We start from the raw sequence: 56663 nt of genomic DNA on the forward strand, positions 1-56663 counted from the left end.
AAGGGCGCGGCGGTCGTCCAGGACGGCTGGATCCGCGAGCCCGGTGCCTTCGCAGGGATCGCCGGGCAGCTGCGGGAGTACTTCGAGGGGCGGCGGGCCCGCTTCGAGATCGCCCTCGCGGACGGCCTGGGCACCGAGTTCCAGCGCCGGGTGTGGGCCGCGCTGGACGAGGTCCCGTACGGGGAGACGGTGTCGTACGGGCAGATCGCCGCGCGGGTCGGCGCCTCCGGGGCGGGGGTACGCGCCGTGGGCACGGCGATCGGGCGCAATCCCCTGCTGGTCGTACGGCCGTGCCACCGGGTGATCGGCGCCGACGGGGCGCTGCGCGGCTACGCGGGCGGCCTGGAGCGCAAGCAGCGGCTTCTGGGGCTTGAGGGCGCCCTGGCGGTGCGCTGATGGCCGGGCTCTTCCCCCGGCCGAGGGTGGAGGTCGCGCCCGGGGCGGTGCACGTTCCCGAATGGCTTTCCGAGGAGCGGCAGCGGGAGTTGGTGGCGGCCTGCCGGGAGTGGGCGCGCGGGCCCGTTCCGTTGCGGCACACGGCGCTGCCGGGCGGCGGGGTGATGTCCGTACGGACGGTGTGCCTGGGGTGGCACTGGCAGCCGTACCGCTACACCCGCACGGCGGACGACGTGAACGGCGCACCGGTCGCCCCGTTCCCGGAGTGGCTCGGGGAGTTGGGGCGGGACGCGCTGGTGGCCGCGTACGGGCAGGAGAGCCCGGTACGGGCGTACGCGCCGGACACCGCGCTGATCAACTTCTATGACGACGCGGCGCGGATGGGCATGCACCAGGACAAAGAGGAGCGGTCCGGTGCCCCCGTGGTGTCACTGAGCATCGGTGACAGCTGCGTCTTCCGCTTCGGGAACACGGAGGGGCGGGGAAGGCCCTACACCGACGTGGAGTTGGCCTCGGGCGATCTGTTCGTCTTCGGCGGGCCTTCGCGTTTCGCGTTCCACGGGGTGCCGAGGATCCACCCGGGGACGGCCGGTCCCGCGACAGGCATGAGCGGTGGTCGGCTCAATCTGACCCTTCGCGAGACCGGGTTGGGTGTCTGAGGACGGGCAACGGCAGTGGTGTCAGCGGCGTTCGCGGGAGTTCCCGAACAACAGCCGGTAGGCGATCAGCAGGATCAACGAGCCGCCGATGGCCGAGATCCAGGTCGCCGCGTCGAAGAAGTCGTCCTTGGAGATCGGGCGGTCCAGGAAGCGCGCGGATATCCAGCCACCCACGAAGGCGCCGACGATCCCTATGAGCGTGGTGCCCACGAGGCCGCCGGGGTCGCGTCCCGGCAGCAGGATCTTGGCGATGACGCCTGCGACAAGTCCAAGAATGATCCAGCCAATAATCGTCATGCTTGGGCACCTACCCCTCACTCGGTCTTGGAATCCAAGACGCGGATGAGGGGTGGATGGTTGCGGGATATGGGCTGTGAGCTGGCCCTACGTCACTCGCGGCCGGGTAGGTCACTCGCGCCGCCGCCCGTCACCAGCGGTCCGTCACCAGCCATCCGTCACCAGCCGGCGAACTGCTCGTCGGTCCTGACGATCTCCTTGCCGAAGGGCATCAGCGATACCGGGATCAGCTTGAAGTTGGCGATGCCCAGGGGGATGCCGATGATCGTGATGCACAGGGCGATGCCGGTGGTGATGTGACCGAGCGCCAGCCACCAGCCGGCGAGGACCAGCCAGAGCACGTTGCCGACGCAGGAGGGCGCGCCGGCGTCCCGGCGGTCGACGACGCGGTGGCCGAAGGGCCACAGGGCGTAGACGCCGATCCGGAAGGCCGCGAGGCCGAACGGGATGCCGATGATCGTGATGCACAGCAGGAGTCCCGCGAGCAGGTAGCCCAGGAACATCCAGAAGCCGCACAGGACCAGCCAGATAACGTTCAGAATTGTCTTCATGGGCGATGACCTGCCATCTGCTCAAGTCGGGCGATGCGCTCCGCCATCGGCGGGTGGGTCGAGAACATCCTGGACATGCCCCGGCCGGGGCGGAACGGGTTGGCGATCATCATGTGGCTCGCTGTCTCGATCCGCGGTTCGGGGGGCAGGGGAAGCTGCTTGGTTCCGGCGTCAAGCTTACGCAGGGCGGCGGCAAGGGCCAGCGGGTCTCCGGTGAGCTGGGCGCCGGAGGCGTCCGCCTCGTACTCCCGGGAGCGGCTGACGGCCAGTTGGATGACGGAGGCGGCGAGCGGGCCCAGGATCATGATCAGGAGCATGCCGAGGATGCCAGGGCCCTCGTCGTCGTTGGAGCGGCCGACCGGGATCAGCCAGGCGAAGTTGACCAGGAACATGACGACGGAGGCGAGGGCTCCGGCGACGGAGGAGATCAGGATGTCGCGGTTGTAGACGTGGCTCAGCTCATGGCCGAGGACGCCGCGCAGCTCCCGCTCGTCGAGGATCTGGAGGATGCCGTCGGTGCAGCAGACCGCCGCGTTGCGCGGGTTGCGGCCGGTCGCGAAGGCGTTGGGGGCCTGGGTCGGGGAGATGTAGAGCCGCGGCATGGGCTGGCGGGCGGCCGTGGAGAGCTCACGGACGATGCGGTAGAGCCGGGGCGCCTCGAACTCGCTCACCGGGCGGGCGCGCATGGCCCGCAGCGCCAGCTTGTCGCTGTTCCAGTACGCGTAGGCGTTGGTGCCGACGGCTACGAGGAGCGCGACGATCAGGCCCGTACGTCCGAAGAAGCTGCCGATGAGGATGATGAGTGCGGACAAGCCACCGAGGAGTACGGCGGTTCTCAGCCCGTTGTGCCGGCGGTGCACGGTACGCCCTCCAAGTGGTGCAGCAGGGGAACCCTTGCTGGGTGGTGCTCCACTCCCCAGTGGAGCCTCCCGTACTGGTCAACGCCAGGCGAGGAGAACTGGTTCCCTTGTGCTCACGGCCGCCGGGCCCGGCCGCTCCGGATGTGCGTACCGGAGCGGGCCGTAGGCCGTACGGGTGGGGGCGCGGTGGATCAGCGCTGGACGGGGAGCTTGGCGAGGGCCAGCGCCTCCGGGTCGGGCTCGACCTCGCTGGTGCAGTGGGCGCACCGGGAGGCGATGGCCGGGATCTCGGTGAAGCAGCGAGGGCAGTCGCGCAGGGCGGCCTTGATGTCGGTCTCCTCCTGCTTCTTCTTGGCGGTGAACCGGTCCTGCACCTTGGCCATGGGCATGACGACGCAGAAGTAGAGGACGGCGGCGGTGATGAGGAAGGCGATCGCGGCGCTGATGAAGACGCCGTAGGGGAACGTCACCCCGTCGATCTTGAACTTGGACTGGCTGAAGTCGCCGGCGCCCCGGGTGATGATGCCGATCAGCGGGACGATGAACGCGTTGCTGAATCCGGTGACGACGGCCGTGAACGCCGCTCCGACGGCGAGACCGACCGCCATGGAGATCACGTTCCCGCGCAGGATGAAGTTCTTGAACCCGTTCAGCACCGCTCTGGCTCCTCTGTGATGTCAACGCCCGTCGCGTCGTATGCGGGAAAACCCTGCCCTGTGGGAGCCGTTCCGGGCAAGCCGGTCTTGGCGGTCAGAACAGGTTGACGGCGGCGAACCTGAGGACGGTCTGCGGGGCGCCTGAGAGGGCGATGCCGGCGACGGCGGTGAGGGCGATCGCGGCGGTGAGGGGGGCCGGGGTGCGGGGCCTGGCGGGGGCCTGAGGCCGCTCCGTGCCGTCCTGTGCCGCGGTGCCCCGGAAGAGGGCCGCCGTCCACTGGAGGTAGTAGTACAGCGCGACGACCACGTTCACGGCCATGACGACGGCGAGCCAGCCGAGCCCCGCGTCGACGGCCGCGGAGAAGACCGTGACCTTGGCGAAGAGCCCGATGATGCCCGGCGGCAGCCCGGCCAGGCAGAGCAGGAAGAAACCCATCGCGAGGGCGGCAAGCGGCCGGGTCGCGTACAGGTTCCGGTAGTCGGCGACGCGGTTGCCGGGGTGGGTACGGGCGACCAGGGCGGCCACCGCGAACGCGCCGAGGTTCACGACGGCGTACATGAGGGCGTACGCGACGGTGGAGCCGATCTTCCGGTCTCCGGCGTACGCGGCGGCCGCGATCGGCACCAGGAGGTAGCCGGCCTGCGCGACGGACGACCAGGCGAGCAGCCGTACGGCGCTGCGGGCGCGGGTGGCGCTCTGGCGCAGCGCGGCGACGTTGCCGACGGTCATGGTGAGCGCGGCCAGGACGGCGAGGGCGGGGCCCCAGACGTCCGCGTACGCCGGGAAGGCGACCACGGTGACCAGGATGAGGCCGGAGAAGCCGACCGCCTTGCCGACGACCGAGAGGTAGGCGGCGATCGGCAGGGGGGCGCCGACGTAGGTGTCGGGGACCCAGAAGTGGAAGGGTGCGGCGGCCGTCTTGAAGGCGAAGCCGACGAGGGTGAGGGCCACGCCCGCCCCGGCGAGGGTGGAGAGCTGCCCGGGGACCTCGTCGAGGCGTCCGGCGAGCTCCGTGAGGTGGAGGGTTCCGGTCGCCGCGTACACGAAGCTGACGCCCAGGAGCATCACGGCGGTCGCGACGACGGAGGACAGGAAGAACTTCAGCGCGGCCTCGGAGGAGCGGCGGCTGCCGCGCTTGATGCCCACCAGGGCGAAGGCGGGCAGCGAGGCGACTTCGAGGGCGACGACGAGGGTGGCGAGGTCGCGGGAGGCGGGCAGGAGCGCGGCGCCGGCGGCGGAGGACAGCAGCAGGAACCAGAACTCGCCGGCCGGGAGCCTGCGGGTGTCGCCGAGGGAGAGCAGCGCGGTGAGCAGGGCGCCGCCGAGCACGAGGGCCTGGACGACCAGGGCGAAGTGGTCGGCGGTGTAGCTGCAGGCGCGGCTGCCGGTGGTGAGGCAGAAGGTGGCGCGGTCGCCCTCGTGCAGCGGCACGATCAGCGCGAGCGCGGCGGCGAGACCTGCGACGGACCCGTAGCCGAGGAGCGGCTTGCGGGCTTCCGGGACGAAGAGGTCGGCGACCAGGACGGCGACGGCGACGACGGCGACGGTGACCGGGGGCGCGATCGCGAGCCAGTCGACGGACTGGACGAGGCTGGTGGTGCTCTCGGCCGCTGTGGTCACGACTTGCCTCCTGCGAGGAGCTTCTGCACGGCCGGGTCGGTGAGGCCGAGGAGGACGGCGGGCCACAGGCCGGCGAGGACGGTGAGGGCCGCGAGGGGGGTCCAGGCGGCGAATTCGTAGCGCTGGACGTCGGCGACCGGGTGCGGGTCCTCGCGCTTGGCGCCCATGCAGACGCGGCGGACCACGATCAGGAGGTACGCGGCGGTGAGCAGGGTGCCGAACGCGGCGACGGACATGAAGGTCAGGAAGGCGGGCCGGCTCAGCCCGTCGGCGGGGTCGAAGGCGCCGAACAGGGCGAGCATCTCGCCCCAGAAGCCGGCGAGTCCGGGCAGGCCGAGGGAGGCGACGGCGGCGAACGCGAGGAGGGCGCCGAGGCGGGGCGCGCGGCCGTAGAGCGCCGCGCCGGTGGCTCCGGCGAGGGTGTCGAGGTCGGCGGTGCCGTACCGGTCCTTGACCGCGCCGACCAGGAAGAACAGCAGGCCGGTGATGAGCCCGTGGGCGATGTTGGCGAAGAGCGCGCCGTTGACGCCGGTGGGCGTCATGCTCGCGATGCCGAGGAGGACGAAGCCCATGTGGCCGACGGAGGAGTACGCGATGAGCCGCTTCAGGTCGCCCTTGGCGCCGGGCCGGGCCAGCGCCAGGCAGGCGAGCGATCCGTAGATGATCCCGGCCACGGCGAAGGCCGCGAGGTAGGGCGCGAACGTGTGCATGCCGTCGGGGGCGACAGGGAGCAGGATCCGGACGAATCCGTACGTGCCCATCTTCAGCAGGACGCCCGCGAGCAGGACCGAGCCGACGGTCGGGGCGGCGGTGTGGGCGTCCGGCAGCCAGCTGTGCAGCGGCCACATCGGGGTTTTGACGGCGAGTCCGATGCCGATCGCGAGAACGGCGATGACCTGCACGGACGAGGTGAGGCCGCGGCCGTTGTCAGTGGCGAGTGCCACCATGTCGAAGGTGCCGCTCTTCAGTCCGATGAGGAGCAGCCCGAGCAGCATGACGACGGAGCCGAGCAGGGTGTAGAGGATGAACTTCCAGGCGGCGGCCTGCTTCCGCGCACCGCCCCAGCGGGCGATGAGGAAGTACATCGGGATGAGCACCATCTCGAACGCCAGGAAGAACAGCAGCAGATCGAGGACGGCGAAGGTCGCGAGGGTGCCGGACTCCAGGAGCAGGATGAGTGCGACGAAGGCCTTAGGGGAGGGGCCCGCGGGCATTTTGAAGTAGCTGTGGAGCGCGCAGAGGAAGGTCAGCAGCGCGGTCAGTACGAGAAGGGGGAGCGAGATGCCGTCGATGCCGAGATGGATGCGGACGTCGAGCGCCGGGATCCAGCTGATGTCGGTGGTGGCCTGCATCTTCGACGGGTGGTCGTGGTCGAAGCCCAGGGCGAGCACGATCGCGGCGAGGAGGACCACGCCGGTCACGCTCACACCGTGGCGGAGCACGGCCTGGTCGGGATTGCGGCCCTTGAGTCCGGGCGGGGCCGGGAGCAGGGCCGCGACGGCTCCGAGCAGCGGGGCGACGACGATGAACGCCAGAAGGAACTGCATCACGGATTCGCTCATATCGATCACGGCTCACGACCCGGCGTTGACGTTGGCGAAGACGACGGCGGCGACCGCCAGGACCAGGGAACCGGCGAGCAGTGCGCTGAGGTAGGTCTGCACGTTGCCGGTCTGGGCACGGCGGACGGCGGTGCCGAGCCAGCGTGCGCCGGTGGCGGAGCCGCGTACGTAGGTGTCGACGACCTCGCGGTCCAGGAAGCGGACGAGGCTCGCGGCGGCCTGGACCGGGCGGACGAACAGGGCCGCGTAGACGGCGTCCAGGTGGAAGCCGGTGGCCGCGTGGCGGTGGAGGGGGCCGAGGAGCAGCCGGCCGGGGTCGGCCGGGTCGGGGGCGTCACCGGCGTCTCCGTAGGCGGCGGTGTGGCTCTCCAGTGCCTCGACCTCGATGAGGGCCGGTTCGGCGTCGGGGTGGGCGGTGACGGAGCCCATGGGGGTACGGGCGGCGAGCGCCGTGGTGTGGCGCCAGGCCGCGTAGGTGACGAGTCCGCCGACGAGGCCGACGCCGGTGGAGAGGACGGCGGTGGTGAGTGACGGGGTGAGGCTGTGGCCGTCGAACCAGTCGCCGATCACGCCGACGGTGAGCCCGAAGGCGATGGTGGGGACGGCCAGTACCCACAGGACCGAGGTCATGGCGACGGGCTGCCTGCCGTGGTCGGGGGCCTCCGTGCCCCGGCCCCGGAAGGCGAGGAGCCAGAGGCGGGTGGCGTACGCGGCGGTGAGCACGGCGGCCAGGAGCCCGGCGATCAGGACGGTCCAGCCGGCGGCGGCCGGGGCGACGTGGCGGTCGCCGAGGGCGGTGTGCTCGGCGGCGACGAGGACGGCTTCCTTGGAGAAGAAGCCGGCGAACGGCGGGATGGCCGCCAGGGCGAGGAGCGCGACGGTCATCGTCCAGTACGCGTCGGGGATCCGCTTGGCCAGTCCGCCCATGCGGGACACGGCGGCCAGTGAGTTGGTGCCCGCGGCGTGGATGACGACGCCCGCGGCGAGGAAGAGGACGGCCTTGAACGCGCCGTGCGAGAGGAGGTGGAAGACGGCCGCGCCGCGATCACCGACGGCCAGGGCGCCGGACATGTAGCCGAGCTGCCCGATCGTGGAGTAAGCGAGGACGCGTTTGATGTCGTCCTGGGCGAGCGCGGCGAGTCCGGAGCCGATCATCGTGATCGCCGCCATCACGGCGAGGACGACGAGCGCCGCGCCGGAGGCGGCGAAGACGGGGAGCAGCCGGGCCACGAAGTAGATGCCGGCCGCGACCATCGTCGCGGCGTGGATCAGCGCGGAGACGGGGGTGGGACCGGCCATCGCGTCGGGCAGCCAGGTGTGCAGCGGGAACTGCGCGGACTTGCCCGCGACGCCGGCCAGGAGCAGCAGGGCGATCACGGTGGGGTGGTCGAGGCCGCCGTGCGCGACGGAGCCCAGGATGCCGGTGATGCGGAAGGTGCCCGTGTCGGCGGCGAGGGCGAACAGGCCGATGAGGAAGGGGACGTCACCGAGTTTGGTGACCAGGAACGCCTTGAGGGAGGCCGCGCGGGCCTCGGGCGTCTCCCAGTAGTGGCCGACCAGGAAGTACGAGCAGATGCCCATGACCTCCCAGCCGACCAGCAGCACCATCAGGTCGCCGGAGTAGGCGACGAGCAGCATCGCGGAGGTGAAGAGGGAGACGAGAGCCGCGTACGAGGGGTAGCGGGGGTCGTCACGCAGATACGCGGTCGAGTAGATCTGCACGCAGCTCGCGACCAGGGCGACCAGGACGGCCACGAGGACCGCGAAGCCGTCGAGGTGCAGGGCCAGGTCGATCGGGACCGATCCGGTGGGGGTGAGCTGGGTGGCGGCGTCGATGGCCCGGCCGCCGCCCTGACGTGCGGCGACGACGGCCGCGATGACGAGGGAGGCGAGGGAGGGCAGTACCGCCAGCGGGCGGACGAAGCCGGGGGCGCCGCGCCCGAGGAGGAGTCCGGCCGCGGCTCCCAGGAACGGGAGGAGGGGGACGAGGACGGCGAGGGTCGTGGTGGTCACGGAGTGGCCTCTGCCTTCTTTGCCTTCCCTGCCGTAGCGGTGGCGGGGTCTTCGGCGGCTTGCTTGGCTTCGGCGTCGCTCTCGTCGTCGTCGCCGGCCGGGACTGTTTCGGCCTCGTCGGTCTCGGCGGTGTCGCGGAGGCGGTCGATGTCGGAGCTGCCCCGGTTGCGGTACACGGCGAGGACGATGGCCAGCCCGATACCGATCTCCGCCGCCGCGATGGCGATGGTGGACAGGGTGAGGGCCTGGCCGGAGTGCAGGGCGTCGCGGAGCCAGACGTCGAAGGCGACCAGGTTGAGGTTGACGGCGTTGAGCATCAGCTCGACGGACATCAGGACGAGGATCGCGTTGCGGCGCGCGAGCACTCCGTAGAGGCCGGTGCAGAAGAGGAGGACGGCGAGCACGGCGGGATAGGCGAGGTGCATCAGCTCTTGTCCTCTCGGTGCGGGCCGGCCGGGGTGGTGCTCGTGCGGCTCGTGCCTGTCGGGCGCGTGCTCTCCCGGCCCTTGCGGGACAGGACGATCGCGCCGACGAGGGCGGCGAGCAGCAGAACGGAGAGCGCTTCGAAGGGGAGTACCCAGTGCCGGAAGAGGAAGGCGCCGGTGACCTCGGTGGAGCCCTGGGCCGGTCCGTCCAGTTCGATCCAGGTGGTGCGGAAGGCGTCCACGACGACCCATACGAGGGTCCCGGCGGCGGCGACGGCCACCGCGAGGGCGGCCCAGCGGTTCTCCGAATCGGCGTCCGGGGAGCGGCCGATGGGGGCCCTGGTGAGCATGAGGCCGAAGAGCAGGAGGACGACGACGGACCCCACGTAGATCAGTACCTGCACCCAGGCGATGAACTCGGCGGTGAGCAGGAGGTATTCGACGGCGAGGCCGCCGAGCGCGACGATCAGCCAGAGGGCGGCGTGCACCAGCTGCCTGGTCGTGACGGTGACGAGGGCCGCGCCGAGGGTGGCGATCCCGACCAGGACGAAGGCGATCTCGATACCGGACGGGGAGAGGAAGCCGGGGTGGCTCCCGGCGGCGAGGACGGTCGCGGGCATCACGCCTGGCCCTCCTGGTCCGTCGGGGCGGGCGGGGCGGGTGGGGTCGGCGGCGCGGCTTCGGCGGCGGCCTCCTCCTGCTCGCGCTTGGCCCGGAGCTTGTCCGCCGTCTTGCGGGCGGCGGCGATCTCCTTCGGTTCCTCGGCCCCCGGATCGAGCGCCGGGGGCTCCGGCACCGTCCACATCCACTCGCGGAGCTTGTCGCGCTCGTGGGTGAGTTCGAGGATGTCCGTCTCCGCGTACTCGAACTCCGGCGACCAGAACAGCGCGTCGAACGGGCACACCTCGATGCAGATCCCGCAGTACATGCAGAGCGAGAAGTCGATGGCGAAGCGGTCCAGCACATTGCGGCTGCGCTCGCGACCGCCCGGGGCCGCGGCGGGCACCGTCTCCTTGTGGGAGTCGATGTAGATGCACCAGTCGGGGCACTCACGGGCACAGAGCATGCAGACCGTGCAGTTCTCCTCGAACAGCGCGATGACGCCTCGGGAGCGGGGCGGCAGCTCGGGCTGCGTGTCCGGGTACTGGGCGGTGACGGTCTTCTTCGTCATCGTCCGCAGGGTGACGGCGAGACCCTTGGCCAGGCCTGCGCCGGGGATCGGGGGCACTAGTTGATCGCCACCTTCACGATGCCGGTGAGCGCGATCTGCGCGAGAGCGAGCGGGATGAGCGTGGTCCAGGCGAGCTTCTGCAGCTGGTCCTCACGGAGTCGCGGATAACTCACGCGCAGCCAGATGACGACGAAGGCCAGGACGGCGACCTTCAGGAGCGTCCAGACCCAGCCCAGTCCGTCGGCGCCCAGCGGCCCGTGCCAGCCGCCCAGGAAGAGCACGGTGGTCAGCGCGCACAGCACGACGATGCCCGCGTACTCGGCGAGCAGGAACAGGGCGAAGCGGAGGCCGGTGTACTCGGTGTAGGCGCCGAAGATGATCTCCGAGTCGGCGACCGGCATGTCGAACGGCGGGCGCTGGAGTTCGGCGAGCCCGGCCACGAAGAAGACCAGGGCCCCCACGGTCTGCCAGGGCAGCCACCACCACTCGAAGGCGTCGAGGATGCCGGGGAGCGAGACCGTACCGGCCGCCATCGCCACCGAGGCGGCGGCGAGCAGCATCGGCAGCTCGTACGCGAGCAGCTGCGCGGCGGTGCGGATGCCGCCGAGCAGCGAGAACTTGTTGGCCGAGGCCCAGCCCGCCATGAGCGAGCCGAGCACGCCCACGCCCATCACCGCGAGCACGAAGAAGATGCCCGCGTCGACGACCTGGCCGACCGCGCCCTCCCCCGGGCCGATCGGAATGGCTACGAGTACGAGGAGGTACGGGAGCAGCGCGACGGCGGGGGCCAGCTGGAAGACCCGGCGGTCGGCCTCTGCCGGGACGATGTCTTCCTTCTGCACGAACTTCACGCCGTCCGCGACGAGCTGGGCCCAGCCGTGGAAGCCGCCGGCGTACATGGGGCCCAGGCGGCCCTGCATGTGGGCCATCACCTTGTGTTCGGCCTGGCCCACGATGAGGGGGACGGCCATGAACACCGCGAACACGATGACGAGGCGGAGGGCGACGTCCAGTACGTCGTTCACTCTTCGCCTCCGGCGGGGGTGTCGGGGGTTTCAGGTGCGACTGCTGCGTCTGAGGGGTGCTCGGGGGTGGGGGTGTCGGTGCCGCTGCGCGGGGGCTCTCCCCTGCCCGCCCCTTCCCGAACCGGGGGCTCCGCCCCCGGACCCCCGCTCCTCAAACGCCGGAGGGGCTGGGATGAGGCCGAATCAGAGGCATCGGCGCCAGCCGGGGTACCGGCGCCAGCCGGGGTACCGGCGCCAGCCGGGGTACCGGCGCCAGCCGGGGTACCGGCGCCAGCCGGGGACGGCGCTCCGTCCGATGGTTCGTCGTCGAAGGCCGGGCGGGCGTTGTGCCACGGCGCGTCCGCAGCCGGCGCGGGCGCCGGAGCCGACGCGTCCGTGGCCGCGCCCGGTGCAGGAGCAGGCGGAGGAGCAGGCGCGTCCGTGACCGGGGCGGGAGGCGGGACCGCGTCCGGGGCGGGTGCTGGTCCGGGTGGCGGGTTCGTCGGCTGCTGGCCCGCCGAGCCGTCGCTCGCGCTGCGGGTGCGGCGGGCCGGGCGGTCTCCCGCAGGCCTTGCCGCTCGGGCGGGGCGGGCGGGGGCAGGGGGAAGCTGGCCCTTCAGCGGGCCCCACTCGTTCGGGTCGGGGACGCCGGGCGGGAGCATCGTGCGGCGCTTCGGGCCGCCGTGCTCCGACTCGCCCGGCTCCTTGGCGCCCGGCCAGGCCTTCGCCACGCGGGCCGCCAGGACGAAGTCCTTCCGCAGCGGGTGGCCCTCGAAGCCCTCGGGCAGCAGCAGGGGTACCAGGTGCGGGTGGCCGTCGAAGCCGATGCCGAACATCTCGTGCGTCTCGCGCTCGTGCCAGCCGGCGCCCGCGTAGACGTCGATCGCGCTGGGCAGCACGGCGGCCTCGTGCGGAACGGTCGTACGGAGCAGCAGCCGGCGGACCGCGGGACCGGGGCCGGGGGCGGGGGCGGCGCGGTCGGGCAGCGCGGCGAGGTGGGCGCAGACCCGGAAGCCCGTGCCCGGTTCGTCCACGGCGCTCAGCCAGTCGAAGTAGGTGCAGCCAAGCCGGTCGCGCGCTGTTTCGAGCGCGGCGATCCAGGACGCGGGCGGCACGTCGACGGTCAGCAGTTCGTACGCCTGCTCCGCCGTGGCGTCCTCGCCGAAGATCTCGGCGACGGCGTCCGGCAGCCGGTCGTAGCTCCCGGTACTCCCGGTGCTCTCGGCGGTGGTCACTTCCCCTCCTCCCTCGCGGAGTCGGCTGCGGACGGTGCGGCGACCAGTCCGCTGCGCAGCGCGGCGGTGGAGGGGCGGGCCGCGCCGCCGTTCCCGTAGCGCTCGCTCAGCGACTCGCGAGCGATCTTCTCCTGGAGCTTGAGGATGCCCTGGAGCAGGGCCTCGGGCCGGGGTGGGCAGCCGGGGACGTAGACGTCGACCGGGATGATCTGGTCGACCCCCTTCGTCACCGAGTACGAGTCCCAGTACGGGCCGCCGCAGTTGGAGCAGGCGCCGAAGGAGATGACGTACTTGGGCTCGGGCATCTGCTCGTACAGCCGCTTCACCGCGGGGGCCATCTTGTCCGTCACCGTGCCGGAGACGATCATGAGGTCGGCCTGGCGGGGGCCGGGGGCGAACGGGATCACGCCGAGCCGGATGAAGTCGTGGCGCGCCATGGAGGCGGCGATGAACTCGATGGCGCAGCAGGCGAGTCCGAAGTTGAAGACCCAGAGGCTGTAGCGGCGGCCCCAGTTGAGGACCACCTTCATCGGCTCGGGGGCGAGCCGGGACAGCACGCCGAGCCGTTTCGGCTCAGGAAGGAACGTGGGTACGGGTTCGGGACCCGGCTCCGGTCCCGACTGCGGCTGTGGCTGCGGCTGACCGGCTGACGACGGGCTCGTCACGTCCATTCGAGGACGCCCTTCTTCCATGCGTAGAGCAGTCCCACGGCCAGGAAACCGAGGAAGACGAACATTTCCACCAGCGTCGTCGCGCCGTATCCGGGCGCGGCGAAGACGGTTGCCCACGGGAACAGGAAGATCGAGTCGACGGCGAAGATCACGTACAGGAAGGCGTACACGTAATAACGGACCTGGGTGTGGGCCCAGCCCTCCCCCACGGGGTCCACGCCGCACTCGTACGTGAGGAGTTTCTCCGGCGTCGGGACCACCGGGCGCATCAGCCGGCCGGCTCCGAAGGCGACGGCGACGAAGAGCACGCCGACCACGGCGAGCAGTCCGACGACCGAGTAGCTGTGGAAGTACTCCGACGCGAGAACGGCCGGTCCCGACAGGTCCGCAACGTCCGTCACGTCCGCCCCCTCGCTCCCTCAAACCTGTTCGACGATCTGTACGCACGGGAGTCTAGGCCCTGTAAAGGAACAGTAAGCAGTCGCGTCGGGCAACGGGTGGGGTTATCCCCACTTCATCGCCACCCACGAGCCCCATGGCGTCCGGATGTCCCACCCGGCAGGCTGGGCCCATGACCATGAGCCCCCAGGTACCCGGTAACGACCGGCCGCCGCCCGTCCGCTTCGCCTTCGACACGTACACCTGGAAGGAGATCGCGCATCTTCTCGCCAATCTCCCGTTGGCGGTCCTCGGGTTCGTGTACTCGGTGCTCATGGTCGGCGTCGGTGTCGGTCTCGCGGTCACGGTCATCGGTCTGCCTCTGCTCGCCCTCGGGCTCCAGGGTTCGCGGCTGATCGGCCGGGCCGAGCGGGGCCGGGCGCGGGGTCTGCTCGGGGTGCGGATCGACGAGCCGAGCCCGATGGCTCCGGTCCGCCGCGAGGAGGGGTTCTTCGCCTGGCTGTGGACGAGCCTGAAGGATCCGGTGGGCTGGCGCGCCGTGCTGTACTCCTTCATCCGGCTGCCGTGGGGCGTGCTCACCTTCGCGTTGACGCTCGTGAGCCTCTTCGTCCTGTGGCCGGTGCTCCCATATACGGCGCGGTTCATGGCCAACGCCGACCGGGGCATGGTGCGCGGGCTGCTCTCGCCCTCCGACGAGCTGGAACGCCGTATCGCGGAGCTGGAGTCGGACCGGGGGGTGGTCGTCGACACCGCCGCCGCCGACCTGCGCCGCATCGAACGCGACCTCCACGACGGCGCCCAGGCCCGCCTCGTCGCCCTCGCCATGGGGCTCGGCCTCGCCAAGGAGAAGCTCACCGACGACCCGGAAGCCGCCGCCAGAATGGTCGACGAGGCACACGGCGAGGTCAAGGTCGCCCTCCAGGAACTGCGCGACCTCGCCCGCGGCATCCACCCCGCCGTCCTCACCGACCGGGGCCTGGACGCCGCCCTCTCCGCCATCGCCTCCCGCTGCACCGTCCCGGTGACGGTGGGGGTGGATCTGCCGGGGCGGCCGGCGCAGGCCATCGAGGGCATCGCGTACTTCACCGTGTCCGAGCTCCTCCAGAACGTCAGCAAACACAGCGGCGCGCGCACGGCGTCCGTCGAGGTGTGGCGGACGGCGGACCGGCTGCTGCTCCAGGTCACCGACGACGGACGCGGCGGGGCCTCGATGAACGGCGGTACGGGGATGTCCGGGCTGGCCGAGCGGCTGGGCGCGGTGGACGGGCTCTTCGTGCTCGACTCGCCGCCCGGCGGCCCGACGACGGTCACCGCCGAGCTGCCCTGGCGCGACCGGGAGAACGAGAAGGCCGCCCCACGCGGACAGGCTCCGGGGGTGGGGAAAACCCCCCGCTGAAGAGGGAGACCGGCCTCATGGTGCGCCGCCGCGCGGTACAGCACCCTTGAATAAGCAAGAAGCAAGCGGCACGACTCAGTACGCGAGTACGCGGAAGAAGCGGAAGAAACGGATGGACGCCATGGCCACGGCTTACGGACCGGATACGCGGGACCAGCAGCGCTCGGGCACCGGCACCGGCTTCGGCAGCCGCTTCGGCACCGGTCCGGGCGCCGGGTCCGGGTCCGGGGGCGACCGCCCCGACGCGAAGCACGTGTTGCCCGCCGTACTGCGCGCCCCCTTCGAGGCCCGGACCTGGCGCGAGACCACGTATCTGCTGCTCAGCCTGCCCCTCAGCATCGTGTTCTTCACCCTCGCGATCACCATGGCGTCGCTGGGCGCAGGGCTGCTCATCACCTTCCTGGGGATTCCGGTGCTGGCCGGGGGCCTGGCCATGTGCCGCGGGTTCGGCGCGCTGGAGCGGGCGCGGGCCCGTGGACTGCTGGGGCTCGACGTGGCGTCCCCTGAGCCGGTGCGGGGGCGGACCGGCGGGCTGATGTCCTGGGTCGGGGCGGTCCTGAAGAGCGGGGTGTCCTGGCGGCACCTGCTCTACTCGCTGCTGCACCTGCCGTGGGCCGTCTTCGGCTTCATCGTCCCGGCGGTCCTGTGGTCCTGGGGTCTGGCGGCCTTCACCTACCCGGCGTGGCACTGGATCTTCCCGGCGTACACGGGCGTCGAGGGAGTCCAGCTGTACGGGGACGACGGGCACCAGGTCTATCTGGACGCCCCCGTCGAGCTGGCCCTGACCAGCGCCGTCGGGCTGCTGTTCGTCCTGGTCACCCCGTGGATCGTGCGTGGGCTGACCTCGGTGGACCGGCTGATGGTGACCGGGCTGCTGGGTCCGTCCCGGCTGGCGACGCGGGTCACGGAGCTGGAGTCGGACCGGGGGGTGGTCGTCGACACCGCCGCCGCCGACCTGCGCCGCATCGAACGCGACCTCCACGACGGCGCCCAGGCCCGCCTCGTCGCCCTCGCCATGGATCTGGGCCTCGCCAAGGAGAAGCTCACCGACGACCCCGAGGCCGCCGCCAGAATGGTCGACGAGGCACACGGCGAGGTCAAGGTCGCCCTCCAGGAACTGCGCGACCTCGCCCGCGGCATCCACCCCGCCGTCCTCACCGACCGCGGACTCGACGCCGCCCTCTCCGCCATCGCCTCCCGCTGCACCGTCCCGGTCACCGTCGAGGTCGACCTGACGTCCCGGCCCGCACAGGCCATCGAGGGCATCGCCTACTTCACGGTGTCCGAGCTCCTCCAGAACGTCAGCAAGCACGCCCAGGCCACCCGCGCGTCCGTCGAGGTGTGGCGGACGGCGGACCGGCTGCTGCTCCAGGTCACCGACAACGGGCGCGGCGGCGCCGGACTGACGTCGGGCAGCGGTCTCGCCGGTCTGACGGAGCGGCTGGACGCGGTGGACGGGATCCTGGTCGTCGAGTCCCCGGTGGGCGGCCCGACCAAGATCACGGCCGAACTCCCCTGGCGCGGCTGACCGCGCCCCCGGCAGCCGCCCCCCGCGCCCGGCGCCAGCCGCCAGCCGCCAGCCGCCAGCCGCCAGCCGCCAGCCGCCAGCCGCCACGCAACCCCGCGAACGCTCGCCGCGTCACCGCCGATACTGGGATGCTGGATGCCGAACGGCATACGGGCGGGAACAGGGAGCGGTGGGGGAACAGACGTCGTGATGGAGGACAGGGTGCGGGTAGTCATCGCCGAGGATTCGGTACTGCTCCGGGAGGGGCTCACCCGGCTGCTGACCGATCTCGGTCATGACGTCGTGGCGGGGGTCGGGGACGCCGAGGCGCTGATCAAGACGGTGGGCGACCTCGCCGGGCAGGACGCACTGCCGGATGTGGTGGTCGCGGACGTGCGGATGCCGCCGACCCACACGGACGAGGGCGTGCGGGCAGCGGTACGGCTCCGAAAGGAGTACCCGGGCCTAGGGGTACTGGTCCTTTCGCAGTATGTGGAGGAGCAGTACGCCACCGAGTTGCTGGCCGGATCCAGCCGGGGCGTGGGGTATCTGCTGAAGGACCGGGTCGCCGAGGTGCGGGAGTTCGTGGACGCGGTGGTCCGGGTGGCGCAGGGCGGTACGGCGCTGGACCCGGAGGTCGTCGCGCAGCTGCTGGGCCGGAGCCGTAAGCAGGACGTGCTGGCCGGGCTGACGCCCCGTGAGCGCGAGGTCCTCGGCCTGATGGCGGAGGGGCGGACCAACTCCGCGGTGGCGAAACAGCTGGTCGTGAGCGATGGCGCGGTGGAAAAGCACGTCAGCAACATCTTCCAGAAACTCGGGCTGTCCCCCAGTGACGGCGACCACCGGCGGGTGCTGGCCGTGCTGACGTATCTGAATTCCTGACGCTTCCCGCTGAATTCCCGGCGGTCCTGACGCCATGTCCGGCCGCCGGGGCCGCCCCGCGCGCGACTCGCTCCACACACTCTCCAGTGAGGGTCCGACGAGGATCCGGGTGGCTGATGAATCATGGCGGGACGGCGCCGGACAGGCGTCTCAAAATGCCGTCCAACTTATGATCCGCCAGAGGAAGGCGACCCTTACAGACGTAGGGTGGAGCCTGGGACCGCCGGCGGGCCGGATGGTTCCGAGCCACCGCGCCGAGGGAGGTCCAGTAAGTGACCAGCCAGGTCAGTAGCCCCGCCGAACAGGCCGATGAGGCCAGTGAGGCGCTCGTAGGGGGACAGCGTGCCCCCCAGTCCGCAACAGACAACGGTGACAAAGAGATCCGCCGTCTGGACCGGGTGATCATCCGTTTCGCGGGTGACTCCGGTGACGGTATGCAGCTCACGGGTGACCGGTTCACCTCGGAGACCGCTTCCTTCGGGAACGACCTCTCCACCCTGCCGAACTTCCCCGCCGAGATCCGGGCCCCCGCGGGCACCCTGCCTGGAGTTTCGTCGTTCCAGCTGCATTTCGCGGACCACGACATCCTGACTCCGGGCGACGCGCCCAATGTGCTGGTCGCGATGAATCCGGCCGCGCTGAAGGCCAATATCGCGGATGTGCCGCGCGGCGCGGAAATCATCGTGAACACCGACGAGTTCACGAAACGCCCGATGGCCAAGGTCGGATATCAGACAAGTCCGCTGGAGGACGGCTCCCTGGAGGCGTACAACGTCCACCCGGTGCCGCTGACCACCCTCACCATCGAGGCGCTGAAGGACTTCGGGCTCCCCCGCAAGGAGGCCGAGCGCTCCAAGAACATGTTCGCGCTCGGGCTGCTCTCCTGGATGTACCACCGGCCCACGGAGGGCACCGAGACCTTCCTGCGGGCCAAGTTCGCGAAGAAGCCGCAGATCGCCGAGGCGAACGTGACGGCGTTCCGGGCGGGGTGGAACTTCGGCGAGACCACGGAGGACTTCGCGGTCAGTTACGAGGTGGCCCCGGCCACCCAGGCCTTCCCCACCGGTACGTACCGCAACATCTCGGGGAACCTCGCGCTGTCCTACGGGCTGATCGCCGCGGGCCGGCAGGCGGACCTGCCGGTCTACCTGGGCTCGTACCCCATCACCCCGGCCTCCGACATCCTGCACGAGCTGTCGAAGCACAAGAACTTCGGCGTGCGCACCTTCCAGGCCGAGGACGAGATCGCGGGCATCGGCGCCGCGCTGGGTGCCGCGTTCGGCGGTGCGCTCGGGGTGACGACCACCTCGGGCCCCGGGGTGGCGCTGAAGTCGGAGACCATCGGGCTCGCCGTCTCCCTGGAACTGCCGCTGCTGATCATCGACATCCAGCGCGGCGGCCCCTCCACCGGGCTGCCCACCAAGACGGAGCAGGCCGACCTGCTCCAGGCGATGTACGGGCGCAACGGCGAGGCCCCGGTCCCGATCATCGCCCCCAGGACGCCGGCGGACTGCTTCGACGCGGCGCTCGACGCCGCCCGGATCGCCCTGACCTACCGCACCCCGGTCTTCCTGCTCTCCGACGGGTACCTCGCCAACGGCTCCGAGCCCTGGCGCATCCCCGAGGTCGACGGGCTTCCGGACCTGCGCGTCCAGTTCGCCCACGGCCCCAACCACGAACTGGCCGACGGCACCGAGGTCTTCTGGCCCTACAAGCGCGACCCGCAGACCCTGGCCCGGCCCTGGGCGGTCCCCGGCACCCCGGGGCTCGAACACCGCATCGGCGGCATCGAGAAGCAGGACGGCTCGGGCAACATCTCGTACGACCCCGCCAACCACGACTTCATGGTCCGCACCCGGCAGGCCAAGATCGACGGCATCGAGGTCCCGGACGTGGAGGTCGACGACCCCACTCAGGCCCGGACACTGGTCCTTGGCTGGGGCTCCACATACGGCCCCATCACCGCCGCCGTCCGGCGGCTGCGCGCGGCCGGAGAGCCCATCGCGCAGGCACATCTGCGCCACCTCAATCCGTTCCCGCGGAATCTCGGCGAGGTGCTGAGGCGTTACGACAAGGTGGTCGTCCCGGAGATGAACCTGGGACAGCTGGCCACCCTCATCCGGGCCAAGTACCTGGTGGACGCGCACAGTTACAACCAGGTCAACGGCATGCCGTTCAAGGCCGAGCAGCTTGCGACGGCCCTCGAGGAGGCCATCGATGCCTGAGACCAACGAGCTCCTGCAGCTGGTGCCGAAGTCAGAGGCCAAGCAGTCCATGAAGGACTTCAAGTCCGACCAGGAAGTGCGCTGGTGTCCCGGCTGCGGCGACTACGCGGTCCTCGCCGCCGTGCAGGGCTTCATGCCCGAGCTGGGGCTGGCGAAGGAGAACATCGTCTTCGTCTCCGGCATCGGGTGCTCCTCCCGTTTCCCGTACTACATGAACACCTACGGGATGCACTCGATCCACGGCCGCGCCCCGTCGATCGCGACCGGTCTCGCCACCTCGCGGCGCGATCTGTCCGTCTGGGTCGTCACCGGCGACGGCGACGCCCTGTCCATCGGCGGCAACCACCTCATCCACGCGCTGCGCCGCAATGTGAACCTGAAGATCCTGCTCTTCAACAACCGGATCTACGGGCTGACCAAGGGCCAGTACTCCCCCACCTCCGAGGTCGGGAAGATCACCAAGTCGACGCCGATGGGCTCGCTGGACGCGCCCTTCAACCCGGTGTCACTGGCGATCGGCGCGGAGGCGTCCTTCGTGGCACGCACGGTCGACTCCGACCGCAAGCACCTCACGAGCGTGCTGCGGGCGGCGGCCGACCACCCCGGCACGGCACTGGTGGAGATCTACCAGAACTGCAACATCTTCAACGACGGCGCGTTCGAGGTCCTGAAGGACAAGGACCAGGCCCAGGAGGCGGTGATCCGGCTGGAGCACGGGCAGCCGATCGTCTTCGGCGCGGACGGCGCGAAGGGGGTCGTGCGGGACTCGCTGACGGGCGATCTCCAGGTCGTCGCGGTCACCGAGGAGAACAAGTCACGGATCCTCGTCCACGACGCGCACGCCCCGAGCCCGACCACGGCGTTCGCCCTGTCGAGACTCGCCGACCCGGACACGCTGCACCACACCCCGATCGGGGTGCTGCGCAGCGTGGAGCGGCCGGTGTACGACACGCTGATGGCCGATCAGCTCGACACCGCCATCGAGCAGCAGGGCAAGGGCGACCTCGGCGCCCTGCTCGCGGGCAACGACAACTGGACGGTCGTCGGCTGACGCCGGCCGGCCGCCCCGATGCGCCGGCTCCCGCCCGCAGGGGCGGGGGCCGGCGCATCGCTTTCTAGGGCCTGTCTTCAAACTGCCGTCTGCCGGGCGACGCCATGCACGCACTCTCGCCGCACCGGCCCCAGGCCCCAGTACGTCCAGTACAGGGGCCTGGGGCCGGCACGCCGAGAAATGGGGTCTCCCCTGCTCGAACGAAGCCGAGAGCTTGGGGAAGCACCTGACGCCGCCCGGCCGCCCTTCGGGCAACGACGGCAGTTTGAAGACAGACCCTAGGCCTCCCGCTTGCGCGCGTCGTACGCCGCCCGCGCCGCGCCCACCGCGTCCAGGCTCCGCTCCGACCAGCGCGCCAGCGCCCAGACCTGCTCGGCGGCCTCGCGGCCCAGCGGGGTGAGCGCGTAGTCCACCCGGGGCGGGATCACCGGCTTGGCGTCGCGGTCCACGAATCCGTCGCGCTCCAGGGTCCGCAGGGTCTGCGTCAGCATCTTCTCGCTGACCCCGCCGACCTCACGGCGCAGCTCGCTGAAGCGGTACGGGCGCTCCAGCAGGGCGGCGAGCACCAGAACGCCCCAGCGGCTGGTCACATGCTCCAGCACCAGCCGGGAGGGGCACATCGGCTCCCGTACGTCCGGCAGGGACTCCACGCCACTTACGCTCATGCCCGTACCTTACCTCAAAGTGGGTACTTTCTTTTGGTTAGCGCCGCCCCTAGGGTGAGTATCAGAACGCACGAACAGAAACATGAGCACCCAAAGAGGAGAAAAACCCCATGAGCATCGTCGTCACCGGAGCCACCGGAGCACTCGGCCGCCTCGTCGTCGAGCAGCTGCTGACCACCGTCCCCGCGAGCGACGTCGTCGCCGTCGTCCGCGACAAGGAGAAGGGCGCCGCCCTCGCCGCCCGCGGGGTCGAGCTGCGGATCGCCGACTACGACCGCCCCGAGACGCTGACCGGCGTCTTCGCCTCCGGCGACCGGGTGCTGCTCATCTCCGGCAACGCGGTCGGCGCCCGGGTCGCCCAGCACACGGCCGTCATCGACGCGGCCAAGGAGGCGGGCGTGGCGCAGCTCGCGTACACCGGCATCCTCGGCGGTCCCGACGCGGACTTCACGCTGGCCGACGAGCACAAGGCGACCGAGCAGCTGATCCTCGACTCCGGCCTGCCGTACACCTTCCTGCGCAACGGCTGGTACACGGAGAACTACACCGAGAACCTCGCCCCGGTCCTCGCCCACGGTGCCGTCGTCGGCAACGCGGGCGACGGCAGGATCGCCTCCGCCACCCGCGCCGACTACGCGGCCGCGGCAGCCGCCGTCCTGACCGGCGAGGGCCACCTCGGCGAGGCGTACGAGCTGAGCGGCGACGTCGCCTGGTCGCTCGCGGAGTACGCGGCGGAGGTGGCCAAGGCCTCCGGCAAGGAGATCGTCCACAACGACGTCCCGGCCGCCGTACACCAGGACATCCTGGTCGGCGCGGGTGTGCCCGAGGGCTTCGCGGCGATCCTGGTCGACGTGAACGAGGCCGTCCGGCGCGGCCGGCTGGCCGGCACCAGCGGCGAGCTGGCCGCCCTGATCGGCCGCCCGACGACCCCGCTCGCACAGACCGTGGCGGCCGCGGTCGCCGCCCAGTAGGCCCCAGTAGCCCCGTAAGCCCCGCTCGGCGGCGAGCCCCGGGCCCGGTGTCATGACCGTCTGGCGATACGGCTATGACACCGGGCTCTTTCGGCGTTACGGTCGTCCGGTCGGCGGAGCCGTTGACGCACACCTGTCAGGAGGGGCCCGTGAAGGGGAAGAACGAGCAGCGGGCCGGACTCCTGTCCGGATTCGGCGCCTACGGCCTGTGGGGGATCGTCCCGCTCTTCTGGCCGCTGCTGAAGCCGGCCGGTGCCATCGAGATCCTGGCCCACCGCATGGTCTGGTCGCTCGGCGTCGTCACGCTCGCCCTGCTTGTCCTGCGCCGCTGGTCCTGGATCGGCACGCTGCTGCGGCAGCCCCGGAAGCTGGGGCTGATCTCGGTGGCGGCGGCCGTGATCACGGTCAACTGGGGCCTGTACATCTGGTCCGTGAACAACGGCCATGTGGTCGAGGCATCCCTCGGCTACTTCATCAACCCGCTGGTCACCATCGCCATGGGCGTTCTGCTCCTGGGCGAACGGCTGCGCCCCGCCCAGTGGGTGGCGGTCGGCACCGGCGTCGCGGCGGTCCTCGTGCTGGCGATCGGCTACGGGCAGCCGCCCTGGATCTCCCTGGTGCTGGCGTTCTCCTTCGCGACCTACGGCCTGGTCAAGAAGAAGGTCAACATGGGCGGCCTGGAGTCGCTGACCGCCGAGAGCGCGGTGCTCTTCGTGCCCGCGCTCGGCTATCTGCTGTGGCTGGGCGCCCGGGGCGAGGCGACCTTCGTCTCCGGCGGCGCCGGACACGCGGCGCTGCTCGCCGCGACGGGGCTGGTGACGGCGGTGCCGCTGATCCTGTTCGGGGCGGCCGCGATCCGCGTACCGCTGTCCACGCTCGGGCTGCTCCAGTATCTGGCCCCGGTCTTCCAGTTCCTGCTGGGGATCGTGTACTTCCACGAGTCGATGCCGCCGGAGCGGTGGGCCGGATTCGGTCTGGTCTGGCTGGCGCTGGCACTGCTGACCTGGGACGCGCTGCGGACCTCCCGGCGCACGAGGGCCGAGGCGGAGGCCGCCCGGCCGGCCGCCACGGCGACGGCCGCCCCGGCGGGACCGGCGGAGACGGAAGGGCCGCAGGAGGCCGGGACACTCACACCCTCCACCAGTACAACCTAGTTGCTTTTTTAACTCGGTTGCGTTTTCCTGGTCTCACGGAAACCACGACCGAGGAGTACGTCCGCATGCGCACATCCCCGACCACCGTGCTGATCGTCGGCTCCGGCCCGACCGGGCTGACCCTGGCCGTCGATCTCGCCCGGCGGGCCGTCGACGTACGGATCATCGACAAGGCCCCGGACTTCCCGCGCACCTCGCGGGCCAAGGGCCCCAACCCGCGCTCCCTGGAGGTCCTGGAGGACCTCGGGGTGATCGACGAGGTGCTGGCCGCCGGGTCCGCGCCGCTGCCGATGCGCAAGTACCGGGGCGGGGTGGCCATCGCCGACGCCGACCCGTACGCCGAGGCGCGCCCGGCCCCGGACGCGCCGCACGACCGCCCCCGGCTCGTCGCCCAGTGGCGCCTGGAGGAGGTGCTGCGGGCCCGGCTCGCGGAGTTCGGCGTCCGGGTCGAACTCGGCACGGAGCTCGTGGGGCTGGCCCAGGACGGGAGCTCGGTGACCGCCGCGCTCGCGGGCGGCGGGGAGATCGAGGCGCGGTACGCGGTCGGCTGCGACGGCGGCCACAGCGCGGTCCGCAAACTGCTCGGCATCCCGTTCGAGGGGAAGACGGACGAGGCACAGATGATGGTCTGCGGCGATGTCGAGGCACAGGGCCCGGACCGCGGGCTGTGGCACCAGTGGTTCGACGAGGACGGGGCCGTGATGCTCTGCCCGATCCCCGGCACCCGGTCGGGCTGGTGGTTCCAGGCCGGTCCCGAGACGGACGCCTCGGGCGCTCCCGTACCGCCGTCGCTGGAGAGTTTCCGCCGCCTGTTCGCGAAGCACACGGGCCTGCCGGGCGACCTGCTGACGGCGGCCACCCTGCTCTCGACGTACCGGGTCAACGAGCGCATGGCCGAGCGCTACCGGGCCGGCCGGGTCCTCCTCGCCGGGGACGCCGCGCATGTGCACTCCATCGCGGGCGGGCTGGGCATGAACACCGGCATCCAGGACGCGTACAACCTCGGCTGGAAGCTCGCCCGGGTCGCCTCCGGACAGGCGGGCCCCGCGCTGCTCGACACCTACGAGGAGGAGCGGCTGCCGGTCGCCGCCGAGGTCCTGGACATCAGCGCGGAGCGGCTGCGGGCCACGCTGGAGGCGATCAAGAGGCCCGGCGGCGGGCTCGACTCGGCGGTGGGCCCGGGGACCGACGGCCTGGGCAGCGGCTACCGCTGGAGTTCCCTGGCCGCGTCCCCCGGCGCCACACCCCGGCTGCGGGCGGGCGACCGGGCCCCGGACGCGCCCTGCCGGGACGCCGCAACCGGAGCCCCGCGCCGGCTGTTCGAGGTCTTCGCCGGACCGCACTTCACCCTGCTCGGATTCGGTACGGGCACGGCCCCGGCCCTGCGCGAGGCGGCCGCGGCGCACGCCGGCGAACTGCGGGCGTACGGAGTGGACGCGGGCGGCGCCGGAGGTCTGGCCGACGACGGGGGCCACGCCCGCGCGGCCTACGGCGTCGGGCCGGACGAGGACCTGCTGGTCCTGGTGCGGCCGGACAACCACATGGGCCTGATCGCCCCGGCCGGGGAGGCGGGCGCGGTCGGCGCCTTTCTGAACGGGGCGACAGCTCCGAACGGTGCGGCATTGGAGCGAGCTTGAGTGCGTCACTCCGGGCAATACGGCGATAGCGCACTGTTTATACTTTCCTCACATTTATGACCCCACCCCTGCGCGCGTCCGGACCGTCCCGCACGCTCCTGCGCACCGCGACCGCCACCGCCGCACTGTCCGCCCTCTCGGTCCTCGCCTGCGGGTTAGCCCCCGCCTCGGGCGCCGATGACACCACGCGGACCAGGGACCCGTCGGGCCTCGGCCCGGCGGGTCCCTGGTTCCGGCTTCAGGAGACGACGCCCGAGCGGGACCCCGGCGTCCACGAGGTCGCCCCGAAGCCCGACCCGGTCCATCTCAACGGCAGCCCGCACCTGGCCATCGGCGCCGGCCAGCAGGCCCAGGCCGCCCACTACTTCAACGAGACGTGGACGCCGCTGCCCCTGAAGCCGCTGCTGGACGCGGGCCTCTCGTACTGGGCGTACACCGCCACCGAGGGCTCCGGCGTCACCGACATCGGCGCCAATCTCCAACTCCCCGCCTCCTGCGGCGGCTTCACCACCCTGTCGTTCGAGCCCGGCGCCAACACGGACGCGCGGGGCGAGGCGCTGAAGCCGGACACCTGGCAGAAGTACCACCTCACCGCCGGCTCCGTGATGCGCACCTCGCGTGCGGTGGCCGGAATCCCGGCGGGCGGCGACGCCCCGCTGTCGCACTTCGTCGAGGCGTGCGAGGGGGCGTACGGCGTGATCGCCAACATCGGCCGGCTCGGCGGCGCTCACCGTGCCCGAGGCGATCGAGGCGGACGACGGCCCCCGCCCGGCGGACGGGCCCGAGTACCCGGGCGTCGGCACCCGCCTGAAGCTCAAGGGACCTGCGGGCCGGCCAGCTGACCGTCGTCTCCGAGGGCTCCGCGGTCCCCCTGACCCAGGAGACGGACGCGACGCTCACCGGCGAGCTGCGGACCAACCTCCGCGCGGGCGGCACGCTGGAGCCGGGCGGCAAGGCCGGAGCGGCGTTCCCCCTGGCCGCGGCGGAGGGCGCGCCGACGGGCCGGCTCGACGTGACGACCGAACTGACCGTCGCCGTCGCGGGCGTCGAGGGCCCGCTGCCCACGGGAGTGACCGCGACGGCCGCCACCCGGATCACGGCGGCCGGCGTCGAACTGAGTCCGTCGCCCTCGCACCCCCACCACCCGAAGCCGACCCCGCCCGGCCACGGGGGCGGGCACGGCAACGGCCCCATGCCCAGCGGCCCGGTCGGCGCGGGCGGCGGCTCCAGCGCCCTGACCGCCACCGGCTCCGACGGCCTGTCCGGTACGGGCCTGGCGGCCGGAGCGGCGGGTCTGCTGGCGATGACGGCCGCCGCGCTCGCCGGGCTCCGCACGGAAAGGCGCCGACGCGGTTGAGCGCGCGTCGACGTACGCCGGGCGGACCGCACCACCGCGGCCTTCCGGATCTACGCGGTCGAGGAGTTCGAGAAGCGCGACTTCCCGAGCGCCCGCGTCTACGGTCCGTCGCGGGACGCCGAGCTGCGCCTGCTCACGTGCGGCGGCGCCTACGACCCGACGGCGGGCGGCTATCAGTCCAACGTGGTGGCGTTCGCGCGCCTGGTCTCGGTTCAGCCACCGGAATCCACCCTTTCGGGGAAGAATGTCTCCCATGACTCTTGAGTGGAAAGTCGTCATCGACGCCGCCGACCCGCACGCCCAGGCCGGCTTCTGGTCCGAGGCCCTCGGCTACGAGATCGAGGACAACAGCCCCTTGGTCGAACGCCTCCTGGGGCTCAATGCCGTACCGGAGTCGCTCACGACGACGGCCCACGGCCGGCGCGCCTGGCTCGACCTCGCGGCGGTCCGGCACCCGGATGACCCGTACGACGAGGACAGCGGCACGGGGCACGGGCGCCGGCTGCTGTTCCAGCGCGTCCCGGAGCCGAAGACGGTGAAGAACCGCCTCCACCTGGACCTCCACGCGGGCCCGGACCGCCGCGACGCGGAGGTGGCCCGGCTGGAGGCGCTGGGCGCGAAGGTGCTCCGCAAGGTCGAGGAGCCGGGCGGCACGTGGACAGTCCTGAGTGACCCGGAGGGCAACGAGTTCTGCGTCCAGTAGCAGGCCGAGGGGCTCTGGGCAGGGTTGCGTCGCCGGGCGGTTCCGACGGCGGTCGCGCCCCGCCCGCGCCGGGCCCCTGTCCGCTCAGTCGCGTCGGATCAGTTCCGGGTCGATCCTGCGGCCCACCAGGGGGAGGGTGCCGCCCACGGTGAACAGGAGGACGGTGATGCTCGCCGTCACGAGCAGTGGCACACCGGCTCCGTCCCAGAACACCTCGCCGCCCCCGGTCACCAGGTACGCGGTCTCGGCAAGCTTGCCGGTGGCCAGGGCCAGCACCAGCCCCACCAGCAGGGGCAGCACCACCTGTGCGCACTGCACCAGGCGCAGAAAGCGCGGCCGGGCGCCGATCAGGGCGAGAGCAGTCACCTGAGGCCGCCGCTCCACGGCGCGGTCGGTCGCGGACACCAGGAACGCCGCCACCCCGACGATCAGCCCCATCACCATGCCCAGGGCGAGCAGAGTCTCGATGACACGGATCTGCTGGAGTCCGTCGACGTTGACCCCGACCGGATCGACATCCGCCGTGGGGGCGATGGCTCCGATCCGGTCCAGCACCGCCCGGACCGTACCCGGGGTTGACGCGCTGACGAGTACCAGCGTGCCGGTGACCGGAACGGCGCCGGGCGGCAGCTTGGACGGCGGATAGAGCACCGGTGTGTCCACGGACGTGACGTCGTACCCGGAGAACAGCACCCCTTGCGAGGGCACCTCGATCCGCAACGACACCTGTCGATCGCCCTGCCGCAGCCGGATCGTGGAGGGCGCCACGGGCTCCGTCGTCACCTCTGGGTCGGTCAGCCGGAGTACCTTGCCCTCGACGCATCCCTCCGCATGCCGCACGATCCGCTCCAACTGGGCACAGGTGGCGACCAGGGCACGGGCCGGAATGCGCGGGCCCGCCGCGTCCTGGTCGAAGGGAGGCTCCATGATGAGGGCGTGGGCGCGCAGCTGGGGAATGGCGACCAGTTCCGCGCGCTGTTGCGCGCTGAGTCCGGCCAGCGGGACCCCGTACTCCTGTACCGGTGAGGAGGACCGGGTGATCTGGGACTCCTCGACCAGGACTCCCTGAGCGAGGGACGCGGAGAAGACGAGCAGGACGAGTCCGCTGACGACACGCATCGCGCTGCCCGGCTCGACCTCGTTGCGGCGCATGGCGAGGCTGAGCGCCAGCGACCGGACGCCGGCGAGGCGGCGGGCCAGCAGATACGAGAGGAGCGGCATCGCCAGGACCAGGCCGAGGCCGGTCATGAGCACCCCGAGGGGCACGAGAAGGGCGTTGAGGCCGGAGCTGTCCGCAGGGCGCGAGGTCATACCCGTCAGGCTGTACCCGGTGACGATGCCGAGACCGGTGACCAGGACGAGGCCACCCCAGATCCTGGGGGTGCGGGGCACGGCCGTGCGGCGCGTGCTCAGTGGGTCGGCTGCGGCGGCACGGGCGCTGGCACGGCCGACGAACCAGGCGAGTGCGGGGCAGCCGAGCAGGCACAGCGCGAGCGTGCCCGGGGTCGGAGCGCCGTCCCCGGAGTACCACTTGAGGCCCGGCAGCCCGGTACGGGCCATGATCTGGTTGAGCAGCCAGTACTCGGCGATGCCCAGCACCGCGCCGAGCAGCGCGGCCACCACGGTCTCGGCGGCGTTGACCCGCTGAGTTCCCTTCGCGCTCAGCCCCAGCAACCGCAGCGCGGCAAGTCGGCGGTTGCGGCTGGCGGCCGACAGCCTGGCGCAGACCGAGAGGTAGACGCCCAGCGGCAAGAGCACCAGAGTGGCCAAGGTGAAGCGCAGGATGTCGAGGGTGGAGGGATCGACGGCGGGGTTCGGGGAATAGCCCTTGCCCCAGCTTCTCAGGGCGCGGGTGGCATTGGGATCGGTGAGGCCGGCCCGGTCGACCCCGACATAGGCGTACAACTCGGTGGGGTCGGTGAGACCGGACGGGGCGATGACACCCTTCACAGTCCCCGGGAGCAGTCCCTTCAGACCCGGCTCGCGGCGCAGCTGATCTCGCAGCGCCGGAGAGACGAACACCTCACCAGGAGAAGGAAGTTCGCTGATTCCAGGGGGCGGTCCGGGAGTGTCCCGGCTGCCGCGCGCGATGAATACCCGGCTGAACGGGCGCGATCCGTGCGGGTCTGTCCGCTCCAGAACGAGAGTGCGGCCGGAGGCCGGCTTGCCGGAGTGGACGACCGGGCTCCGGTCGGCGGCACGGCCGTCGCGGGCGTCGAGGATGGCCGGGATCGTCAGGACGAGCGCGAGGCAGCACACCCCGAGCGAACTGCCCAGCGTCATAAGCCAGAAGCGGGCCCGGACACCACGCCCCGAGCCCGTCAGCAGACGCAGCCCCAGAAGGAACTCCCTCACGCCCCGCCCCCCGCCGCGGACAGAATGCCGTCGGTCATGGTCCAGCGCTGATCCGCCAACGCGGCCACACCGGGGTCGTGGGTGACCAGCAGAACGGCCGCGTTCTGCGAACGGGCCAGGGAGAGGAACTCCTGCAGCACCGCACTCGCGTTGGCGCTGTCCAGTGAACCGGTGGGCTCGTCCGCGAACACCACGGACGGCTGATGCACGAGCGCCCGGGCCACGGCCACCCGCTGACTCTGCCCGCCCGAGATCTGTGACGGACGCCGGTCGCGAAGGGCGGCGATACCGAGCCGGTCCAGCACCTCCACGGCCGTTTTGAGCGCGGGCCCCTTACGGCGGCCCGCCAGTCGCAGGGGGAGCGCGGTGTTCTCCTCCACGGTCAGCTCCGGCAGCAGCTCACCGTACTGGAAGACGAAACCGAACCGTTCGCGACGCAGGGAGCTGATCTCCTCGTCGTCCAGCTCACTGAACGGTTGGCCCTCGAACCAGACCTCGCCACGCTCGGGCGGAAGCACCCCGGCGAGGCAGTAGAGCAGTGACGACTTGCCCGAACCGCTGGCACCGGTGATCGCGGTCACCTGACCGCGCGCGACCGAGAGGTGCGCGTCACGCACCGCGGGTGTGGAGCCGTAGGAGAGGTCAACTCCCCGTGCCGCCAGCACGTCTGTCGTATCCATGATGTCTTCCCCAGTAGACCCGGCGGGGCCCCGGCGGTACACGCGGCGGGAGCCGCCTGCCCGACCGGGACCCTCACCAGGGGTGAACGATGCCGCCCTTCACCACCGGACGGGGCGGCGCGTGTCTCCCGGTTTACCGCTTGTAGTACTTCGTCGGCGAGCAGTTGTCCGGATGGAACGAACCGCGGTCACGGCACGCCCTGATCCAGGCGTCGTTGGTGTAGAGGGCCGCGCCGTCGTACGACAGCTTGTCCTTCCACACGGACTTCTTCTGCTTTCCGTTGAAGCGGCCCCAGTTGTATCCCTCGACGCGGACCTGAACGTAGACGTTGTGGCCGTCACCGGAGTTGGTGTCCTTCAGCCAGCCCTTCCAATGAAAGGCGCCGCGATTGGCACCCTTGGGCTCGAACTTGTACGAGCCCGAATGGAAGGAGACTCCGCTGCTCTTGCGTGTGGAGATTTTGTGCCAAGAGGCGGTGGCTTCCGTTCCACCACTCGCCCCCGCGAAGGCGACACCGACTCCTCCTGCGAACAGGGCGCAGGTCAGGGCTCCGATCGCTATCGTGCGCTTCATGCTTTCCTCCCGTTGAGTGTGCTCCTCGCCGGGCCGGTCTTCGTCAGCCCGGTCCGACAAGCCCAAAGACCGTAACACTCAAGGGAATTCACCTTCACATGGGTTTGCCGCCGTACCCGTGGCGGAATGTCGGACACTCCTGGTCGCACTACTTCGACCACTCATTTCGCTCCCGCCTTCAGGCTATTCGGAATGGGTGACGAGGCCGTCCGTCCGGAGACGGTCGTCATCCGCAGTGGATTGCGGGACAACAGGGGGACGTGCACGGGACCGGGGCGCGGGGTGCCCCGGAGGGCAACGAGTTCTGCGTCCGGTAGCAGGCCGGACGGCCTGTTCGGCCCGGGTGCGGTGCCCGATGATCGGACCATGCGTCTACAGGACCAGCAGGACACCGCTGCCCGTCGCGCCCGGACCGCGCCCGCCGGGGCGCAGACGGCCGACACCGCCGGTCGGGCCCTGTCCGCCGGGCCCGTTGGGCTGGCGGGGCCGGCCGCCGGCCCGGCGGCCCTGGAACTCCTGGCGTTGCAGCGCACGGCCGGCAACGCCGCGGCCGTCGAGGCGCTGCAACGGCGGCAGGCCGAGGGCCACGGGCACGGTGCATCCTGCGGCCACGACGACTTCGCCCCCGTGCAGCGTTCGTCCGTGCCGGACGTGCTGCGGGCCGCCGGACGGCCGCTGGACGGGCCGGTCCGTACGGAGATGGAGGCGCGGCTCGGCGCCGACTTCTCCGACGTACGGCTGCACACCGGGCCGAGCGCCCAGCGCTCGGCGGCCGAGGTCGGCGCGCGCGCCTACACCTCCGGCAGCCATGTCGTCATCGGCGCCGGCGGCGCGGACCGGCACACCCTGGCCCATGAGCTGACCCATGTCATCCAGCAGCGCCAGGGGCCGGTGGCGGGCACCGACAACGGCTCGGGGCTCAGGGTCTCGGACCCCTCCGACCGCTTCGAGCGCGCGGCGGAGGAGAACGCCCGCCGGGTCCTGTCCCGTCCCGCGCCCACCGGGGCGGCGCCGGTGCAGCGGACGGCCGCCGCGCCGTCCCGTACCGGCGGGGAGATCGCCGTCCAGCGCTCCGGCGACGGCGAGGCGCCCTTCGACCACGCGCAGTACTACGCGAACACGGGCTGGCAGGCGTCGGCCGAGGAGTTCGAGAAGCGGCTCGGCGCGTACTCCTTCGGGCACCCGAGGGCGCTCGCGGCGGCACGCAAGACGGTGAACCGACTCAAGCAGCTGCTCATCAACTACGCCCGCACGGAGCACAAGGACACCGCGCTCGCCAACAAGTCGTTCTTCAAGGACGACAAGACGAGCGCCGGGCAGGTGGGCGACAAGATGACCACCGCAAGACGCCCCGCGGCTACGAGAACCGGGGCGCCCCGCTCAGCCGGCGCGAACTGGACTTCGTCGGCAAGCCCGGCCCGGACGACAAGCTGCCCTGGAACGAGGGCACCGCCTACTGGGAGATCCAGCAGAACGAGGCCTGGCCGAAGGCGAACGCCGAGCGCGGCATCCCGATCGTCGCGGGCATGTCCGGGACCACGACCCGGATGCTCAAGACCTTCCAGTGGATCAACGTGCCCGGGGTGGACGTCTTCGACTACCGGATGGCCGTGATGGGCTGGATGCTGCCTTCCTGGGACCACTCGCTCTACGAGATCCTGCGCGGCTCCTGGGCGGCCGGGGTCAAGGGGCGTACCAGAGGATCGCGCCCTTCACGGAGGAGGAGCTGCGGCGGAACGTCTGCGTCGACGGGCAGTTCCCGCACGAGCTGATGTATCTCGCCGAGGCCAACAAGCCGCGTGCGGTCGACCCGGCGGCGAGCGGGTTCATGGAGCCCGGCCGGACGACAGCCGGTGAGGTGACAGCCAAGTACAACGACTTCCTGGCGGGCGACACCGCGCCCACGGCGGAGATCGCGCAATGGAGGACGAGGAACGGCAACGCCTCGACCGCGGCCGTCGCCGAGAAGCTCAAGCCCGCCCACGCGACCGCGCTGATGGCCTACACGGGCGGCGCGCACCAGATGATCAACTCGGTGGTGCGCAGCCGGCTGCTGCCCGAGGCGTACGCAGTACGGCCGTGACATCGAGCCCTTCCACCGCTACCTGGGCACCGAGGCCGAGGTCCTGCTCATGCCGGGCGCCAGCTTCAAGGTGACCAAGAGCGAGTGGAAGCAGGACGCGGGCCACGACCCGACGAAGGGCGGCAGCGCCTGGTACGAGCACGTCTGCGCGACGGAGGTGTGAGGACCGGGGCGCGGCCGTCAGTCCTCTGAGCGGCGCTCCCGACGTCCGGCGGCGCGCGCCGCCGGACGCGCGCCGTCCCCGTCGTCGCCCGGGGTCCCGCTGTCCGCGCCCAGGCCCGCCAGGAGGCGCAGCCCGTCCTCGGTGGGGCTGCCGGGGGCGGCGGAGAGCACCAGCAGTTCGCGGCCCGGCTCGTCCGGCAGCGCGAAGTTCTCCTGGTGCAGTTCCAGCAGTCCGACCAGCGGGTGCCGGTAGGCCTTGCGGCCGTGGGTGCGGGCGCGCACGTCCGCGCGGGCCCAGAGGCGGCGGAAGCGCTCGCTGCCCATCGCCAGCTCGCCGATGAGCGAGGCGAGGCGGGGGTCGTCGGGGTAGGTGCCGGCGGCCAGGCGCAGGTGCCCGACGACGTCGAGGGTGCAGGTCTCCCAGTCCGCGTAGAGGCCGCGCTCGGCCTCCTCCAGGAAGATGTGCCGGGCGGTGTTCAGGCCCGGGAGCGGGCGGCCGTAGAGGAGCCCGGCGAGGCGGTTCCCGGCGAGGACGTCCAGACGGTGGTCCATGATCAGCGCGGGTGCGTCGGGTACCAGGCCGAGGACGCGCAGCACCTCCGGCCGGACCCGCCCGCCCGGCACCTTCGCGCGGCGGCGGCGCTGCCGGGCGAGGCGGTGCAGATGTCCGCGCTCGGTGTCGTCGAGGCCGAGGACGCGGGCGAGCGCGTCGAGGACCTGCTCGGAGGGCTGGGTCGCGCGGCCCTGCTCCAGGCGTACGTAGTAGTCGACGCTGACCCCGGACAGGTGGGCGACCTCCTCGCGGCGCAGCCCCTCGACCCGGCGGCGGCTGTCGGTGGGGATGCCGACGGCGGCCGGGTCGACCCGGGAACGCCGGGTGCGCAGGAAGCCCGCGAGATCGTCCATGCCCTCCAGTATTGCCGCGGTACGGCCGACGAGGGTGGTCCTGCCGATACCAGGAAGTCCCGTCCGACGGTCGGGGCGCCCCTGAACAGCGGGCGTCCCGGCGCCTTGAATCGAGGGCAGACGCCACCACCCGGCACCCGACCCGAAGGGCACCTCATGAAGACGCTGATCGTCCACGCCCACCCGGAACCGAAGTCGCTCAACGGCTCGCTCAAGGACCTCGCGGTCTCCACGCTGGAGGCCGCCGGGCACGAGGTGCGGGTGAGCGACCTGTACGCGATGAACTGGAAGCCGGCCGTGGACGCCACGGACTACGGCCCCGACGCGTCGAGCCCGCTCCAGGTCGCCCGTGACTCGGGCCGGGCCTTCGACGCCGGGACGCTCACCCCGGACGTCCTCGCCGAGCAGCACAAGCTGCTGTGGGCGGACACGGTCATCTTCCAGTTCCCGCTGTGGTGGTACTCGATGCCCGCCATCCTCAAGGGCTGGGTGGACCGGGTGTTCACCTTCCACTTCGCGTACGGCGTCGGCGAGCACAGCGACACCAAGTACGGCGAGCGCTACGGCGAAGGCACCCTCGCGGGCCGCAGGGCCCTGCTGTCGGTGACGGTCGGCGGCCAGGAGTCGCACTACGCCGCGCGCGGCATCAACGGCCCCATCGACGACCTGCTGTTCCCGATCCAGCACGGCATCCTCTACTACCCGGGGATCGAGGTGCTGCCGCCGTTCGTGCTGTACGGCACCGACCGGATGACCGGCGAGGACTTCCAGGACGCCGCCAAGGCGTGGCAACAGCGGCTGCTCACGCTGGAGTCGACGGAGCCGATCGCGTTCCGCCGGCAGAACTTCGGCGACTACGAGATCCCCTCGCTGCACCTGAAGGAGGGCCTGGAGGCCGAGGGCCGCACGGGATTCGGACTGCACGTCCGCGCCTGACCGCGTATTTCGATTGCCGCCGTCCGGACCGGTCGGATAGGAAGCTCGCATGCTCAGAGGCAGCAAGGTCGGGCTCAGGGCCCGTCACGAGGACGACATCCCGGTCCTGACGGCCGAGCTCTACAACGACGTGGTCAACGCCTCTCGCTCCGGGGGCACTCCATGGCGCCCGGTCGCGGCGAACTCCTCGAATCCCCCGTTCACGGTGGACGACGAGAAGCAGGACCGTGTCCCGTTCTCCGTGATCGAGCGGGACGGCGGCACGCTGATCGGCGTCGCGAGCCTGTGGGGCATCGACACGCACAACCGCTCGGCGCACATCGGTCCGGGCCTGCTCCCGTCCGCACGCGGCAAGGGCTACGGCACGGACGTGGTCGCGGTGCTGTGCCACTACTGCTTCACCGTGCGCGGCCTGCACCGTCTGCAGATCGAGACCCTGGCGGACAACCCCGCGATGCTCCGCGCCGCCGAGACCAACGGCTTCGTCCGCGAGGGCGTCCTGCGCTCCTAGGGATGGGTGCTGGGCGAGTTCGTGGACGAGGTGCTGCTCGGCCTCCTGGCCCAGGAGTGGAAGCCGGGCCCCGCCCCGGGCCCGGCGCGCTGATGTCACACCCGTCGTGACAGGTCGGAGGCCTTTCCGTAGGACGAACGGCATGGCCTGCTGGACCGCTCCGCCTTCCGCCTCGCGGCCCACGAACCGGTCCCCGCCCTCGACGACTTCCGCGAGGCGTCGCGGTGCCTGGGGGAGGCCGGCCAGACCCCTCCAGGCACCGTCCAGTCATCGTCCAATGGGCGGGCCCTACCCTTGCCGCATGCTCCCGCCTCCCGCATATGCCCTCGTCGCCACCGATCTCGACGGCACGCTGCTGCGCCGCGACGACACCGTGAGTCCCCGGACCCGGGCCGCGCTCCGGCTCGCCGGGGCGGCCGGGGCACGGCATCTCGTGGTGACCGGGCGGGCCGTGCCGGGGGTGCGGGGGTTGCTGGCGGGGCTGGGGTACGACGGGCTGGCCGTGTGCGGGCAGGGGGCTCAGTTGTACGACGCCGGGGCGGGGCGCACCGTCCGGGCGGTCGCGCTCGACCGGGAGGCGGCCGAGGCCGCGCTCGGGAAGATCGAGGCGCAGGTGGGGTCCGTCTTCGCGGCGGTCGACCAGGGCGGGGACGAGGGGCGCACGCTCATCGAGCCCGGGTATCTGATGCCGCACGCGTCCCTGCCCGCCCAGCGGACCCGGCACCGGGACGAGCTGTGGGCGGCGCCGGTCGTGAAGGTGCTCCTGCGCCATCCCTCGCTGGGCGACGACGCGCTCGCGGCGGCCGCCCGGACGGTCGTCGGGGATCTCGCCACCGTGACGCACTCCGGTCCGGGGATGGTCGAACTCCAGCCGTACGGGGTGGACAAGGGCGCCGGGATCGCTCTGGCCGGGGAGTACCTGGGGGTGGACCCGGGCGAGGCGATCGCGTTCGGTGACATGCCCAACGATCTGCCGATGTTCCGGCGGTGCGGGTACGGCGTGGCCATGGGCAACGCCCACCCGGAGCTGCGGGCCGCCGCCGACGAGGTGACGTCGTCCCATGAGGACGACGGGGTTGCCGCGGTGCTGGAGCGGGTCTTCGGCTGACTCAGGCGGGCGCCGCCCCCAATGACCGCAGTACGTGGTCGACCAGCTTGGCCACCGCTTCCTCGTCCTGCATGGGCTTGCGCAGGACGTGACGGTAGTAGACCGGACCGTACAGCATCTCCACCGCGAGGCCCAGGTCCGCGCCCGGGGGGATCTGGCCCTGGTCCTGGGCGCTGCGCAGGCGGTCGACCGCCTCCTGGACGCGGGGCTCGATCAGCTGGGTGCGTACCGTCTCCGCCAGTGCGTCGTCGTGGTGGATCTCGGAGAGTATGCCGGCGTAGGCCGGGCCGTAGGGCGGGATGGACAGGACGTTGACCGCGCCCGTGACGTGCGTCCGCAGGTCGGTGGCGATGTCCCCGGTGTCCGTGAACGGCGTCGCTGTGACCAACGCCTCGGTGAACGCCTCCAGCAGGACCGCGCTCTTCGAGGGCCACCAGCGGTAGATCGTCTTCTTGCTGACCCCCGCCCGGGCCGCGATCGCCTCGACCGTCACCCGGCCGTATCCCTTCTCCGTGCACAGGTCGAGGGCGGCTTCCAGCGTCGCCCTGCGTGAGCTCTCACTGCGGCGCAGCGAACTCGGCGATGTGGTCATTCGGTGAGCATAGAGCTGTTCGAGCCAATCCTTGTTGACAGTCCGTCGCCAGAAGTCGAACAATGCACAGGCGGAAACGGAACGTAGCGTGTCGGCTCGTTCTTTCGCTTTCGCACCGCTCGTGCCGTTCGTGCCGCGACGAGCCGATCGGGGGACGGCTCGCCCGGCCGGCGGTGCGGGTGCCTCTCCCGTACCGGAGCGGCCGGCCCGTGCGAACCGTTCAGGCCGTGATGTCCTTCGCGGTGAACCGTGCCCAGGCCGCCGAGCCGAACACCGCCGCGTACAACGCCTGAAGCCCCAGGTTCTTCATGACCTCGTCCCAGTAGACGGGGTCGCGCAGCAGGTCCGCGAAGGACAGCCAGTAGTGCGGGAACAGGTAGGGGTGGATTCCGCCCAGCTGCGGGATGGTGTCCAGGATCTGTACGGTGATCAGCACCCCGACCGTCGCGGCCATCGCCGCGATCCCGCTGTTGGTGAGCGTCGAGACGAAGAGTCCGAGCGCCGCGAAGCCGGTCAGGGAGACCGCGACCGCCACCGCGATCAGTCCCGCCCGCACCAGCCCCTCGCCGAAGCCGATCCGGGTCCCGGAGATCGTGGTGACCTCCCCCACGGGGAACAGCAGCGCTCCCACCGCCAATGCCGAGGCCGCCACCACAAGCGTTGCGATCAGGCAGAACGCGAGCGTGGAGGTGTACTTGGCGAGCAGCAGCCGGGTCCGGCCGGCCGGGGCGACCAGCAGATAGCGCAGCGTCCCCGCGTTGGCCTCCCCCGCGATCGAGTCGCCGGCGATGACGCCGACGGCCATCGGCAGGAAGACCGGGAGCGTCGCGGCGAGGGAGGCGAAGACCAGGAAGAGACCGTTGTTGGTCACCTGGGAGAGGAACGCGGGGCCGCCCCCGCCGCCGCCCGGACCGGCAGCGGAGCCGTCCGCCGTCTCGATCCGTACCGCGATCCCGATCAGTACGGGCACGGCCGCCAGCACCCCGAGCAGGGCCAGCGTGCGCCAGCGGCGCAGGGTCGTGAGGAGTTCGGAGCGGAGGATGCCCAGGGTCCACAGCGGGTTGCGCCGGAGCGGACGGGCCCCGGCGGGGGCGAGTTCAGCCTGCGACATCGAATCCCTCTCCGGTCAGGGCGACGAACGCGTCCTCCAGCGAGGCCCGTTCGACGCCGAAGGAGCGGACCCGGACGCCGCCCCGGACGAGCGCGGCCGTCAGGTCCGCCGGTTCCACGGTCCCCGGCGGGGCGTCGGCCCGCACCCGGTCGCCGTCCTGGGTGATGCCCGTGATCCCGTGCTCCTTCAGGATGCGGGCGGCCTCGCCCGGGTCCGGGGTGGTGACGGCCAGCCGGCCCCGGGTGCCGGCGGCGAGGTCGGCGACGGGGCCCTGGGTGATGAGCCGGCCCCGGGCCATGACCGCCGCGTGCGTGCAGACCTGCTCGATCTCGTCCAGGAGGTGGGAGGAGAGGAAGACCGTGGTGCCGTCGGCCGCCAGCTCGCGGACCAGGGCGCGGATCTCGCGCATGCCCTGCGGGTCCAGGCCGTTGGTGGGTTCGTCCAGGACGAGCAGCCGGCGGGGCCGGAGCAGGGCGGCGGCGAGGCCGAGGCGCTGCTTCATGCCCAGGGAGTACGCCCGGGCCTTCTTGCCGGCCGCGGCGGCGAGCCCGACCCGCTCCAGGGCGTCCCCGACGCGTGTACGGCGGGTGCGCGGGTCCGCCGTGGGGTCGGCGCAGTCGTAGCGCACCAGGTTGTCCCGGCCGCTCAGGAACCCGTACAGCGCTGGCCCCTCGATCAGCGTCCCGACCTGCGGGAGCACCGTGCGCGCCGCGCGCGGCATGGGGCTGCCGAGGACGCTCGCCGTGCCGGACGTCGGCTCGATGAGGCCCATCAGCATCCGGATGGTGGTGGTCTTCCCGGAGCCGTTGGGCCCGAGGAACCCGAAGACGCTGCCGCCGGGGACCGTGAGGTCGAGCCCGTCCACGGCGAGCTGGCCGCCCCGGTAGTGCTTGGTCAGCCCCCGCGTCTCGATCACGGGCGCGGGCCCGCCCACCGGAACGGGCCCGCTCACGGGCACGGTGTCCGCCCTTGTCATGTCTGCTCCCCACAATCGCGCCCGCCCCGCCGTACGGAGGCTACGGCGGGGCGGGCGGATACGTCACGCGATGGCGTACGGGCGTGGCTCAGCCCGCGTTGTCCGCGGCCTTCACCAGCGCGTCCTTGGTGACCGCGCCCACGTACACCCGGCCGTCGTCGGTCATCAGGGCGTTGACCAGGCGGGTCTTGAAGACCGTGCCCGAGCCGAACTTCCCGGTGACCTTGTCGCCGAGCGCGTCCAGGAACTGCTGCGCCTCGGCCGGGACGTCGGCCGAATCCTTCGACGGGAGGGCCGCGCCGCCGGGTGCCTTGATCTCGGCGATCGTGTTCCAGCCCTTGCCGATCACGTTCGTCCCCTCGAACGCGCTCAGGCCGCCCTTCGCCTTCTCGGCCTCGGCCTTGCCGTGGCCCCCGGCCTCGTCCGCCTCGGTCACCTTCGCGCCCTTGGGCGGGGTGAAGGCGAAGGAGGACGCGGCGGGCTTCTTGAAGTCCACCGAGGTGAACCCGGCGTCGACCGCCGCCTTGCCGCCGCTGCTGGGCTGCAGGGTGAACTTCAGCGGCACGCCGTTCTCCGCGTCCACGGCGACGGTGATCGAGCCGATCGTGGAACCGCTCTGCTCCGGCTTGAGGACCAGCCGGTACGCATCGCGGCCCGCGACCCGCGCGGTGCCGTCCACCGTGACGGACGTGGAGCCGTCGGCGGCCTTCAGGGCCTGCTCGGCGAGGGCCTTGGGGGTGGTGGGTACGCCCTCGGGCGCGGCCGGGCGCTCGCCGCGCTTCGCGTGGTCCGCCGCGCTCTGCTCGGCGTGGTAGACCTCGTTCGACTTGCTGTCGTACGCCCAGACCTGGTCGCCGTTGTGGATGACGCTGTACTCGGACGCCTGGTCCAGGACCGAGACGCGCTGCTTGTCGGGGCCGTCGGCGGCGACCCGCAGGGTGTGCGTGCCGGACACCAGCTCCGTGAGCTTGGTCTGCGGGTCGGCGCTCGCGCCGTCCTTGCCGCCCGCGTCCGGGACGAGGGAGCCGGCCAGCCCGCCCATCGACGGGATGCCGAGGTCGGTGCTGATCTTCACCGTGCCGGACAGCTGCTCCGTGTCCGAGGCGGCGATCTTCTCGATGAGTTCCTGCGCGGTGATCTCCGGCAGATCGGGATCGCCCGAGCTCGCGAGCGCCGGGACCAGGCCGATCGTCGCGGCCGCCACCCCCGCCACCGCGACCGGGACGATGTAGCGCACCGCCTTGCGGCGGCCCGCGCCGGTGGCCGCGGTCGCGGCCGTGCCGTTGGTGTCTGCGCTGTCGTTCGGTGCCATGTGTGCCCTACCTCCGTGGTCGGCGGCTTCCGTCGGGATGCACTCGTCCACTCCGTGCCGCCATTCTCACCCGTTTTGGTCAGGAGTGGTTGTTCTCCATCCGACCAAATCGGGGAGCCCGAAGCGTCAGCCCGGGGGAGCAACTCCTCATACCTCTTCGGTATGACACCGCGGGGCCCTCGCTCCACCTACCCGTAGGGGGTGGCGTGCGGTTCCGGCCACCGGCACCGGCGGACTCTCAGCCCGCGCGGTGCACCACGGCGTCGCACATCTCTTCCAGCGCGGACTTGGCGTAACAGCCGGGCAGCGGTGCCAGCGTGGCCCGCGCCTCCTCCGCGTACCGGACGGTGTCGCGACGGGCCTGTTCGAGCGCCGGGTGGGCGCGCAGCCGGCGCAGCGCCTCTGCCAGCCGGCCGCCCTCCGTGAGGTCGCCGTCCAGCAGCGCGACGAGCTCCAGGTCGTCCGGCTTGCCGCCGGCCTCGGCCTGTGCCCTCAGGTGCAGGACGGGCAGGGTCGGGATGCCTTCGAGGAGGTCCGTGCCGGGGGTCTTGCCGGACTCGTGGGAGTCGGAGGCGATGTCCAGGACGTCGTCGGCAAGCTGGAAGGCGACGCCGAGCCGTTCGCCGTACTGGGTGAGCGTGTCGGTCGCCGCGTCGTCGGCGCCGGCCATCATCGCGCCGAAGCGGCAGGCCACGGCGACCAGCGAGCCGGTCTTGCCGCGCATGACCTCCAGGTAGTGATCGACCGGGTCCCGCCCGTCGCGCGGACCCGCGGTCTCCAGGATCTGGCCGGTGACCAGGCGCTCGAACGCCTCGGCCTGGATCCGGACGGCCTCCGGGCCGAGGTCGGCCAGCATGTGCGACGCGCGCGCGAACAGGAAGTCGCCGGTCAGCACGGCCACCGAGTTGCCCCAGCGGGAATTGGCGCTGGCCACCCCGCGGCGCACGTCGGCCTCGTCCATCACGTCGTCGTGGTACAGCGTCGCCAGGTGGGTCAGCTCGACGACGACGGCGGCGGGCACCACGCCCGGGGCGTCGGCGTCACCGAACTGGGCCGCCAGCATCGCGAGCAGCGGCCGGAACCGCTTGCCCCCCGCGTGCACCAGGTGCTGCGCGGCCTCGGTGATGAAGGGCACCTCGCTCTTGGTCGCATCGAGCAGCCCCGACTCGACAGCAGCCAAACCGGCCTGGACACCGGCCTCAAGAGCCTGGTCCCGCACGCTCAGTCCGAACGGCCCGACGACGGTCACGAGGGGATCTCCTGTCTGCTGACGATCACACGGAATGTCGATGTGTCGCTGCTATCACTCAAGTCAGCGTATCCGGTCCCCTTTGGATCACCGTGGGCGCCTTCCCGCCACCGCCGGTATGTTCGGGATCAGCTCATACGATCAGGAGTAGCCCCTTTGTCCCACACCGCTCACGACCCCGATCCGACCCAGCCACCGCCGGGCGACGACCACGCCTTCTTCGGCCAGCCACGGGGTCTGATGACCCTGTCCGGCCTGGAGGTCTGGGAGCGGTTCTCGTTCCTCGGCATGCAGGCCATCCTCGTCCTGTACTTCGCCGACACGGTCGCCAACGGCGGCATGGGCATGGAGCCCGGCACCGCCGCCTCCGTCTCCGCGGCGTACGGGACCCTGGTCTACCTGGTCTCCGTGGCGGGCGGCTGGCTGGCCGACCGCATCCTCGGCTCCTACCGGGCCGTCCTGTACGGCGGCATCCTCATCGCCTGCGGCCACTACGCCATGGCGGTGCCGACCGCGACCATGACCTGGGTCGGGCTGGGCCTGATCAGCGCCGGTACCGGGCTGCTCAAGCCCAACGTGGCCACCATGGTCGGCAAGCTCTACCGGACCGACGACGAGCGCCGCGACGCCGGCTTCGCCCTCTACTACATGGGCATCAACATCGGGGCGTTCCTCGGCCCGCTGATCACCGGCTGGCTGGGTGACCACGCGAGCTGGCACTGGGGCTTCTCGGCCGCCGCCTTCGGTATGACGCTCGGCCTGATCCAGTACGTACTGGGCCGGCGTCACCTGGCCGGGCGTAAGAACACCGCCGAGTTCGCGCTGGCCCCCGCACCGATGCGCCGGGCCGTCCGGCTCATCGTCCTCGGCGTCGTCGTGGTCGCCGCGGTCGCCACCGCGCTGGCCCTGGCGGGCTGGCTGACCATGGACCGCTTCGTCGACCTGCTCACCCTCATCTCGGTGATCGCCCCCGTCGTGTACTTCGTGCTGATGTTCAGGAGCCCCCGGGTCACTGCGGAGGAGCGCGGCAGGCTGCGCCCGTACGTGGTGCTGTTCCTGGCCTCCGTGGTCTTCAACTTCATTCTCTTCCAGGCGTACTCCACGATGATGCTGCTGGCGTCGACCAACGCCCGCACGGAGATCTTCGGCTTCCACTTCCCGGCCAGCTGGTACGCCTCCGCGCTCGGCGCCTTCGAGGTCGCGCTCGCCCCGGTGGTCGCGGCCGTCTGGGCGAAGATGGGGCCGCGCCAGCCGCACGCGTCCAACAAGATCGCGATCGGCGTGATCCTCGGCGGTCTCTCGTTCCTGCTGATGGTCCTGCCGACCTCCGGGCACGCCGACGACAGCTACAAGATGGCCGCCTGGTGGATCGTCGGCTCCTACCTGCTGCTCGGACTCGGAGACATCCTGCTGGAGACCTCCGGCATGTCCGCGACCACCAAGCTCGCCCCCAAGGCGTTCGCCAGCCAGACGATGGCGCTCTGGTTCCTCTCACTGGCCCTCGCCAACGGAATCCAGGCACAGATCGTGAAGCTGTACGGCGAGGTCTCCAACCCCGCCTACTTCGGTGTCAATGGCGCTATCGCGGTGGTGGCCGGTGTGGCCGTCGTCGCCGCCGCCCCCTGGCTCAAGCGCACCATGCACCCCGTCCACTGAGGTACCCCATGCACATCGAGACCGCGTTCCCGTACGAGACGACCCGCGAGGACCTCTACATCCCGCTGCCGGACGGCACCCGGCTGTACGCCCGGATCTGGCGGCCGGTCACCGACGAACCGGTGCCCGCCCTGCTGGAGTACCTGCCCTACCGGCTGAGCGACTGGACCGCGCCGCGCGACTGGCAGCGCCACCCCTGGTACGCGGGCCACGGCTACGCCTCGGTGCGCGTCGACGTACGAGGCCACGGCAACAGCGAGGGGCTGCCGGGCGACGAGTACGACGCGACCGAGCTCGCCGACGGTGTCGCCGTCATCCACTGGCTGGCCCGGCAGGAGTGGTGCTCGGGGCGCGTCGGCATGTTCGGCATCTCCTGGGGCGGCTTCAACTCCCTCCAGATCGCCGCGCTCGCCCCCGAGCCGCTCAAGGCGATCGTCACCGTGTGCTCGGCCGACGACCGCTACGACAACGACGTCCACTACATGGGCGGCTCCGTCCTCGCCGTGGACATGCACGCCTGGGCCGCGACCATGCTCGCCTTCGTCTGCCGCCCGCCCGACCCGGCGCAGGTGGGCGACGCGTGGAAGGACATGTGGCTGGAGCGGCTCGAAGCCGTCGACCCCTTCATCCACACCTGGCTGGACCACCAGACCCGTGACGACTACTGGAAGCACGGCAGCGTCTGCGAGGACTACTCCGCCATCCAGGCGAACGTCCTCGCGGTCGGCGGCTGGCACGACCCCTACCGCGACACCGTGCTCCGGCTCGTCGAACACCTGGACCCGGCGAAGGTCCGCGGCCTGATCGGGCCGTGGTCGCACCAGTACCCCGACCGCGGGCTGCCGCCGGGGCCCGGCATCGGCTTCCTCCAGGAGACGCTGCGCTGGTGGGACCAGCACCTCAAGGACAAGGACACCGGCGTCATGTCGGAGCCGCTGCTGAGGTCCTGGATCAGCGAGTCGCACCGGCCCGCCACCGTGTACGAGACGCTGCCCGGCCGCTGGGTCGGGGAGACCAGCTGGCCCTCGGAGAACGTCTCGCCGGTCGCGTACGCCCTCAAGGGCGGCCCGCAGACCGTCGACTCACCGCAGCAGACCGGGGTGGACGCGGGCCGGTTCTTCCCGTTCGGCAACGACGCCGACCTGCCGCCCGACCAGCGCGACGAGGATGCCAAGTCGATGTCCTTCGAATTCCCGGTCGAGGACGCCCCGATCGAGATCCTGGGCCGCCCCCGGGTACGGCTGCGCATCCGGATGGACGTACCGCGAGGCCAGGCCATCGCCCGGCTCTGCGACGTCGCCCCCGACGGCTCCTCCACGCTCGTCACCCGAGGCGTCCTCAACCTCGCCACCCGGCACGGCCGGGACGGCGCGGAGGACTGGCCCGCCGGGTCCACGGAGGACGTGACGTTCGAACTGAACGGCATCGGGCACACCTTCCCGCCCGGCCACCGCATCAGGCTCGCGGTCTCCTCCTCGTACTGGCCGTGGATCTGGCCGCAGGCCGGCTCGAAGGGCTTCACGCTGGACGCCGAGGGCAGCTTCGTCGAACTGCCGGTGCGCCGGCACACCGAGGACCCCGCGATCCACTTCGAGGAGCCCGAGCAGTCGGAGCCGCTCGGCGTCGTCTACCCGGCCACCCTCGACGAGCAGCGCCCCGAGCGGCTGGTGATCCGCGACGTCGCCAAGGGCGAATGGCGGATGGAGGTCGACCCGCGCTACGGCGGCACCCGGATCTACCCCGACGGCCTCGAATTCACCGAGGACGCGGTCGAGACGTACACCATCCAGGAGCGCGACCCGCTCTCCGCGCACACCCGCTCCGACTGGACGGTCCGGCTGCACCGGCCGGAGACGGCCTGGGACGCGCTGATCGAGACACGTTCCGAGATCAGCGCCGACGCCACCCACTTCATCACCTCCAACGAGGTGGTCTGCAAGGACAGCAGCGAGGTCGTCTTCCACCGGACCTGGGAGAAGCGCATTCCGCGCACGGCCGGGTGAACAACACCGCCGGTCCCCGCGCACTTCCGGGCGCGCGGGGATACGGCGGGACTTTCCGGGCAATGGGGGGTAGTTGGGGCTCTGCCGCCGGGTGACACCCCCGACGTAACGTGTCCCCCAAGCGAACCGGAAAGCGAGGCAGCAACAGATGCCCGAGCAGAGCAGCCCGCTCGAACTGGCCGAGGGCGATCCCTTCGGTCCGCACAACCTTCCGTACGGCGTGTTCTCCGCCCCCGACCGGCCCGGAGAGCGACGCGTCGGCGTCCGCATCGGCAACCACGTACTCGACGCCGGGGCGGCCGCGCTCGCCCTCGGCTCGCCCTACGCGCAGCTGCTGGCCCAGCCCGATCTGATGCCGCTGCTCGCGGCCGGCCGCACCGCCTGGAGCGATGTGCGCCGCGCCCTGACCGCGTGGGTGACGGTCCCGGCCCACCGGCCCGACATAGAGCCGCTGCTGCACCCGGTGGAGTCCGTGACGCTCCACCTGCCCTACCGGGTGGCGGACTACGTCGACTTCTACGCCAGCGAGCACCACGCCACCAACGTCGGCCGGATCTTCCGCCCGGACGGCGACGCGCTCACGCCCAACTGGAAGCACCTGCCGATCGGTTACCACGGCAGGGCGGGCACGGTCGTGGTCTCCGGTACGGATGTGGCGCGCCCGTCGGGCCAGCGCAAGACCCCCGCGGACCCGGCCCCGGTCTTCGGACCGTCCGTGAAGCTGGACATCGAGGCCGAGGTCGGCTTCGTCGTCGGCACCTCCTCCGAGCAGGGGCACCCGGTCGCGCTCACCGACTTCCGCGAGCACGTCTTCGGCCTCTCGCTGCTCAACGACTGGTCCGCGCGCGACATCCAGGCCTGGGAGTACGTGCCGCTGGGCCCCTTCCTCGGCAAGTCCTTCGCCACCTCGGTCTCCGCCTGGGTGACCCCGCTGGAGGCCCTGGACGCCGCCCGCACCGCCCCGCCCGCCCGCGACTTCCCGCTGCTGCCCTACCTCGACGACGCGGAGGAGGACGAGCCCGGCGGCTACGACCTCCGGCTCTCCGTCGCCATCAACGGCCACGTCGTCGCGGAGCCGCCGTTCTCCACCATGTACTGGACAGCCGCCCAGCAGCTGGCCCAGATGACCGTGAACGGCGCCTCGCTGCGCACCGGCGACCTGTACGGCTCCGGCACCATCAGCGGCGCCGAGCCCGCCCAGCGCGGCTCCCTGCTCGAACTCACCTGGAACGGCCGCGATCCACTGGAGCTGCCCGAGGGCAAGCGGACGTTCCTGGAGGACGGGGACACGGTGACGCTGACGGCATGGGCGCCCGGCCCGGACGGCACCCGGGTCGGTCTCGGCGAGGTGACCGGACGGATCGTGTCCGCGCCGTGATCCCGGAGCCCACACCGACCCGGCCGGAGGAACTGCTGCTGCCCCTGTACCCGGTCCGCGGCAAACCGTTCTGCCGCAACCGCTTCCTGGAGTACGCGATGGCCGGGGCCGCCCTGGCGGAGCTGGAACTCCAGGACCGGGTCACCGGGCAGGGCGCGCGCTTCCAGGTGACCCACCCGCTGGAACCGCCGGACCCGGTGCTCGCCGGGGTGACGCGGAGCCTGCCGGCACCCGGCAAGGGCGGAGGGGGTTCCGGGGCATCGGCCGAGAGATGGGTGCGGCACGCCGGGCGGCGGGTCGAGGGCCTGTATCTGGACGCCCTGGTGGAGCGCGGCGTCCTGCGCCGCGAGACCCACCGCTTCCTCGGCCTGCTGCCCTACCGCCGCCACCCGGTGGTGGCGAAGGACCTGGCCGCCCTGGCCCGCACCCGCTTCTACGCCGCCGAGCGAGCGGGCTTCCCCGACCCCCGCAGCCGGGCCCTGGCCGCCCTCGTCTCGGCGGCGGGCCTGTCCCGCTCCGTCGGCGGCACGGACCGCGGCAGCCGCAGAGCGATGCGCCACCTGGTCCACGACCACTGGCCGGCCCACGCGGTGCTCCGCAACATCCGCCAGGACAAGGCGAACCAGTCGGGGGACGGGGGGTAGGGCCTGTCCGGTGCGGGCGCCGACCGCGCCCGCACAAGGCCGCAGGTCAGCGCCGCGAGAGGCGTTCACACGTTCGGGGGAGCCCTATCCGGTTCCCGGCGGATACGCTGGAAGCTCCCGCGAGACTGCGTCCATGGGAGCACTGATGAGCATCGAACCCGAGGCGTCCGAGCCGCGGTGGGCGGTCCCGCCCGTGGGCGGCTGGACCGCCGATGACCTGGACACACTCCCGAATCTGCCTCCGCACACGGAGCTGATCGACGGGAGCCTGGTTTTCGTGAGTCCGCAGACCGTATTCCACGAGCGCGCGATCGACTACCTCAAATGGCAGTTGCAGTCACTCGCACCGCTCGACCTGGAGGTCTTTCGAGAATTCACCATCGACGTCGACTTCCAGAACCGGCCCGAGCCCGATGTGGTCGTCGTCCGAGCCGACGCGGTCGAGAGCCTGCGGCAGACGCGGTTCCCCGCGAGCAGCGTGCTGCTCGCGATCGAGGTCGTGTCCGACGAGTCCGTCACGCGTGACCGGGAGACCAAGCCCGTGAAGTACGCGCGGGCGAAGATCCCGCACTACTGGCGGGTGGAGAACCAGGACGGCCGCGCGGTTGTGTACGTCTTCGAGCTGGAGCCGGCGACCGGGGCGTACACCTCCACCGGGATCTTTCACGACCGGATGAAGGTGTCCGCGCCCTTCACGGTCGACCTCGACCTGACCGCGATCGTCTCCAGGCGCCGGGCGGCGGACCCGCAGTAGGCCCGCCGTACTCCGGGACCCCGGCAGCCCGCCTCACTCGTACTCGGGCGGCTCCTCGTCCCAGCCGAACTCCGGGTCGGCGGCGGGGGCAGCAGTGGGTGCCGGTGCCGGAGCGGGCACCCGGGCCTGGGCCGCGGGGGCTGCTGCCGGGCCGGAGACCACGGGCGCCGGGGCCGCTTCCGCCGGGGCGGCGGGTTCCGCGTCGGCGGCCGGGAGCCCCGCCAGTACCTCCAGCACGCCCTCCCCGTACGTCGCCAGCTTCTTCTCGCCCAGGCCGCTGATCCCGCCCAGCTCCGCGAGCGAACCCGGCCGCAGCGCGGCGATCTCCCGCAGCGTCGCGTCGTGGAAGATCACGTACGCCGGGAGGCCCAGCTCCTTGGCCTGGGCGCCGCGCCAGGCGCGCAGTGCCTCGAAGACCGGGACCGCCGACTCCGGCAGATCCGCGACGGCGGCCGCCTTGCTCTTGCCGCTCTTCGACGAGGAGCGGGCCGGGGCGACCTTCTTCGGCTCCTTGCGCAGCAGCACCTCGCGCTCCCGGCCGAGCACGGAACCGCTCTCCTCCGTGAGGACCAGCGTGCCGTACTCACCCTCGACCGCGAGCAGGCCCTGGGCCAGCAGCTGGCGGACCACGCCGCGCCACTCCGCCTCCGCCAGCTCCTCGCCGATGCCGAACACCGAGAGCTGGTCGTGGTCGAACTGGATGATCTTCGCCGTCTTGCAGCCCAGCAGGATGTCGATGATCTGGCCCGCGCCGAACTTCTGTCCGCGCTCCCGCTTCAGCCGTACGACCGTGGACAGCAGCTTCTGGGCGACCACCGTGCCGTCCCAGGTCTCGGGCGGGGCCAGGCAGGTGTCGCAGTTGCCGCAGGAGGCGGTGGCGGGTTCCTGGCCGAAGTACTTCAGCAGCTGGGCCCGGCGGCACTGCACGGTCTCGCACAGGGCCAGCATGGAATCCAGGTGCGAGGCGGCCCGGCGGCGGAAGGCCTCGTCGCCCTCGCCGCCCTGGATGAGCTTCCGCTGCTGGACGACGTCCTGGAGTCCGTAGGCCATCCAGGCCGTGGAGGGGGCGCCGTCACGGCCGGCGCGGCCGGTCTCTTGGTAGTAGCCCTCGACGGACTTCGGCAGGTCGAGGTGGGCGACGAAGCGGACGTCCGGCTTGTCGATGCCCATGCCGAAGGCGATCGTCGCGACGACGACCAGGCCCTCCTCGCGCAGGAAGCGGGACTGGTGGCGCGCCCGGATCCCGGCGTCCAGACCCGCGTGGTACGGGACGGCCTCGATGCCGTTGCGGCACAGGTACTCGGCGGTCTTCTCGGTGGAGTTGCGCGAGAGGCAGTAGACGATGCCCGCGTCCCCGGCGTGCTCCTCCTTGAGGAAGGAGAGCAGCTGCTTCTTGGGGTCGGCCTTGGGCACGATCCGGTACTGGATGTTGGGTCGGTCGAAGCCCGCCACGAAGTGCTTGGCGTCGGGCATGCCGAGGCGCTGGGTGATCTCCTGGTGCGTGGCCGCGGTCGCCGTCGCCGTCAGCGCGATCCTCGGTACGTCGGGCCAGCGCTCGCCCAGGACGGACAGGGCCAGGTAGTCGGGCCGGAAGTCGTGGCCCCACTGGGCGACGCAGTGCGCCTCGTCGATGGCGAAGACGGAGATCTCACCGCGTGAGAGCAGGCCGAGCGTGGAGTCCAGCCGGAGCCGCTCCGGCGCGAGGTACAGCAGGTCCAGCTCGCCCGCGACGAACTGGGCCTCCATCGAGCGCCGCTCGTCGAGGTCCTGCGTGGAGTTGATGAACCCGGCCCGCACGCCCAGCGCCCGCAGCGCGTCCACCTGGTCCTGCATCAGGGCGATCAGCGGCGAGATGACGATGCCCGTACCGGACCTGACCAGGGACGGGATCTGGTAGCAGAGCGACTTGCCGCCACCGGTCGGCATGAGCACGACGGCATCCCCGCCGGCCACCACATGATCGACGACCGCTTCCTGCTCGCCCCGGAACGACTCGTACCCGAAGACCCGGTGGAGCGTCTGCCGCGCGTCACTCTCGGTCACACCCATGGTCACTTCTGTCACGTCTGTCACGCCTGCCCTGCCCGTCCCGCTCATCGCTCTGTCCCCCGGCATCCGGCCCGTTCTTGTCCTCGCGCTCTCCTGCCACGATAGGCGCCGCATACGACAACGCCGGACGGGCTTGACTTCCAAGCCCGTCCGGCGCTGGTCCCGCAGTGGTACGCCTCGCCCTGCCGCCCTACCGTACGAAGACTCCCGCCTGGCTCGCCAGGTCCAGGAAGTACTGCGGGGCCAGTCCCAGCACCAGCGTGACCGCGACACCGACCGCGATCGTGGTCATCGTCAGCGGGGACGGGACGGCGACCGTGGGGCCGTCCGCCTTCGGCTCGCTGAAGAACATCAGCACGATGACCCGGATGTAGAAGAACGCGGCGATCGCCGAGGAGATCACACCGACGACGACCAGTCCGCCCGCGCCACCGTCGGCCGCGGCCTTGAACACCGCGAACTTCCCGGAGAAGCCCGAGGTGAGCGGGATACCGGCGAAGGCCAGCAGGAACACCGCGAAGACCGCGGCGACCAGCGGGGAGCGGCGGCCGAGCCCGGCCCACTTCGACAGGTGCGTCGCCTCGCCGCCCGCGTCACGCACCAGGGTGACGACGGCGAAGGCGCCGACCGTCACGAAGGAGTACGTGGCCAGGTAGAAGAGGACCGAGGAGATGCCCTCCGGGGTGGCCGCGATGACACCGGCCAGGATGAATCCGGCGTGCGCGATCGAGGAGTAGGCCAGCAGCCGCTTGATGTCGGTCTGGGTGATGGCGACGATCGCACCGCCCAGCATCGTGACGATCGCGACGCCCCACATGACCGGGCGCAGGTCCCAGGTGAGGCCCGGCAGCACCACGTACAGCAGGCGCAGCAGCGCGCCGAACGCGGCGACCTTCGTGGCCGCGGCCATGAAGCCGGTGACCGGGGTCGGGGCGCCCTGGTAGACGTCCGGGGTCCACATGTGGAAGGGGACGGCGCCGACCTTGAAGAGCAGCCCGGTCAGGATCATCGCGCCGCCGATGAGCAGCAGCGCGTCGTTGCCCATGGTGTCCGCGAGCGCCGGGTCGATCTTCTGGATGGAGCCGTCCACGACGGACGCGATCTTGGCGTACGAGACGGAGCCCGCGTATCCGTAGAGCAGGGCGATCCCGAAGAGCAGGAACGCCGAGGAGAAGGCGCCGAGCAGGAAGTACTTCACCGCGGCCTCCTGCGACATCAGCCGCTTGCGGCGGGCGACGGCGCACAGGAGGTAGAGCGGGAGCGAGAAGACTTCCAGGGCCACGAAGAGCGTCAGCAGATCGTTGGCCGCCGGGAAGACCAGCATGCCCGCGACCGAGAAGAGGATCAGCGGGAAGACCTCTGTGGTGGTGAACCCGGCCTTGACCGCGGCCTTCTCGCTGTCGCTGCCGGGCACGGAGGCGGCCTGCGCGGCGAACGAGTCGACCCGGTTGCCGTGCGAGGCGGGGTCGAGCCGCCGCTCCGCGAAGGTGAACACGGCGACCAGCGACGTCAGCAGGATGGTGCCCTGGAGGAACAGGGCGGGCCCGTCGATGGCGACCGCCCCCATCGCGGCGATGTGCGCCTTCGTCGTGCCGTACCCGTCGGCCGCCAGGCCGATCACCGCGGCGAACGCGGCGACCAGCGCGACGACGGTCAGGAACATCTGCGTGTGGTAGCGGGCCCGGCGCGGCACGAAGGCCTCGACGAGCACGCCCAGTACGGCGACTCCGATCACGATCAGGACCGGGGTCAGCTGGGCGTACTCGATGACCGGCGCCTTGAACTTCTCGTCAGGAGCGGCCGATGTCACCCCGCCCGCCATCGTCCACAGGCTGTGGACAGCTGTTGCGCTCACTTGACGGCCTCCACCTCGGGCTGCGGGTCCTTCTTCTGTACGTCCGACATGGTGTGTTTCACCGCGGGGTTGACGATCTCCGTCAGCGGCTTCGGGTAGACGCCCAGGAAGACCAGCAGCGCGATCAGCGGGAGGACCACCACCAGTTCACGGACCTTGAGGTCCGTCATGCCCTGGACCTCGGCCTTGACCGGTCCCGTCATCGTCCGCTGGTAGAGCACCAGGACGTAGATCGCGGCGAGCACGATCCCGGTGGTGGCGATGATGCCGGCCACCGGATAGGCGGAGAACACGCCGACCAGGACCAGGAACTCACTGACGAACGGGGCGAGTCCCGGCAGCGACAGCGTGGCCAGGCCGCCGATCAGGAAGGTGCCGGCCAGGATCGGCGCCACCTTCTGGACTCCGCCGTAGTCGGAGATGAGCCGCGAGCCGCGCCGGGTGATCAGGAAGCCCGCCACCAGCATCAGCGCGGCCGTCGAGATGCCGTGGTTGATCATGTAGAGCGTCGCGCCCGACTGGCCCTGGCTCGTCATCGCGAAGATGCCGAGGACGATGAAGCCGAAGTGCGAGATCGACGCGTAGGCGATCAGCCGCTTGATGTCGCGCTGGCCGACGGCGAGCAGCGCCCCGTACACGATGCTGATCAGCGCCAGGACCAGGATCACCGGGGTGGCCCACTTGCTGGCCTCCGGGAAGAGCTGGAGGCAGAAGCGCAGCATCGCGAAGGTGCCGACCTTGTCGACGACCGCGGTGAGCAGCACGGCGACCGGGGAGGTCGCCTCGCCCATGGCGTTGGGCAGCCAGGTGTGCAGCGGCCACAGCGGGGCCTTCACCGCGAAGGCGAAGAAGAACCCGAGGAAGAGCCAGCGCTCGGTGCTGGTCGCCATGGAGAACGTGCCGTTGGCGCGGGCCTCCGCGATCTCGGAGAGCGAGAACGTCCCCGCGACCGTGTAGAGCCCGATCACCGCGGCCAGCATGATGAGGCCGCCGACCAGGTTGTAGAGGAGGAACTTGACGGCCGCGTACGAGCGTTGCGCCGCGGCGTTCTCGTCTCCGCCGCCGGCCGCCGCGGCGGCCGCGGAGGAGGTGGCCCGGTCACCGAAGCCGCCGATGAGGAAGTACATCGGGATGAGCATGGCTTCGAAGAGGATGTAGAAGACGAAGACGTCGGTGGCCTCGAAGGAGAGGATCACCATCGCTTCGGTCATCAGCATCAAAGCGAAGAAGCCCTGGGTGGGCCGCCAGCGCCGGCTCTGGTTCTCCAAGGGATCGGCGTCGTGCCAGCCCGCCAGGATGATGAAGGGCATCAGCAGGGCGGTGAGCGCCATGAGCGCCACCCCGATGCCGTCCACCCCGAGTTCGTACCGGACGCCGAAGTCCTTGATCCAGGCGTGCGATTCGGTGAGCTGGAAACGGCTGCCGCCGGGTTCGAAGCGGGCGAGCACGATACCCGCGAGCACCAGGGTGCCCAGCGAGAAGAGCAGCGCCAGCCATTTGGCGGCGGTGCGCCGTGCGGCCGGGACGGCGGCGGTGGCGATCGCGCCGATCGCCGGGAGCACCGCCGTCGCTGTCAGGAGGGGAAAGGACATGTGATCAGACCGCCCTCATCAGCAGGGTCGCGGCGATGAGAACCGCCGTACCGCCGAACATCGAGACCGCGTAGGAGCGGGCGTAGCCGTTCTGCAGTTTGCGCAGCCGGCCGGAGAGCCCGCCCATGGACGCGGCCGTGCCGTTGACGACGCCGTCGACCAGGGTGTGGTCCACGTAGACCAGGGAGCGGGTGAGGTGCTCGCCGCCGCGGACCAGGACCACGTGGTTGAAGTCGTCCTGGAGGAGATCGCGGCGGGCGGCCCGGGTGAGCAGCGAGCCGCGCGGGGCGACCGCGGGCACGGGCTTGCGCCCGTACATCAGCCAGGCGATGCCGACTCCGATGACCAGCACCACCATGGTGGCGGCGGTGACGGTGGTCGCGCTGACCGGGGCGTCTCCGTGGTCGTGGCCGGTGACCGGCTCCAGCCAGTGCAGGAAGCGGTCCCCGATGGAGAAGAAGCCACCGGCGAAGACCGAGCCGAAGGCCAGCACGATCATGGGGATCGTCATGGACTTCGGGGACTCGTGCGGATGCGGCTCGTGGCCCTCCGAGTCGGGGACCCAGCGCTTCTCGCCGAAGAACGTCAGCAGCATCACGCGCGTCATGTAGAACGCGGTGATCGCGGCGCCCAGGAGGGTGACCGCGCCGAGGATCCAGCCCTCGGTGCCGCCCTTGGCGAAGGCCGCCTCGATGATCTTGTCCTTGGAGAAGAAGCCGGACAGTCCGGGGAAGCCGATGATCGCGAGGTAGCCGAGGCCGAAGGTGACGAAGGTGACCGGCATGTACTTCCGCAGGCCGCCGAACTTCCGCATGTCCACCTCGTCGTTCATGCCGTGCATGACCGAACCGGCGCCGAGGAAGAGCCCGGCCTTGAAGAAGCCGTGCGTCACCAGGTGCATGATCGCGAAGACATAGCCGATCGGGCCGAGCCCGGCGGCCAGGATCATGTAGCCGATCTGCGACATCGTCGAGCCGGCGAGGGCCTTCTTGATGTCGTCCTTCGCGCAACCGACGATCGCCCCGAAGATCAGGGTGACCGCGCCGACGACCACGACGACCAGCTGGGCGTCCGGGGCGGCGTTGAAGATCGCGCCGGACCGGACGATGAGGTAGACGCCCGCGGTCACCATGGTGGCGGCGTGGATCAGGGCCGAGACCGGGGTCGGGCCCTCCATCGCGTCACCGAGCCAGGACTGCAGCGGCACCTGGGCGGACTTGCCGCAGGCGGCGAGGAGCAGCATCAGGCCGATCGCCGTCAGCTTGCCCTCGGTCGCCCCGCCGGTCGCCTCCAGGACGGGGCCGAAGGCGAAGGTGCCGAAGGTGGTGAACATCAGCATGATCGCGATCGACAGGCCCATGTCACCGACCCGGTTGACCAGGAAGGCCTTCTTCGCGGCGGTGGCCGCGCTGGGCTTGTGCTGCCAGAAGCCGATGAGCAGGTACGACGCCAGACCGACGCCCTCCCACCCGACGTACAGCAGCAGGTAGTTGTCGGCGATGACCAGGATCAGCATCGCCGCGAGGAAGAGGTTCAGATAGCCGAAGAAGCGGCGCCGGCGCTCGTCGTGCGCCATGTAGCCGATCGAGTAGATGTGGATCAGCGTGCCCACACCCGTGATCAGCAGCACGAACGTCATCGACAGCTGGTCGAGCTGGAAGGCCACATCGGCCTGGAAGCCCTCGACCGGAATCCAGCTGAACAGCTTCTGGTGCAGCGCCCGGTCGTCCGCGCCCTTCCCCAGCATGTCGAGGAAGAGCACCACGCCGATGACGAAGGAGGCGGCGGCGAGCAGGGTGCCGAGATAGTGGCCCACGCGGTCAAGGCGTCGGCCGCCGCAGAGCAGCACCGCCGCTCCGAGCAGGGGCGCCGCGACAAGCAGCGCAATCAGGTTCTCCACGGTTCCAAGCTCCCCTTACAGCTTCATCAGGCTGGCGTCGTCGACCGAGGCCGAGTGGCGGGAACGGAACAGCGACACGATGATCGCGAGCCCGACGACGACCTCCGCGGCGGCGACGACCATCGTGAAGAACGCGATGATCTGGCCGTCGAGGTTGCCGTGCATGCGGGAGAAGGTGACGAACGCGAGGTTGCAGGCGTTGAGCATCAGCTCCACGCACATGAACACCACGATCGCGTTCCGCCTGATCAGCACTCCGGACGCGCCGATGGTGAACAGCAGTGCGGCGAGATAGAGGTAGTTGACCGGATTCACTTCGCGACCTCCTCTTCCTCTGCGGTGTCCCGGCCGAGCCGTTCGCCGGAGCGCTGCTCCAGCGCCTTGAGTTCGGCCAGCGACTCGGTGGACACATCGCGCATCTGGCCGCGCTTGCGCAGCGTCTGCATCACGGTGAGTTCGGACGGTGTGCCGTCGGGGAGCAGACCGGCGATGTCCACGGCGTTGTGCCGGGCGTAGACGCCGGGGGCGGGCAGCGGCGGCAGGTGGCTGCCTCGTACGCGGTCCTCGGACATCTCCCGCTGGGTCTTGGTCCGTTCGGTGCGCTCGCGGTGGGTGAGCACCATCGCGCCGACGGTCGCGGTGATCAGCAGGGCGCCGGTGATCTCGAAGGCGAAGACGTACTTGGTGAAGATGAGGCTGGCGAGCCCCTCGACGTTTCCGCCGTGCTCGGCGTTGGCGGTGCCGAGCCCGTTGAAGCTGTTCAGCGAGGCGTTGCCGATGCCGGCGATCAGGAGGACACCGAAGCCGAGACCGCAGCCGATGGCCAGCCAGCGCTGGCCCTTGAGGGTCTCCTTCAGTGAGTCCGCCGCCGTGACGCCGACGAGCATGACCACGAAGAGGAACAGCATCATGATCGCGCCCGTGTAGACGACGACCTGGACGATGCCCAGGAAGTACGCCCCGTTGGCGAGGTAGAAGACCGCCAGGATGATCATGGTCCCGGCGAGGCTCAGCGCACTGTGCACGGCCCTCTTCATCAGTACGGTGGACAGAGCGCCGATCACGGCGACGATGCCGAGCACCCAGAACTGGACGGCCTCGCCGGTGGACGTCTGGGAGGCCGCGACGGCCAGGCCGGTCATGCGTCCACCTCCGAGCCGTTGCTCTCGTGCGCGTCCTCTGCGGGCTTCTCGCCCTTGGAGACGGCGA

General features: G+C 71.1%; 53 protein-coding genes and 2 pseudogenes (2 of these 55 running past the window's edge). 24 read left to right on the forward strand and 31 right to left on the reverse strand.

The annotated features are described in order from the left end of the window. A protein-coding gene (locus tag RLT59_RS14610; RefSeq protein WP_311303793.1) for a methylated-DNA--[protein]-cysteine S-methyltransferase crosses the window boundary here: on the forward strand, window positions 1-396 show its 3' portion. 117 nt of this gene lie to the left of the window's left edge; only the last 396 of its 513 coding nucleotides appear in the window; the start codon falls outside the window, past its left edge; its stop codon occupies window positions 394-396. Continuing rightward, complete coding sequence (locus tag RLT59_RS14615; protein ID WP_311303794.1) at window positions 396-1055, forward strand: alpha-ketoglutarate-dependent dioxygenase AlkB family protein; 660 nt, start codon at window positions 396-398, stop codon at window positions 1053-1055. The genes RLT59_RS14610 and RLT59_RS14615 overlap by 1 nt, the downstream gene beginning before the upstream one ends. A gap of 21 nt (window positions 1056-1076) precedes the next feature. Here the strand turns inward: RLT59_RS14615 and RLT59_RS14620 are convergent, their stop codons facing one another. The 14 genes from RLT59_RS14620 to RLT59_RS14685 form a co-directional block, all read right to left on the reverse strand. Further along, window positions 1077-1352 (reverse strand): GlsB/YeaQ/YmgE family stress response membrane protein, encoded by a 276-nt coding sequence (locus tag RLT59_RS14620; RefSeq protein WP_024493475.1) that lies wholly within the window; start codon window positions 1350-1352, stop codon window positions 1077-1079. Between the two features lie 158 nt (window positions 1353-1510). Continuing rightward, entirely contained in the window at window positions 1511-1903 is a 393-nt protein-coding gene (locus RLT59_RS14625; protein ID WP_311303795.1) for a YccF domain-containing protein, read from the reverse strand. After that, complete coding sequence (gene htpX / locus RLT59_RS14630; protein WP_311303796.1) at window positions 1900-2763, reverse strand: zinc metalloprotease HtpX; 864 nt, start codon at window positions 2761-2763, stop codon at window positions 1900-1902. Before htpX ends, RLT59_RS14625 begins: the two co-directional genes overlap by 4 nt. Before the next feature lie 191 nt (window positions 2764-2954). Next, window positions 2955-3419 (reverse strand): large conductance mechanosensitive channel protein MscL, encoded by a 465-nt coding sequence (gene mscL / locus RLT59_RS14635; RefSeq protein ID WP_311303797.1) that lies wholly within the window; start codon window positions 3417-3419, stop codon window positions 2955-2957. A gap of 94 nt (window positions 3420-3513) precedes the next feature. Further along, window positions 3514-5040 carry an NADH-quinone oxidoreductase subunit N gene (locus RLT59_RS14640; RefSeq protein WP_311303798.1) on the reverse strand — a complete coding sequence of 509 codons (1527 nt, stop codon included), beginning with the start codon at window positions 5038-5040 and terminating at the stop codon, window positions 3514-3516. Continuing rightward, a complete protein-coding gene (locus tag RLT59_RS14645; RefSeq protein WP_311307726.1) occupies window positions 5037-6587 on the reverse strand; it encodes a complex I subunit 4 family protein in 1551 nt (516 codons plus the stop codon). The genes RLT59_RS14640 and RLT59_RS14645 overlap by 4 nt, the downstream gene beginning before the upstream one ends. Window positions 6588-6614: 27 nt before the next feature. Next, the gene (locus RLT59_RS14650) at window positions 6615-8615 is read right to left on the reverse strand and encodes an NADH-quinone oxidoreductase subunit 5 family protein (protein WP_311303799.1); all 2001 of its coding nucleotides are present in this window, start codon (window positions 8613-8615) and stop codon (window positions 6615-6617) included. Next, window positions 8612-9040 carry an NADH-quinone oxidoreductase subunit NuoK gene (gene nuoK / locus RLT59_RS14655; protein WP_311303800.1) on the reverse strand — a complete coding sequence of 143 codons (429 nt, stop codon included), beginning with the start codon at window positions 9038-9040 and terminating at the stop codon, window positions 8612-8614. The genes RLT59_RS14650 and nuoK (RLT59_RS14655) overlap by 4 nt, the downstream gene beginning before the upstream one ends. Continuing rightward, a complete protein-coding gene (locus tag RLT59_RS14660) occupies window positions 9040-9660 on the reverse strand; it encodes an NADH-quinone oxidoreductase subunit J family protein (RefSeq protein WP_311303801.1) in 621 nt (206 codons plus the stop codon). The genes nuoK (RLT59_RS14655) and RLT59_RS14660 overlap by 1 nt, the downstream gene beginning before the upstream one ends. Further along, window positions 9660-10268 (reverse strand): NuoI/complex I 23 kDa subunit family protein, encoded by a 609-nt coding sequence (locus tag RLT59_RS14665; RefSeq protein WP_311303802.1) that lies wholly within the window; start codon window positions 10266-10268, stop codon window positions 9660-9662. Before RLT59_RS14665 ends, RLT59_RS14660 begins: the two co-directional genes overlap by 1 nt. After that, window positions 10268-11236: a complex I subunit 1/NuoH family protein gene (locus tag RLT59_RS14670; RefSeq protein ID WP_311303803.1), complete on the reverse strand. Its 969-nt coding sequence runs from the start codon at window positions 11234-11236 to the stop codon at window positions 10268-10270. Before RLT59_RS14670 ends, RLT59_RS14665 begins: the two co-directional genes overlap by 1 nt. Then, window positions 11233-12450 (reverse strand): NADH-quinone oxidoreductase subunit C, encoded by a 1218-nt coding sequence (locus RLT59_RS14675; protein WP_311303804.1) that lies wholly within the window; start codon window positions 12448-12450, stop codon window positions 11233-11235. Before RLT59_RS14675 ends, RLT59_RS14670 begins: the two co-directional genes overlap by 4 nt. Next, window positions 12447-13121 (reverse strand): NADH-quinone oxidoreductase subunit B, encoded by a 675-nt coding sequence (locus RLT59_RS14680; protein WP_311303805.1) that lies wholly within the window; start codon window positions 13119-13121, stop codon window positions 12447-12449. The genes RLT59_RS14675 and RLT59_RS14680 overlap by 4 nt, the downstream gene beginning before the upstream one ends. Further along, entirely contained in the window at window positions 13112-13522 is a 411-nt protein-coding gene (locus tag RLT59_RS14685; protein WP_311303806.1) for an NADH-quinone oxidoreductase subunit A, read from the reverse strand. Before RLT59_RS14685 ends, RLT59_RS14680 begins: the two co-directional genes overlap by 10 nt. Before the next feature lie 170 nt (window positions 13523-13692). On the opposite strand from RLT59_RS14685, the gene RLT59_RS14690 reads away from it, so the two are divergent. The 5 genes from RLT59_RS14690 to RLT59_RS14710 all read left to right on the forward strand — a co-directional run bounded on the left by RLT59_RS14690 (window position 13693) and on the right by RLT59_RS14710 (window position 20581). Then, window positions 13693-14916 carry a sensor histidine kinase AbrC1 gene (locus tag RLT59_RS14690; protein ID WP_311303807.1) on the forward strand — a complete coding sequence of 408 codons (1224 nt, stop codon included), beginning with the start codon at window positions 13693-13695 and terminating at the stop codon, window positions 14914-14916. Between the two features lie 121 nt (window positions 14917-15037). Continuing rightward, complete coding sequence (locus RLT59_RS14695) at window positions 15038-16444, forward strand: sensor histidine kinase AbrC2 (RefSeq protein ID WP_311303808.1); 1407 nt, start codon at window positions 15038-15040, stop codon at window positions 16442-16444. 189 nt (window positions 16445-16633) lie between these two features. Beyond that, entirely contained in the window at window positions 16634-17305 is a 672-nt protein-coding gene (locus tag RLT59_RS14700) for a response regulator AbrC3 (RefSeq protein WP_311307727.1), read from the forward strand. Window positions 17306-17577: 272 nt separating this feature from the next. Continuing rightward, window positions 17578-19530, forward strand: a complete 1953-nt coding sequence (locus RLT59_RS14705) for a 2-oxoacid:acceptor oxidoreductase subunit alpha (RefSeq protein WP_311303809.1) — start codon at window positions 17578-17580, stop codon at window positions 19528-19530. After that, window positions 19523-20581 carry a 2-oxoacid:ferredoxin oxidoreductase subunit beta gene (locus RLT59_RS14710; RefSeq protein ID WP_311303810.1) on the forward strand — a complete coding sequence of 353 codons (1059 nt, stop codon included), beginning with the start codon at window positions 19523-19525 and terminating at the stop codon, window positions 20579-20581. The genes RLT59_RS14705 and RLT59_RS14710 overlap by 8 nt, the downstream gene beginning before the upstream one ends. Before the next feature lie 278 nt (window positions 20582-20859). On the opposite strand, the gene RLT59_RS14715 is transcribed toward RLT59_RS14710, so the two are convergent. After that, window positions 20860-21246 (reverse strand): winged helix-turn-helix transcriptional regulator, encoded by a 387-nt coding sequence (locus RLT59_RS14715; RefSeq protein ID WP_311303811.1) that lies wholly within the window; start codon window positions 21244-21246, stop codon window positions 20860-20862. Window positions 21247-21356: 110 nt separating this feature from the next. Here RLT59_RS14715 and RLT59_RS14720 point away from each other — a divergent pair, with 110 nt between their 5' ends. The 7 genes and pseudogenes from RLT59_RS14720 to RLT59_RS14745 all read left to right on the forward strand — a co-directional run bounded on the left by RLT59_RS14720 (window position 21357) and on the right by RLT59_RS14745 (window position 27068). After that, window positions 21357-22217, forward strand: a complete 861-nt coding sequence (locus RLT59_RS14720) for an SDR family oxidoreductase (RefSeq protein ID WP_311303812.1) — start codon at window positions 21357-21359, stop codon at window positions 22215-22217. 149 nt (window positions 22218-22366) lie between these two features. Beyond that, window positions 22367-23371 carry an EamA family transporter RarD gene (gene rarD, locus RLT59_RS14725; RefSeq protein ID WP_311303813.1) on the forward strand — a complete coding sequence of 335 codons (1005 nt, stop codon included), beginning with the start codon at window positions 22367-22369 and terminating at the stop codon, window positions 23369-23371. 65 nt (window positions 23372-23436) lie between these two features. Then, the gene (locus tag RLT59_RS14730; RefSeq protein WP_311303814.1) at window positions 23437-25008 is read left to right on the forward strand and encodes an FAD-dependent monooxygenase; all 1572 of its coding nucleotides are present in this window, start codon (window positions 23437-23439) and stop codon (window positions 25006-25008) included. Window positions 25009-25064: 56 nt separating this feature from the next. Continuing rightward, a complete protein-coding gene (locus tag RLT59_RS14735; protein ID WP_311303815.1) occupies window positions 25065-25850 on the forward strand; it encodes a hypothetical protein in 786 nt (261 codons plus the stop codon). A 170-nt stretch (window positions 25851-26020) separates the two neighbouring features. Next, window positions 26021-26365 carry a hypothetical protein gene (locus RLT59_RS14740; protein ID WP_311303816.1) on the forward strand — a complete coding sequence of 115 codons (345 nt, stop codon included), beginning with the start codon at window positions 26021-26023 and terminating at the stop codon, window positions 26363-26365. A gap of 15 nt (window positions 26366-26380) precedes the next feature. Continuing rightward, window positions 26381-26629 (forward strand): annotated as a pseudogene (locus RLT59_RS39355) (sortase domain-bontaining protein); the annotation flags it as partial. Next, window positions 26610-27068 carry a VOC family protein gene (locus tag RLT59_RS14745; protein ID WP_311303817.1) on the forward strand — a complete coding sequence of 153 codons (459 nt, stop codon included), beginning with the start codon at window positions 26610-26612 and terminating at the stop codon, window positions 27066-27068. The pseudogene RLT59_RS39355 and the gene RLT59_RS14745, both read left to right, overlap by 20 nt. A gap of 84 nt (window positions 27069-27152) precedes the next feature. Here the strand turns inward: RLT59_RS14745 and RLT59_RS14750 are convergent, their stop codons facing one another. The 3 genes from RLT59_RS14750 to RLT59_RS14760 all read right to left on the reverse strand — a co-directional run bounded on the left by RLT59_RS14750 (window position 27153) and on the right by RLT59_RS14760 (window position 30677). Beyond that, window positions 27153-29423: an ABC transporter permease gene (locus tag RLT59_RS14750; RefSeq protein WP_311303818.1), complete on the reverse strand. Its 2271-nt coding sequence runs from the start codon at window positions 29421-29423 to the stop codon at window positions 27153-27155. After that, the gene (locus RLT59_RS14755) at window positions 29420-30103 is read right to left on the reverse strand and encodes an ABC transporter ATP-binding protein (RefSeq protein ID WP_311303819.1); all 684 of its coding nucleotides are present in this window, start codon (window positions 30101-30103) and stop codon (window positions 29420-29422) included. Before RLT59_RS14755 ends, RLT59_RS14750 begins: the two co-directional genes overlap by 4 nt. A gap of 133 nt (window positions 30104-30236) precedes the next feature. Continuing rightward, window positions 30237-30677, reverse strand: coding sequence for a hypothetical protein (locus tag RLT59_RS14760; RefSeq protein ID WP_311303820.1), 441 nt, complete (start codon window positions 30675-30677; stop codon window positions 30237-30239). 366 nt (window positions 30678-31043) lie between these two features. Between RLT59_RS14760 and RLT59_RS14765 the strand changes: the two genes are divergently transcribed. Further along, window positions 31044-32291 (forward strand): eCIS core domain-containing protein, encoded by a 1248-nt coding sequence (locus RLT59_RS14765; RefSeq protein WP_311303821.1) that lies wholly within the window; start codon window positions 31044-31046, stop codon window positions 32289-32291. A gap of 157 nt (window positions 32292-32448) precedes the next feature. Continuing rightward, the gene (locus RLT59_RS14770; protein WP_311303822.1) at window positions 32449-32760 is read left to right on the forward strand and encodes a hypothetical protein; all 312 of its coding nucleotides are present in this window, start codon (window positions 32449-32451) and stop codon (window positions 32758-32760) included. A gap of 180 nt (window positions 32761-32940) precedes the next feature. Here the strand turns inward: RLT59_RS14770 and RLT59_RS14775 are convergent, their stop codons facing one another. Next, complete coding sequence (locus tag RLT59_RS14775) at window positions 32941-33828, reverse strand: helix-turn-helix transcriptional regulator (RefSeq protein WP_311303823.1); 888 nt, start codon at window positions 33826-33828, stop codon at window positions 32941-32943. A gap of 156 nt (window positions 33829-33984) precedes the next feature. On the opposite strand from RLT59_RS14775, the gene RLT59_RS14780 reads away from it, so the two are divergent. The 3 genes and pseudogenes from RLT59_RS14780 to RLT59_RS14790 all read left to right on the forward strand — a co-directional run bounded on the left by RLT59_RS14780 (window position 33985) and on the right by RLT59_RS14790 (window position 36383). Continuing rightward, window positions 33985-34764, forward strand: coding sequence for an NAD(P)H-dependent oxidoreductase (locus RLT59_RS14780; protein ID WP_311303824.1), 780 nt, complete (start codon window positions 33985-33987; stop codon window positions 34762-34764). Window positions 34765-34813: 49 nt separating this feature from the next. Then, a pseudogene (locus RLT59_RS14785) lies at window positions 34814-35368 on the forward strand (GNAT family N-acetyltransferase). Window positions 35369-35576: 208 nt separating this feature from the next. Further along, on the forward strand, window positions 35577-36383 hold the full coding sequence (locus RLT59_RS14790; protein WP_311303825.1) for an HAD family hydrolase: 807 nt from the start codon (window positions 35577-35579) through the stop codon (window positions 36381-36383). A gap of 1 nt (window position 36384) precedes the next feature. On the opposite strand, the gene RLT59_RS14795 is transcribed toward RLT59_RS14790, so the two are convergent. The 5 genes from RLT59_RS14795 to RLT59_RS14815 all read right to left on the reverse strand — a co-directional run bounded on the left by RLT59_RS14795 (window position 36385) and on the right by RLT59_RS14815 (window position 41623). Further along, complete coding sequence (locus RLT59_RS14795; RefSeq protein WP_311303826.1) at window positions 36385-36975, reverse strand: TetR/AcrR family transcriptional regulator; 591 nt, start codon at window positions 36973-36975, stop codon at window positions 36385-36387. 220 nt (window positions 36976-37195) lie between these two features. Beyond that, window positions 37196-38086: an ABC transporter permease gene (locus RLT59_RS14800; protein WP_311303827.1), complete on the reverse strand. Its 891-nt coding sequence runs from the start codon at window positions 38084-38086 to the stop codon at window positions 37196-37198. Beyond that, entirely contained in the window at window positions 38073-39062 is a 990-nt protein-coding gene (locus RLT59_RS14805) for an ABC transporter ATP-binding protein (RefSeq protein ID WP_311303828.1), read from the reverse strand. The genes RLT59_RS14800 and RLT59_RS14805 overlap by 14 nt, the downstream gene beginning before the upstream one ends. Window positions 39063-39150: 88 nt before the next feature. After that, a complete protein-coding gene (locus tag RLT59_RS14810; RefSeq protein ID WP_311303829.1) occupies window positions 39151-40374 on the reverse strand; it encodes a LolA family protein in 1224 nt (407 codons plus the stop codon). A 238-nt stretch (window positions 40375-40612) separates the two neighbouring features. Further along, on the reverse strand, window positions 40613-41623 hold the full coding sequence (locus RLT59_RS14815) for a polyprenyl synthetase family protein (RefSeq protein WP_311303830.1): 1011 nt from the start codon (window positions 41621-41623) through the stop codon (window positions 40613-40615). Window positions 41624-41779: 156 nt separating this feature from the next. Between RLT59_RS14815 and RLT59_RS14820 the strand changes: the two genes are divergently transcribed. From RLT59_RS14820 to RLT59_RS14840, 5 genes are all read left to right on the forward strand, one after another. Continuing rightward, entirely contained in the window at window positions 41780-43279 is a 1500-nt protein-coding gene (locus RLT59_RS14820) for a peptide MFS transporter (RefSeq protein WP_311303831.1), read from the forward strand. Between the two features lie 8 nt (window positions 43280-43287). Then, the gene (locus RLT59_RS14825) at window positions 43288-45282 is read left to right on the forward strand and encodes a CocE/NonD family hydrolase (RefSeq protein WP_311303832.1); all 1995 of its coding nucleotides are present in this window, start codon (window positions 43288-43290) and stop codon (window positions 45280-45282) included. 148 nt (window positions 45283-45430) lie between these two features. After that, the gene (fahA, locus tag RLT59_RS14830; protein WP_311303833.1) at window positions 45431-46660 is read left to right on the forward strand and encodes a fumarylacetoacetase; all 1230 of its coding nucleotides are present in this window, start codon (window positions 45431-45433) and stop codon (window positions 46658-46660) included. Then, window positions 46657-47304, forward strand: coding sequence for a GOLPH3/VPS74 family protein (locus RLT59_RS14835; RefSeq protein ID WP_311303834.1), 648 nt, complete (start codon window positions 46657-46659; stop codon window positions 47302-47304). The genes fahA and RLT59_RS14835 overlap by 4 nt, the downstream gene beginning before the upstream one ends. Before the next feature lie 145 nt (window positions 47305-47449). After that, window positions 47450-48058 carry a Uma2 family endonuclease gene (locus RLT59_RS14840; protein ID WP_311303835.1) on the forward strand — a complete coding sequence of 203 codons (609 nt, stop codon included), beginning with the start codon at window positions 47450-47452 and terminating at the stop codon, window positions 48056-48058. Window positions 48059-48091: 33 nt separating this feature from the next. Here the strand turns inward: RLT59_RS14840 and recQ are convergent, their stop codons facing one another. The 7 genes from recQ to nuoI all read right to left on the reverse strand — a co-directional run. Further along, window positions 48092-50107, reverse strand: coding sequence for a DNA helicase RecQ (recQ, locus tag RLT59_RS14845; RefSeq protein ID WP_311303836.1), 2016 nt, complete (start codon window positions 50105-50107; stop codon window positions 48092-48094). A 190-nt stretch (window positions 50108-50297) separates the two neighbouring features. Continuing rightward, complete coding sequence (nuoN, locus tag RLT59_RS14850; protein ID WP_311303837.1) at window positions 50298-51962, reverse strand: NADH-quinone oxidoreductase subunit NuoN; 1665 nt, start codon at window positions 51960-51962, stop codon at window positions 50298-50300. Next, entirely contained in the window at window positions 51959-53554 is a 1596-nt protein-coding gene (locus RLT59_RS14855; RefSeq protein WP_311303838.1) for an NADH-quinone oxidoreductase subunit M, read from the reverse strand. Before RLT59_RS14855 ends, nuoN begins: the two co-directional genes overlap by 4 nt. 4 nt (window positions 53555-53558) lie before the next feature. Then, a complete protein-coding gene (gene nuoL, locus RLT59_RS14860; RefSeq protein WP_311303839.1) occupies window positions 53559-55454 on the reverse strand; it encodes an NADH-quinone oxidoreductase subunit L in 1896 nt (631 codons plus the stop codon). A 15-nt stretch (window positions 55455-55469) separates the two neighbouring features. Further along, complete coding sequence (nuoK, locus tag RLT59_RS14865) at window positions 55470-55769, reverse strand: NADH-quinone oxidoreductase subunit NuoK (protein ID WP_024493678.1); 300 nt, start codon at window positions 55767-55769, stop codon at window positions 55470-55472. Continuing rightward, the gene (locus RLT59_RS14870; RefSeq protein ID WP_311303840.1) at window positions 55766-56596 is read right to left on the reverse strand and encodes an NADH-quinone oxidoreductase subunit J; all 831 of its coding nucleotides are present in this window, start codon (window positions 56594-56596) and stop codon (window positions 55766-55768) included. Before RLT59_RS14870 ends, nuoK (RLT59_RS14865) begins: the two co-directional genes overlap by 4 nt. After that, window positions 56593-56663, reverse strand: the 3' portion of a protein-coding gene (gene nuoI, locus RLT59_RS14875; RefSeq protein ID WP_311303841.1) for an NADH-quinone oxidoreductase subunit NuoI. It continues 652 nt past the right edge of the window; only the last 71 of its 723 coding nucleotides appear in the window; its start codon lies off the right edge, out of view — the gene reads right to left on this strand; its stop codon occupies window positions 56593-56595. Before nuoI ends, RLT59_RS14870 begins: the two co-directional genes overlap by 4 nt.

Source organism: Streptomyces sp. ITFR-6 (assembly GCF_031844725.1).
In the GTDB taxonomy this organism is placed as follows: domain Bacteria; phylum Actinomycetota; class Actinomycetes; order Streptomycetales; family Streptomycetaceae; genus Streptomyces.

Excerpts from the sequence above, each read along its gene's own strand:
- RLT59_RS14870 (WP_311303840.1), bottom strand. The coding sequence starts at position 56,596 with ATGACCGGCCTGGCCGTCGCGGCCTCCCAGACGTCCACCGGCGAGGCC.
- RLT59_RS14720 (WP_311303812.1), top strand. The coding sequence starts at position 21,357 with ATGAGCATCGTCGTCACCGGAGCCACCGGAGCACTCGGCCGCCTCGTC.
- fahA (WP_311303833.1), top strand. The coding sequence starts at position 45,431 with ATGCCCGAGCAGAGCAGCCCGCTCGAACTGGCCGAGGGCGATCCCTTC.
- RLT59_RS14620 (WP_024493475.1), bottom strand. The coding sequence starts at position 1,352 with ATGACGATTATTGGCTGGATCATTCTTGGACTTGTCGCAGGCGTCATC.
- nuoK (WP_311303800.1), bottom strand. The coding sequence starts at position 9,040 with ATGCACCTCGCCTATCCCGCCGTGCTCGCCGTCCTCCTCTTCTGCACC.
- RLT59_RS14645 (WP_311307726.1), bottom strand. The coding sequence starts at position 6,587 with ATGCAGTTCCTTCTGGCGTTCATCGTCGTCGCCCCGCTGCTCGGAGCC.
- RLT59_RS14755 (WP_311303819.1), bottom strand. The coding sequence starts at position 30,103 with ATGGATACGACAGACGTGCTGGCGGCACGGGGAGTTGACCTCTCCTAC.
- RLT59_RS14765 (WP_311303821.1), top strand. The coding sequence starts at position 31,044 with ATGCGTCTACAGGACCAGCAGGACACCGCTGCCCGTCGCGCCCGGACC.
- RLT59_RS14660 (WP_311303801.1), bottom strand. The coding sequence starts at position 9,660 with ATGCCCGCGACCGTCCTCGCCGCCGGGAGCCACCCCGGCTTCCTCTCC.
- RLT59_RS14855 (WP_311303838.1), bottom strand. The coding sequence starts at position 53,554 with ATGTCCTTTCCCCTCCTGACAGCGACGGCGGTGCTCCCGGCGATCGGC.
- RLT59_RS14780 (WP_311303824.1), top strand. The coding sequence starts at position 33,985 with ATGAAGACGCTGATCGTCCACGCCCACCCGGAACCGAAGTCGCTCAAC.
- RLT59_RS14715 (WP_311303811.1), bottom strand. The coding sequence starts at position 21,246 with ATGAGCGTAAGTGGCGTGGAGTCCCTGCCGGACGTACGGGAGCCGATG.
- RLT59_RS14680 (WP_311303805.1), bottom strand. The coding sequence starts at position 13,121 with ATGGACGTGACGAGCCCGTCGTCAGCCGGTCAGCCGCAGCCACAGCCG.
- RLT59_RS14775 (WP_311303823.1), bottom strand. The coding sequence starts at position 33,828 with ATGGACGATCTCGCGGGCTTCCTGCGCACCCGGCGTTCCCGGGTCGAC.
- RLT59_RS14700 (WP_311307727.1), top strand. The coding sequence starts at position 16,634 with ATGGAGGACAGGGTGCGGGTAGTCATCGCCGAGGATTCGGTACTGCTC.
- RLT59_RS14840 (WP_311303835.1), top strand. The coding sequence starts at position 47,450 with ATGAGCATCGAACCCGAGGCGTCCGAGCCGCGGTGGGCGGTCCCGCCC.
- RLT59_RS14805 (WP_311303828.1), bottom strand. The coding sequence starts at position 39,062 with ATGACAAGGGCGGACACCGTGCCCGTGAGCGGGCCCGTTCCGGTGGGC.
- RLT59_RS14795 (WP_311303826.1), bottom strand. The coding sequence starts at position 36,975 with ATGACCACATCGCCGAGTTCGCTGCGCCGCAGTGAGAGCTCACGCAGG.
- RLT59_RS14825 (WP_311303832.1), top strand. The coding sequence starts at position 43,288 with ATGCACATCGAGACCGCGTTCCCGTACGAGACGACCCGCGAGGACCTC.
- RLT59_RS14760 (WP_311303820.1), bottom strand. The coding sequence starts at position 30,677 with ATGAAGCGCACGATAGCGATCGGAGCCCTGACCTGCGCCCTGTTCGCA.
- RLT59_RS14790 (WP_311303825.1), top strand. The coding sequence starts at position 35,577 with ATGCTCCCGCCTCCCGCATATGCCCTCGTCGCCACCGATCTCGACGGC.
- RLT59_RS14695 (WP_311303808.1), top strand. The coding sequence starts at position 15,038 with ATGGCCACGGCTTACGGACCGGATACGCGGGACCAGCAGCGCTCGGGC.
- RLT59_RS14690 (WP_311303807.1), top strand. The coding sequence starts at position 13,693 with ATGACCATGAGCCCCCAGGTACCCGGTAACGACCGGCCGCCGCCCGTC.
- RLT59_RS14810 (WP_311303829.1), bottom strand. The coding sequence starts at position 40,374 with ATGGCACCGAACGACAGCGCAGACACCAACGGCACGGCCGCGACCGCG.
- RLT59_RS14625 (WP_311303795.1), bottom strand. The coding sequence starts at position 1,903 with ATGAAGACAATTCTGAACGTTATCTGGCTGGTCCTGTGCGGCTTCTGG.
- RLT59_RS14710 (WP_311303810.1), top strand. The coding sequence starts at position 19,523 with ATGCCTGAGACCAACGAGCTCCTGCAGCTGGTGCCGAAGTCAGAGGCC.
- RLT59_RS14745 (WP_311303817.1), top strand. The coding sequence starts at position 26,610 with ATGTCTCCCATGACTCTTGAGTGGAAAGTCGTCATCGACGCCGCCGAC.
- RLT59_RS14730 (WP_311303814.1), top strand. The coding sequence starts at position 23,437 with ATGCGCACATCCCCGACCACCGTGCTGATCGTCGGCTCCGGCCCGACC.
- RLT59_RS14735 (WP_311303815.1), top strand. The coding sequence starts at position 25,065 with ATGACCCCACCCCTGCGCGCGTCCGGACCGTCCCGCACGCTCCTGCGC.
- RLT59_RS14770 (WP_311303822.1), top strand. The coding sequence starts at position 32,449 with ATGTATCTCGCCGAGGCCAACAAGCCGCGTGCGGTCGACCCGGCGGCG.
- RLT59_RS14800 (WP_311303827.1), bottom strand. The coding sequence starts at position 38,086 with ATGTCGCAGGCTGAACTCGCCCCCGCCGGGGCCCGTCCGCTCCGGCGC.
- RLT59_RS14615 (WP_311303794.1), top strand. The coding sequence starts at position 396 with ATGGCCGGGCTCTTCCCCCGGCCGAGGGTGGAGGTCGCGCCCGGGGCG.
- recQ (WP_311303836.1), bottom strand. The coding sequence starts at position 50,107 with ATGGGTGTGACCGAGAGTGACGCGCGGCAGACGCTCCACCGGGTCTTC.